The sequence below is a fragment of the Microcystis sp. M144S2 genome (assembly GCF_020246065.1).
GTDB classification, from domain to species: domain Bacteria; phylum Cyanobacteriota; class Cyanobacteriia; order Cyanobacteriales; family Microcystaceae; genus Microcystis; species Microcystis ichthyoblabe_A.
On the sequence record NZ_JADBTR010000059.1, the window covers coordinates 1 to 57671 of the forward strand.

55 protein-coding genes and 2 pseudogenes are annotated in these 57671 nt (G+C 42.8%); 19 read left to right on the forward strand and 38 right to left on the reverse strand.

What is annotated here, in order from left to right; all coding sequences use genetic code 11:
* Positions 1–135: 135 nt before the first annotated feature.
* The 7 genes and pseudogenes from IM462_RS07610 to IM462_RS07640 form a co-directional block, all read right to left on the reverse strand.
* Positions 136–477, reverse strand: a pseudogene (locus tag IM462_RS07610) (Rpn family recombination-promoting nuclease/putative transposase); the annotation flags it as partial.
* Between the two features lie 151 nt (positions 478–628).
* Positions 629–1459 carry a 4-hydroxy-tetrahydrodipicolinate reductase gene (gene dapB, locus IM462_RS07615; RefSeq protein WP_046661423.1) on the reverse strand — a complete coding sequence of 277 codons (831 nt, stop codon included), beginning with the start codon at positions 1457–1459 and terminating at the stop codon, positions 629–631.
* Between the two features lie 145 nt (positions 1460–1604).
* Positions 1605–2558: an asparaginase gene (locus tag IM462_RS07620; RefSeq protein ID WP_287700215.1), complete on the reverse strand. Its 954-nt coding sequence runs from the start codon at positions 2556–2558 to the stop codon at positions 1605–1607.
* A 22-nt stretch (positions 2559–2580) separates the two neighbouring features.
* Entirely contained in the window at positions 2581–3084 is a 504-nt protein-coding gene (locus tag IM462_RS07625; protein ID WP_002752122.1) for a CGLD27 family protein, read from the reverse strand.
* A 5-nt stretch (positions 3085–3089) separates the two neighbouring features.
* A complete protein-coding gene (rsfS, locus tag IM462_RS07630) occupies positions 3090–3494 on the reverse strand; it encodes a ribosome silencing factor (RefSeq protein WP_002800825.1) in 405 nt (134 codons plus the stop codon).
* Positions 3495–3549: 55 nt separating this feature from the next.
* The gene (gene yqeK / locus IM462_RS07635; RefSeq protein ID WP_004163014.1) at positions 3550–4146 is read right to left on the reverse strand and encodes a bis(5'-nucleosyl)-tetraphosphatase (symmetrical) YqeK; all 597 of its coding nucleotides are present in this window, start codon (positions 4144–4146) and stop codon (positions 3550–3552) included.
* Positions 4147–4226: 80 nt separating this feature from the next.
* Positions 4227–5795, reverse strand: a complete 1569-nt coding sequence (locus IM462_RS07640; protein ID WP_287700216.1) for a YcjF family protein — start codon at positions 5793–5795, stop codon at positions 4227–4229.
* Positions 5796–6283: 488 nt separating this feature from the next.
* On the opposite strand from IM462_RS07640, the gene IM462_RS07645 reads away from it, so the two are divergent.
* The 3 genes from IM462_RS07645 to secF all read left to right on the forward strand — a co-directional run bounded on the left by IM462_RS07645 (position 6284) and on the right by secF (position 9807).
* Positions 6284–7267: an alpha-ketoacid dehydrogenase subunit beta gene (locus IM462_RS07645; RefSeq protein ID WP_002742584.1), complete on the forward strand. Its 984-nt coding sequence runs from the start codon at positions 6284–6286 to the stop codon at positions 7265–7267.
* A gap of 26 nt (positions 7268–7293) precedes the next feature.
* The gene (secD, locus tag IM462_RS07650) at positions 7294–8700 is read left to right on the forward strand and encodes a protein translocase subunit SecD (RefSeq protein WP_287700217.1); all 1407 of its coding nucleotides are present in this window, start codon (positions 7294–7296) and stop codon (positions 8698–8700) included.
* A 174-nt stretch (positions 8701–8874) separates the two neighbouring features.
* Positions 8875–9807: a protein translocase subunit SecF gene (gene secF / locus IM462_RS07655; protein WP_287700218.1), complete on the forward strand. Its 933-nt coding sequence runs from the start codon at positions 8875–8877 to the stop codon at positions 9805–9807.
* A 31-nt stretch (positions 9808–9838) separates the two neighbouring features.
* Here the strand turns inward: secF and IM462_RS07660 are convergent, their stop codons facing one another.
* The 4 genes from IM462_RS07660 to IM462_RS07675 form a co-directional block, all read right to left on the reverse strand.
* Positions 9839–10324: a crossover junction endodeoxyribonuclease RuvC gene (locus IM462_RS07660; RefSeq protein ID WP_150977987.1), complete on the reverse strand. Its 486-nt coding sequence runs from the start codon at positions 10322–10324 to the stop codon at positions 9839–9841.
* 3 nt (positions 10325–10327) lie between these two features.
* The gene (wecB, locus tag IM462_RS07665; protein ID WP_287700219.1) at positions 10328–11431 is read right to left on the reverse strand and encodes a non-hydrolyzing UDP-N-acetylglucosamine 2-epimerase; all 1104 of its coding nucleotides are present in this window, start codon (positions 11429–11431) and stop codon (positions 10328–10330) included.
* 100 nt (positions 11432–11531) lie between these two features.
* Complete coding sequence (locus IM462_RS07670) at positions 11532–12863, reverse strand: MlaD family protein (protein WP_287700220.1); 1332 nt, start codon at positions 12861–12863, stop codon at positions 11532–11534.
* Positions 12864–12909: 46 nt separating this feature from the next.
* Positions 12910–13692 carry an ABC transporter ATP-binding protein gene (locus tag IM462_RS07675; RefSeq protein WP_002752097.1) on the reverse strand — a complete coding sequence of 261 codons (783 nt, stop codon included), beginning with the start codon at positions 13690–13692 and terminating at the stop codon, positions 12910–12912.
* A 191-nt stretch (positions 13693–13883) separates the two neighbouring features.
* Here IM462_RS07675 and IM462_RS07680 point away from each other — a divergent pair, with 191 nt between their 5' ends.
* Positions 13884–16454, forward strand: coding sequence for a TIGR03960 family B12-binding radical SAM protein (locus tag IM462_RS07680; protein WP_287700221.1), 2571 nt, complete (start codon positions 13884–13886; stop codon positions 16452–16454).
* A gap of 220 nt (positions 16455–16674) precedes the next feature.
* On the opposite strand, the gene IM462_RS07685 is transcribed toward IM462_RS07680, so the two are convergent.
* The 3 genes from IM462_RS07685 to IM462_RS07695 form a co-directional block, all read right to left on the reverse strand.
* A complete protein-coding gene (locus IM462_RS07685) occupies positions 16675–17889 on the reverse strand; it encodes a type II secretion system F family protein (protein WP_287700222.1) in 1215 nt (404 codons plus the stop codon).
* Between the two features lie 134 nt (positions 17890–18023).
* Positions 18024–19130 (reverse strand): type IV pilus twitching motility protein PilT, encoded by a 1107-nt coding sequence (locus IM462_RS07690; protein ID WP_287700223.1) that lies wholly within the window; start codon positions 19128–19130, stop codon positions 18024–18026.
* Between the two features lie 211 nt (positions 19131–19341).
* On the reverse strand, positions 19342–21354 hold the full coding sequence (locus IM462_RS07695; protein ID WP_287700224.1) for a GspE/PulE family protein: 2013 nt from the start codon (positions 21352–21354) through the stop codon (positions 19342–19344).
* Positions 21355–21594: 240 nt separating this feature from the next.
* Between IM462_RS07695 and grpE the strand changes: the two genes are divergently transcribed.
* Complete coding sequence (gene grpE, locus IM462_RS07700; protein ID WP_287700225.1) at positions 21595–22317, forward strand: nucleotide exchange factor GrpE; 723 nt, start codon at positions 21595–21597, stop codon at positions 22315–22317.
* 127 nt (positions 22318–22444) lie between these two features.
* On the opposite strand, the gene IM462_RS07705 is transcribed toward grpE, so the two are convergent.
* Both IM462_RS07705 and IM462_RS07710 read right to left on the reverse strand, forming a co-directional pair.
* Positions 22445–23104 (reverse strand): HAD-IA family hydrolase, encoded by a 660-nt coding sequence (locus IM462_RS07705; protein ID WP_287700226.1) that lies wholly within the window; start codon positions 23102–23104, stop codon positions 22445–22447.
* 90 nt (positions 23105–23194) lie between these two features.
* Positions 23195–25159 carry an amylo-alpha-1,6-glucosidase gene (locus IM462_RS07710; protein WP_287700227.1) on the reverse strand — a complete coding sequence of 655 codons (1965 nt, stop codon included), beginning with the start codon at positions 25157–25159 and terminating at the stop codon, positions 23195–23197.
* A gap of 90 nt (positions 25160–25249) precedes the next feature.
* On the opposite strand from IM462_RS07710, the gene rpmH reads away from it, so the two are divergent.
* From rpmH to IM462_RS07735, 5 genes are all read left to right on the forward strand, one after another.
* The gene (rpmH, locus tag IM462_RS07715) at positions 25250–25387 is read left to right on the forward strand and encodes a 50S ribosomal protein L34 (protein WP_002739276.1); all 138 of its coding nucleotides are present in this window, start codon (positions 25250–25252) and stop codon (positions 25385–25387) included.
* A 26-nt stretch (positions 25388–25413) separates the two neighbouring features.
* Positions 25414–25776, forward strand: coding sequence for a ribonuclease P protein component (rnpA, locus tag IM462_RS07720; protein WP_287700228.1), 363 nt, complete (start codon positions 25414–25416; stop codon positions 25774–25776).
* Complete coding sequence (locus IM462_RS07725) at positions 25766–26161, forward strand: PH domain-containing protein (protein WP_002784373.1); 396 nt, start codon at positions 25766–25768, stop codon at positions 26159–26161. The genes rnpA and IM462_RS07725 overlap by 11 nt, the downstream gene beginning before the upstream one ends.
* 84 nt (positions 26162–26245) lie before the next feature.
* Positions 26246–27394 carry a membrane protein insertase YidC gene (gene yidC / locus IM462_RS07730; protein ID WP_002739053.1) on the forward strand — a complete coding sequence of 383 codons (1149 nt, stop codon included), beginning with the start codon at positions 26246–26248 and terminating at the stop codon, positions 27392–27394.
* The gene (locus IM462_RS07735) at positions 27394–27888 is read left to right on the forward strand and encodes a Jag family protein (RefSeq protein WP_002742607.1); all 495 of its coding nucleotides are present in this window, start codon (positions 27394–27396) and stop codon (positions 27886–27888) included. Before yidC ends, IM462_RS07735 begins: the two co-directional genes overlap by 1 nt.
* 106 nt (positions 27889–27994) lie before the next feature.
* Here the strand turns inward: IM462_RS07735 and IM462_RS07740 are convergent, their stop codons facing one another.
* From IM462_RS07740 to IM462_RS07755, 4 genes are all read right to left on the reverse strand, one after another.
* Complete coding sequence (locus IM462_RS07740; protein ID WP_002738634.1) at positions 27995–28393, reverse strand: hypothetical protein; 399 nt, start codon at positions 28391–28393, stop codon at positions 27995–27997.
* Between the two features lie 305 nt (positions 28394–28698).
* Positions 28699–28908 (reverse strand): hypothetical protein, encoded by a 210-nt coding sequence (locus tag IM462_RS07745; protein WP_002752080.1) that lies wholly within the window; start codon positions 28906–28908, stop codon positions 28699–28701.
* Positions 28909–28919: 11 nt separating this feature from the next.
* Positions 28920–30599 (reverse strand): glycosyltransferase family 39 protein, encoded by a 1680-nt coding sequence (locus IM462_RS07750; protein WP_287700229.1) that lies wholly within the window; start codon positions 30597–30599, stop codon positions 28920–28922.
* Position 30600: 1 nt separating this feature from the next.
* On the reverse strand, positions 30601–31176 hold the full coding sequence (locus IM462_RS07755; RefSeq protein WP_002738922.1) for a hypothetical protein: 576 nt from the start codon (positions 31174–31176) through the stop codon (positions 30601–30603).
* A gap of 236 nt (positions 31177–31412) precedes the next feature.
* On the opposite strand from IM462_RS07755, the gene IM462_RS07760 reads away from it, so the two are divergent.
* Complete coding sequence (locus IM462_RS07760; protein WP_002738625.1) at positions 31413–31607, forward strand: hypothetical protein; 195 nt, start codon at positions 31413–31415, stop codon at positions 31605–31607.
* Positions 31608–31783: 176 nt separating this feature from the next.
* Here IM462_RS07760 and IM462_RS07765 read toward each other — a convergent pair whose 3' ends face one another.
* Positions 31784–33313: a pyruvate kinase gene (locus IM462_RS07765; protein WP_287700230.1), complete on the reverse strand. Its 1530-nt coding sequence runs from the start codon at positions 33311–33313 to the stop codon at positions 31784–31786.
* A gap of 473 nt (positions 33314–33786) precedes the next feature.
* Between IM462_RS07765 and gatB the strand changes: the two genes are divergently transcribed.
* Positions 33787–35259 carry an Asp-tRNA(Asn)/Glu-tRNA(Gln) amidotransferase subunit GatB gene (gene gatB / locus IM462_RS07770; protein WP_287700231.1) on the forward strand — a complete coding sequence of 491 codons (1473 nt, stop codon included), beginning with the start codon at positions 33787–33789 and terminating at the stop codon, positions 35257–35259.
* A gap of 320 nt (positions 35260–35579) precedes the next feature.
* Positions 35580–36230, forward strand: coding sequence for a ParA family protein (locus IM462_RS07775; protein ID WP_002745320.1), 651 nt, complete (start codon positions 35580–35582; stop codon positions 36228–36230).
* Positions 36231–36247: 17 nt separating this feature from the next.
* Here IM462_RS07775 and IM462_RS07780 read toward each other — a convergent pair whose 3' ends face one another.
* The 10 genes from IM462_RS07780 to IM462_RS07825 all read right to left on the reverse strand — a co-directional run bounded on the left by IM462_RS07780 (position 36248) and on the right by IM462_RS07825 (position 43672).
* On the reverse strand, positions 36248–36700 hold the full coding sequence (locus IM462_RS07780) for a DUF8637 domain-containing protein (protein WP_287700232.1): 453 nt from the start codon (positions 36698–36700) through the stop codon (positions 36248–36250).
* Positions 36701–36748: 48 nt separating this feature from the next.
* The gene (locus IM462_RS07785) at positions 36749–37531 is read right to left on the reverse strand and encodes a pentapeptide repeat-containing protein (protein ID WP_194017704.1); all 783 of its coding nucleotides are present in this window, start codon (positions 37529–37531) and stop codon (positions 36749–36751) included.
* 701 nt (positions 37532–38232) lie between these two features.
* Positions 38233–38895, reverse strand: a complete 663-nt coding sequence (locus tag IM462_RS07790) for a Na(+)/H(+) antiporter subunit B (RefSeq protein ID WP_287700233.1) — start codon at positions 38893–38895, stop codon at positions 38233–38235.
* A complete protein-coding gene (locus tag IM462_RS07795) occupies positions 38895–39437 on the reverse strand; it encodes a DUF4040 domain-containing protein (RefSeq protein WP_002783132.1) in 543 nt (180 codons plus the stop codon). The genes IM462_RS07790 and IM462_RS07795 overlap by 1 nt, the downstream gene beginning before the upstream one ends.
* A gap of 8 nt (positions 39438–39445) precedes the next feature.
* The gene (locus IM462_RS07800) at positions 39446–39715 is read right to left on the reverse strand and encodes a monovalent cation/H(+) antiporter subunit G (protein WP_002752066.1); all 270 of its coding nucleotides are present in this window, start codon (positions 39713–39715) and stop codon (positions 39446–39448) included.
* Positions 39712–39963, reverse strand: a complete 252-nt coding sequence (locus tag IM462_RS07805) for a hypothetical protein (RefSeq protein ID WP_002739224.1) — start codon at positions 39961–39963, stop codon at positions 39712–39714. The genes IM462_RS07800 and IM462_RS07805 overlap by 4 nt, the downstream gene beginning before the upstream one ends.
* Positions 39960–40343: a Na+/H+ antiporter subunit E gene (locus IM462_RS07810; RefSeq protein WP_287700234.1), complete on the reverse strand. Its 384-nt coding sequence runs from the start codon at positions 40341–40343 to the stop codon at positions 39960–39962. The genes IM462_RS07805 and IM462_RS07810 overlap by 4 nt, the downstream gene beginning before the upstream one ends.
* Positions 40340–41776, reverse strand: a complete 1437-nt coding sequence (locus tag IM462_RS07815; RefSeq protein WP_287700235.1) for a cation:proton antiporter — start codon at positions 41774–41776, stop codon at positions 40340–40342. Before IM462_RS07815 ends, IM462_RS07810 begins: the two co-directional genes overlap by 4 nt.
* A complete protein-coding gene (locus IM462_RS07820; protein WP_002801104.1) occupies positions 41773–42120 on the reverse strand; it encodes an NADH-quinone oxidoreductase subunit K in 348 nt (115 codons plus the stop codon). Before IM462_RS07820 ends, IM462_RS07815 begins: the two co-directional genes overlap by 4 nt.
* Positions 42121–42247: 127 nt before the next feature.
* Positions 42248–43672, reverse strand: coding sequence for a Ni/Fe hydrogenase subunit alpha (locus IM462_RS07825; protein ID WP_287700236.1), 1425 nt, complete (start codon positions 43670–43672; stop codon positions 42248–42250).
* Between the two features lie 687 nt (positions 43673–44359).
* Between IM462_RS07825 and IM462_RS07830 the strand changes: the two genes are divergently transcribed.
* From IM462_RS07830 to IM462_RS07840, 3 genes are all read left to right on the forward strand, one after another.
* Positions 44360–45346 carry an RNA polymerase sigma factor, RpoD/SigA family gene (locus IM462_RS07830; protein ID WP_287700237.1) on the forward strand — a complete coding sequence of 329 codons (987 nt, stop codon included), beginning with the start codon at positions 44360–44362 and terminating at the stop codon, positions 45344–45346.
* A 526-nt stretch (positions 45347–45872) separates the two neighbouring features.
* Entirely contained in the window at positions 45873–46847 is a 975-nt protein-coding gene (locus IM462_RS07835) for a prenyltransferase/squalene oxidase repeat-containing protein (protein ID WP_287700238.1), read from the forward strand.
* 78 nt (positions 46848–46925) lie between these two features.
* Positions 46926–47072, forward strand: coding sequence for a PEP-CTERM sorting domain-containing protein (locus IM462_RS07840; protein WP_287700239.1), 147 nt, complete (start codon positions 46926–46928; stop codon positions 47070–47072).
* A 548-nt stretch (positions 47073–47620) separates the two neighbouring features.
* On the opposite strand, the pseudogene IM462_RS07845 reads toward IM462_RS07840, so the two are convergent.
* Positions 47621–48652: pseudogene (locus IM462_RS07845) on the reverse strand (IS1634 family transposase); the annotation flags it as partial.
* Between the two features lie 433 nt (positions 48653–49085).
* On the opposite strand from IM462_RS07845, the gene IM462_RS07850 reads away from it, so the two are divergent.
* Complete coding sequence (locus tag IM462_RS07850) at positions 49086–50015, forward strand: DUF1350 family protein (RefSeq protein WP_287700240.1); 930 nt, start codon at positions 49086–49088, stop codon at positions 50013–50015.
* Here the strand turns inward: IM462_RS07850 and IM462_RS07855 are convergent.
* The 4 genes from IM462_RS07855 to bchL all read right to left on the reverse strand — a co-directional run bounded on the left by IM462_RS07855 (position 50012) and on the right by bchL (position 54172).
* Complete coding sequence (locus IM462_RS07855) at positions 50012–50815, reverse strand: nucleoside phosphorylase (RefSeq protein ID WP_287700241.1); 804 nt, start codon at positions 50813–50815, stop codon at positions 50012–50014. The genes IM462_RS07850 and IM462_RS07855 overlap by 4 nt on opposite strands.
* A gap of 77 nt (positions 50816–50892) precedes the next feature.
* A complete protein-coding gene (locus IM462_RS07860; RefSeq protein WP_287700242.1) occupies positions 50893–52293 on the reverse strand; it encodes a ferredoxin:protochlorophyllide reductase (ATP-dependent) subunit N in 1401 nt (466 codons plus the stop codon).
* Positions 52294–52309: 16 nt separating this feature from the next.
* Positions 52310–53074, reverse strand: coding sequence for a DUF5331 domain-containing protein (locus tag IM462_RS07865; protein WP_287700243.1), 765 nt, complete (start codon positions 53072–53074; stop codon positions 52310–52312).
* A gap of 228 nt (positions 53075–53302) precedes the next feature.
* Positions 53303–54172 carry a ferredoxin:protochlorophyllide reductase (ATP-dependent) iron-sulfur ATP-binding protein gene (bchL, locus tag IM462_RS07870; protein WP_002773281.1) on the reverse strand — a complete coding sequence of 290 codons (870 nt, stop codon included), beginning with the start codon at positions 54170–54172 and terminating at the stop codon, positions 53303–53305.
* A gap of 454 nt (positions 54173–54626) precedes the next feature.
* Between bchL and IM462_RS07875 the strand changes: the two genes are divergently transcribed.
* Positions 54627–55472: a hypothetical protein gene (locus IM462_RS07875; protein WP_287700244.1), complete on the forward strand. Its 846-nt coding sequence runs from the start codon at positions 54627–54629 to the stop codon at positions 55470–55472.
* A 4-nt stretch (positions 55473–55476) separates the two neighbouring features.
* On the forward strand, positions 55477–55662 hold the full coding sequence (locus tag IM462_RS07880) for a hypothetical protein (protein ID WP_002798718.1): 186 nt from the start codon (positions 55477–55479) through the stop codon (positions 55660–55662).
* A gap of 174 nt (positions 55663–55836) precedes the next feature.
* Here the strand turns inward: IM462_RS07880 and IM462_RS07885 are convergent, their stop codons facing one another.
* Together IM462_RS07885 and IM462_RS07890 are read right to left on the reverse strand one after the other, a co-directional pair.
* Complete coding sequence (locus IM462_RS07885; RefSeq protein ID WP_287700245.1) at positions 55837–57045, reverse strand: 4-hydroxy-3-methylbut-2-enyl diphosphate reductase; 1209 nt, start codon at positions 57043–57045, stop codon at positions 55837–55839.
* A gap of 94 nt (positions 57046–57139) precedes the next feature.
* Positions 57140–57613 carry a CRR6 family NdhI maturation factor gene (locus IM462_RS07890; RefSeq protein WP_287700246.1) on the reverse strand — a complete coding sequence of 158 codons (474 nt, stop codon included), beginning with the start codon at positions 57611–57613 and terminating at the stop codon, positions 57140–57142.
* Positions 57614–57671 lie beyond the last annotated feature (58 nt).

Here is a 57671-nt window from a genome sequence, read left to right on the forward strand (position 1 = left end):
CTCCAGCTACATCAAATGTTCCAAAAAAATATAGAAGAGCTAATGCAAATTAGCCGCTATCGGTTGAAGGATTACATCAAAGGACAAAGAGCAATATCGCTTGCCCTATCTACCTTCTAGCTCGCTTGTCCCCCTCTCAGGATAACGAGATTTGGGACTATTTTCAATTTCCCGATGGGGATAAATGATCACCCCTTGCCAATTGTTATTACTTTCACTCTGATGAAAATAGAGAAATATTTCACTAAAAAAGCGGGAGTAAAACCGTTCATCTTTTTGAAATTGTACCTCAACAAAGTAAATCGGGTCATTGAGGTTATCGGGAAGAAAGACCCCATCTAAACGAAAAGCGAGTTGTTTAACTTCTAGGGAGGAAAATTGATAATGATTGACGGTTTCCGGGGGAAGATTGAGCAAATCAAAGAAACTTTCAGGAAAAGTCTCAAAGAGACGATAGAAAATACTGTCCGTTTTCACTCAATTTTGTCCCTCAATGACTTGTGGTACTTGTTCAATCTCTAAGTCTAAAGCTTGGGGATAGGAAAGCCAGCAGATAGCATTTTTAGGGCAATTTGTCGAGATTTCTCTTCTTTGCCCTTTTCCTCTCCTTCCTCTAAAATATCTCGATTTAGAGGATTTTTTCTAAACCGTAAACGAGGGATTGCAGCTGAGTAACTTTGCGGATAGAAAGGAGAACCCCCGGCATATAACAGGAGCGATCGCTGGTATCATGACGAAGGGTATAGATTTCCCCGGGGGAACCGAAAATGACTTCCTGATGGGCAATTAAACCGGGTAAACGCACGCTATGAATACGGATGTTCTCGGCAGTTAAACCACCTCTAGCGCCGGGGATGGTTTCTTTTTCGGAAACTTGAGCAGGATTAAAGGTTTTACCTAATTCTGCCAGTAATTCGGCGGTTTTAATCGCTGTGCCACTGGGTGCGTCTGCTTTTTGATTGTGATGCAGTTCGATAATTTCTACATGATCAAAGTAGCGGGATGCTTGCACGGCAGCCTGTTGTAGTAAAACCATGCCAATGGAAAAATTGGGGATAACTAAACAGCCAGTGCTGGCTTTTTCGGCAAATTCGGCTAAATCTTGCAGTTGTGCCGCCGATAATCCCGTAGTTCCCACCACCGGACGCACTCCATAGGCGATCGCACTGCGGGTATTGTCATAAACACCGTCGGGATGGGTAAAATCCACCATCACCCCCTGCACTTTTTCCTGAGTTGCCAGGACTAAAACACTCTGTAAATCGTCGAGAATCGGCACTTCTAGGGGTTCACAACCGGCCACTTCTCCCACATCCTGACCTCGAAAAGCTGGATTTCGATCCACTGCACCCACTAAGATCATATCGTCGGCACGAGCAACGGCTTTAATGACTTCCCGTCCCATTTTGCCGGCTGCACCGTTGACAACTACGGGAATCGGGCCTCTATTTTCGGTCATAGTTAATTATTCTCCTTAATATATGGCGATTATAGATTGTAAATGGGTAATCCCTTGTTTTTAGGGAAAAAAATCAAGATTCAAATACTGCCCTAACACACCAAAAAAAAGTTTTTGATGTGTTACGCTTTTGTCAACCCACTATTTATAACAAAGCCATTTCTCCCACCACTTCCAAGCGGGTATAACTGCCGATTGTCAGGAATTTTTCCGAGAGAGATTCGGCCACATTGGGAGTAATCCAGCCTAACTGTTTGAGAATTTGCAAAGCGGCGGCATATTTAGCCCGTTTGGAACCATCTAAAGCTTTTATTGCTAATCCTAAACCCTCACCGACGCGCCCAATACATTGAATCCCTTCGGCCCCGGCTTTACTGACGATTTCCCCTTGGCTAACCCGCATTAATTCCGTATCAAAAGCCCCTTCTCCTGCTACCATGCGGGGATGATAGGTCATCGCCCGGACGATTCTTTCTAAGTCTAAACGGTTGCCAGAGGCTAACTGGGCGTAGAGATGGGCCATTTGCCCCAACTGCATTGAATAGGTGGGCGCACCGCAGTCATCGTGGGCGCTGATTAATTCATCCCCCGGCATTCCTAATAATTCGGCAATTTTGCTTAAAATTAGCTTTTGTATCTGACTAGAACGCCGCAGATAGGTATTTAACGGCCAGCCGCGCTGTTGACACACTGCTAACATCCCGGCGTGTTTACCAGAACAATTGTACTGAAGGCGACTGGGTTTACCTTCCGGGAGAGGACATTGCAGGGCGTTGGGATCGATATCGGCACGCCAGAGAATATTAAAGACTTGACGGGCGTGTTCCACCGTGCCTTGGTGAGAACTACAGATAATGGCTAGATCCTTATCGTTGAGATCGTAGCGTTCGAGGGTGCCGGTACTGATGACAGCCAGTGCTTGAAAAGGTTTCAGGGCCGAACGAATAAAGGCGCTAGTTTCGGCGCTGCCGGCGGTGGATAATACCCGGCCGCGGTCATCGCAAATAGCGGCCTCGACATGATGAACCGATTCAATAATGCCTTCCCGGAGGAGATGAATTTCTAAGCGGTGGGTTGGTGAACGTTTTACCCTATTCATTCAGATTGGTGATTGGTTGCGGTTAGTGAGTGAAAAATAGCCAGAAAAGACCACTGATAGCGACAATTGCCCCTAAAATCAGGGCGGTTTTTTGTAAACGGCGGAGAATGGGCTGGATTTGATAGGAGACGATTAAACGATCACGGGTTAAAATGGCGGCGGTTTTTGTCCAGATTTGGCCATCGTACCAACCCGACTCTTCATAAAATACTTTCTCCGATTGCAAGCGATCATAGACGTAGATCCAGCCCAGATACAAGCGCAATAACACCAATCCTACCAAAATTGTCGAGCCAAAAATCCCCGCGCAGAAGAAGAGAAAAGGGGCTTTTTTAAGGGGAAAACTAGCGGCGGCAATCGGTCCGACAATTAACCATGTCCACAACCATAACCAGACAATTTTTTTTGTATAAGAGGCTACATCTAGCGTTGCCCAACGGAAAAACCAAGATTCTTTTAATTGTTCGTACTCGTTAACCGGTTGCTGTTCTTCCGGGACGGGACAGAAATCAAGGGAGGATTTCATGGATTCTACTCCTCTAAATGGTCGCTAGGTAGAGGAATACGTTGGGCATGACCCCAAAATGCTTCTAAATTATAAAATTCTCGCTCTTTTGGTAAAAAGATATGGACAATGATATCACCATAATCCATCAGGATCCAGCTACCTTCGCTTTTTCCTTCCACTTGTCGGGGGGATTGTTGCCATTCTAGTTCCATAGCGGCTTCGATCGCATCCTCGATCGCTCGCACTTGGGTGGTAGAATAGCCGGTAATAATCAGAAAATAATCGGTTAAATAACAGATATCGGCGACTTTCAGGATGGCGATGTCCCCTGCTTTCTTGTCCTCGGCAGCGGTGACAATTGTCTCTAGAAATTTTTCGGTCTTGAGATTTTCGGCGACGGGGGTAATAATTCCAGTGGGATTGGTCATTCAGGTTGTGGTTATCCTTTGGCTGAGGTGGTTTTAAGCGAGTCTTGAGATTATGTTAATCAATGGTTTTAGTTTCTGTTGGTTGTTCTTTAACAATTTGTAACGCCCAGTTGCGGGTTAGCACGGTGCGGGGATGAATGGGACAATGGCTACTTAAAAGATATTTTAGGGAATAATCGCAGGTTTGTTGAACGCTTTTATGGAGATTTTGATAGCTGAGTTGTCGTAGGGCGTTTAATTCGGGTGTATCGCCGCGATTGGGTTCTAAGGCATCGGCAATAAAGACTATACAGCTAAGATCGCTCATATTGGGTTTACCGAGGGTATGATTGCGAATCGCTTCGAGAATTTCCTCATCGGTAATGTTAAATTCTTTTTGGGCGACAACTGCACTGACATCGGCGTGGAGTAAGTGGGGATGGGATAAACAGATATTATCCACGTCTATTCCCGCCGATTCCGCCATTTTTAGCAGTTTTTTGGGCTTGAAAAATTTAGCCAGATCGTGTAGTAATCCCGCTTGCCCTGCTTGGACGGGATCGAGATCGTGATGACGAGCTAAATCAATACACATGGTCTCCACACCAAGAATATGGCGCAGACGGTGTTCGTTGACGTTTTCTTTTAACCAGTCGATAACTTGCTGTCGCATCTTTTTTTTGCCCTTGCGGAACCCCAAAACGATTGTAACAATTACTATACAATTTTGCCTATTGCTCCCGGGTTCGATCTTTACCAATCATCCTCGCGACTAGCTTCTAAAACTTCTTCTTGCTGCCAATCATCCTGAAAAGGTTGTACCACTTTACCGATCGCATCGGCCACAAAAGACTTAATAAATTCTTCCTTGCGACTAAGTTGAAATTGTCTTTGTACCACTTCCGTCATACCACCGTCACCCCAGTCTTGATCCTGACGGAAATATTCAATAAAACTTTTGCCGGCAATGCGGGTTAAATAGGCGGCACTGACCCCTTGAATTGCCTTACCGACTATATAGGTAGTAAAATTTAATTGTAGGATTCTGGCTAATAATTCTACCGCTCCTTTCACTACTCCCAAACTAACTAGAGTTTTGCCCAAAGATAGAGCCAATTCCTTACCTCGATCGCTGTTAATTTCACAGCCATAAACTTGACCAATTTCCCTGACCATTTGAGCATTAACCGCCGCCGTTGCTAACAGATCGAACACTGGCAAGGGAGTCACTGCAATCACTCCCGCACCGATCCACTGATAGCGATCGATAATTTTATCAGCTTGGCGACGACGTTGGCGATCGATAATTTTCCTAGCTTCTTCCCCCAATCTTTGGGATTGTAAGAGTATATTATCCGCCACTAAATCCTCCCCTTCGGCCCGTAAAACTGAAGCTAAACGTTTAATTAAAGCTAAAATATCCGGTTCTGGTGTGATCATTTGTCCCCCGGTTAACTGTAGGGGTTGGGGATTAGCGGCGACGGCAATAATATCGGCTGAAAGGACAACTCCTTTAAGACGTTCTCGTAATTGTTTTAAAATAATGTCTCGATCTTCGTCGCTATAGAGATCGATTTTATTAAAGACTAAGAGAGAACGTTTACCAATATCAATTAAACGCAATAAAGGGCCGTATTCCGATTGTCGAATATCGTTATCGATGACAAATAAAAGTAAATCTGCTTCCGTGGCTAATTGTCGCGCTAACTGTTCCCTTTGACCTCCGGCCGCACCAATTTCGAGAATGCCGGGGGTATCGGTAATTTGAATTTCCCGATTCACACCTTTCATTTTTAAACTATAGGTTTCCCCTTTTTCCGTGGTTCCCATGGTTGCCTCCACATTGCCCACCATTTGACCGATGAGGGCGTTAATTAGGGAGGTTTTTCCCGCCGATCCTGTGCCGAAAACGATGATTTTAACTTCTTTTCTGGCTAAACTTCGCTCAATTTCTTGGGAACGATTAATAAAAACCTGTTGAGTTACTTTATCTTGAATTTGCTCCACTTGTTGCCGGATAGCTTTTAAGGTTTCCCCGGCGGCCTCGGTTTTTTCTACTGGTAATTTTAGGGGTGGACGGGAGGAAGAACGCAATCCGCAGCGACTTTTTTGCTGCTGGGGCAGCAGATAAAAGTAGTACAAAAGAACGTATATTAGCAAACCCAGCAGTCCGATAATCAGCAAAAGCAGAATATTAGCTAAGATAGGAGCGGTAAAGGCGATCTGGATGTAAAGACGATAGATAGAGTTGACTAACCACAACATTAATCCGAAAATAAAGCTCAGACCAATGATTAAAGTGGCAAGACGGGGTAATTTCATCAGCTTTAACGGTAGGGGGTTCCTTAATCTTGATCTTAGTTCTTTGCTGGCCGATTGTCGGGAACTAGAATAGACTATTATCTATAGTCATAATTGTTTTTATTCATCAGCCAATTTCTGTAAATCTACTAAGTTGGGATTTTTAAAGGGAAACTCTCTGCTCAAATTGGGCGTTACTTGCGATTTTATCGCTCAATCCCAGCTTTTGGGGGGTTCTACCCCCCAAACAACCCCCCGCGCATTAGTTTTTCGGTGGGATGCTTACAGGCAGCTGCTGATACATTTGTCGTCATCTAAGAGTCACTGACAATTGCTGATTGTCGGTATTCCTGCAAATGTGAGATGCAGCCGTATTCAGGGGTCAGGGGATAGCTTTTTATTTATTCTCCCTTCTCCCCACTTCCCCACTTCCTATTCCCTCGGGCCAGAAAAGGGGTAAGATAATAAGTTTAGTGATAAGATGACCGAATTGTAAGCGGGGACTTGATATGGCAGAAACCCTATTATTTAATGCTTTGCGACAGGCGATCGATGAGGAAATGGGCCGCGACCAGACAGTATTTGTTTTGGGTGAAGATGTGGGTCATTACGGTGGTTCCTACAAAGTTACCAAAGATCTCTACAAAAAATATGGCGATTTAAGGGTTTTAGATACTCCCATCGCTGAAAATAGTTTTACGGGCATGGCAGTGGGGGCAGCCATGACGGGATTGCGTCCGATTATTGAAGGCATGAATATGGGTTTTCTTCTGCTTGCCTTTAACCAAATTGCCAACAATGCTGGGATGTTACGTTATACCTCCGGCGGTAATTTTAAAATCCCCATGGTTATCCGTGGTCCGGGGGGTGTGGGGAGACAATTAGGGGCGGAACATTCCCAACGTTTAGAGGCCTATTTTCACGCAGTACCTGGCCTAAAAATTGTCGCTTGTTCCACTCCCTACAATGCCAAAGGTTTATTAAAATCGGCGATTAGAGATAATAACCCCGTGCTTTTCTTTGAACACGTTCTTCTCTATAATCTCAAGGAAAATTTACCTGATAGCGAGTATCTTTTACCCCTCGATAAAGCGGAAATCGTTCGCAAGGGAGAAGATATAACTATTCTCACCTATTCGCGGATGCGTCATCACTGTTTACAGGCATTAAAACAGTTAGAAAAAGATGGCTATGATCCAGAAATTATCGATTTAATTTCCCTGAAACCCTTTGATATGGAGACGATCGCCGCTTCGATTCGCAAGACTCACAGGGTGATTATCGTGGAAGAATGTATGAAAACTGCGGGAATTGCTTCTGAGTTAATTGCTTTAATTAATGAGCAGTTATTCGATGAATTGGATGCCCCCGTGTTAAGATTATCTTCCCAAGATATCCCCACACCTTATAACGGTAATCTAGAAAGATTGACGATTATTCAACCTAATCAAATTGTCGAAGCTGTCCAAAAAATGGTCGGTGATCGCATTTAAAAAATTCTCCTTTTGATACTGAAGTTATGCAGAGACAAAATTGGTTATTGTTACTGATCATCGGCCTGGTTGTTGCCTCGATCATCACCCTGATTAAGTTACCCCTACAATTAGGTTTGGACTTGCGCGGTGGTAGTCAATTAACCATTCAGGTTAAACCCACGGAAACCGTCAAAACCATTCAACCTAATGATTTAAAAGCCGTACAAAATGTGATTGAAAATCGCGTTAATGCCCTCGGTGTTTCTGAATCATTAGTGCAGACTGTGGACAGTAAAAATCAGGTAATCGTGCAACTACCAGGGGTCACAAATCCCAAAGAAGCGGAGAGAAACTTAAATGTTCAGGCCCAATTAGAATTTCGTCAGCAAAAACAAGGTACAGAAGGAGAATTTCGGGCTGAATACTCGATTTTTCAACAAAAAAAAGTGGAATTAGCCGCCCTTAAAGCCGAGAATAAACCCGAAAATGCCGCTAAAATTGCCGAACTAGAACAATCTCTGCAAAAATCTAAAGAGGCAATTTTAAATTTATTTGAGTCGGTGGACTTAACCGGAAAAAATCTGCAAAATGCCACTATTAGTTCCACTCAAGGCACTAACTGGGAAGTGGCGATTACTTTCGATTCGGAAGGGGGCAATAAATTTGCCGAACTGACTAAAGCGATCGCGGGTACTGGTCGCAGTATTGGGATTTTCCTTGATAATGAATTAATTAGCGCCCCTGTGGTCGGTGTGGAGTTTGCCCAAACGGGAATCACTGGAGGCCGGGCTGTGATCACTGGTAATTTTACCGCCGAAACTGCCAACGATCTAGCGATTCAATTGCGCGGTGGTTCCCTACCTTTCCCCGTTAAAGTGGAAGAAATTCGCACCGTCGGGGCAACTTTAGGCCAGGACAGCATCCGTCGCAGTATCTACGCCGGTTTAGTGGGTTTACTGTTAGTTTTAATCTTCATGGCGGTTTATTACCGTTTACCCGGGATTATTGCCGATGTTTCCCTGATTATCTATACTATTCTCTCTTTGGGGGCTTTTGCCTTAGTGGGAGTCACCATGACGTTACCCGGTATTGCCGGATTTATCCTCAGTATCGGCATGGCAGTTGATGCAAATGTACTGATTTTTGAGCGTACCCGGGAGGAATTAAGGGCCGGAAAATCCCTATTTCGGGCAGTAGAGTCGGGATTTTACCGGGCTTTTTCCAGTATTCTCGATAGTAATGTCACTACTTTAATCGCCTGTGCTGCCCTATTTTGGTTGGGTTCAGGATTAGTCAAGGGTTTTGCTTTAACTTTAGCCATTGGGGTAGCTGTGAGTATGTTTACCGCTTTAACCTGTAGTCGTACTCTCCTGTTAATCACCGTGTTAAACGTCCCCAGCGTCCGTCAAAAACCGCAACTTTTCTGCCCTAATTTACCGGTAAACCAATAATCAGTTATCAGTTATCAGTTATCAGTTATCAGTTACCAGTTATCAGATTGGAGTTTTAAGTTAACAGTGTTAATCGGTTATCAGTTACCAGTTATTCCCCCACTGATTACTGCTTACTGATAACTGAAAAATATCCCTACTCCTGTCTCCTTTGTTCCTTGTTACTTAATCGATATGGCATTTAACGTTACAAAACAGCGTAATTTTTGGTGGACAGTCTCGGCCCTGCTGACAATTGGCAGTATTTTGGCCATGGTGATTTCTTGGTTCACTATTCAAGCGCCTTTGCGACCGAGTTTAGATTTTGTTGGTGGCACGAGAATTCAGATAGAATTAGCCTGTGCCAAAAAGAATAACTGTGAGAAACCCTTAACTACTGCCGAAGTGCAAGTGATTTTAGACGAGGAGGGATTGGGTAATAGTAGTGTGCAGGTGTTGGATAAATATACTTTATCGGTGCGGACTAAAACCCTGGCAGAAGAACAGAGAACAAAATTACTCGACACCTTAAATGAGAAAATTGGCACCTTTGACCCCGAAACCGGTCAAATCGATACCGTCGGTCCCACCATCGGTCAAGAATTATTTAGGTCGGGATTTTTAGCTTTATTAGTGTCATTTTTTGGCATTGCTGTCTATCTAAGCTTCCGTTTTCAACGGGATTACGCTTTTTTTGCCATTGTCGCCCTGCTGCACGACGTTTTGATCACTTTAGGGGTCTTTGCGGTTTTAGGCTTAATTGCGGGGGTAGAAGTGGATAGTTTATTTTTGGTTTCCCTCTTGACAATTGTGGGCTTTTCTGTTAATGACACAGTGGTAATTTATGATCGCGTGCGGGAAAATTTTGCTAATACCCCCGAATTATCCGTGGATGAAATTGTCGATAACGCGGTGAGTCAAACCCTAACTCGTTCGATTAATACCACCCTGACTACTTTATTGCCTCTGGTGGCGATTTTTCTCTTTGGTGGCAGCACCTTAAAATATTTTGCCCTAGCTTTAATTATTGGCTTCGTAGCCGGGGCCTATTCGAGTATTTTTATCGCTAGTACCCTACTAGCTTGGTGGCGCGGTCGTTCCCATCGAACTAAGATAGTACAAGCTTAAAAATAGCTTTTAGTTGTCACGTCAAATTACTTCAAGAGATTTGATTACGAACGCCACTAAAAGCGGCGTAGGCGATCGCTATAGCATCTACGGCATCATTAATAGGCATTTTTGTCAATCCGAATAAATACTTAATTTGTTCGGACACCTCAGCTTTAGTAGCCCTACCATGGCCCAGATGACATTTCCAACTAGCTTGATGGAGGAAAATCGGTTCAATTCCCCCATCGCGACAACTAACTAGATTGATAATTCCCAATGCTTGCAGGACTCCACCAGCTGCCTTGATTTGCCGGTTAAAAAAGGGCATTTCCACGGCAATTTCCCCCGGTTTATATTCTGCGATTAACTCCTTTAAATCCCGTTCAATTTCGATCAAACGCTGGGCAGTAGAAAGATTTTTAGAAGTTTCGATCGTGCCATAATCGACTAAAATCGGCATTAACTCACTATTATCCCGGAGAATAGCCCAACCGACAATCGCTAATCCGGGGTCGATACCCAACCAAGTAGTCATAAATTAAGCCAAAAAATCTTGGACGATTTGGAGGATTCTTTGGGATGCTTGTCCATCTCCAAAAGGATTAATGGCATTAGCCATACGATCATAGGCGATTTTATCCCCTAATAATTCTCCCGCTGCGGCTAAAATTTGCTCGGGATTAGTCCCAATTAATTTCGCTGTTCCCGCTTGTACTGCTTCCGGTCTTTCCGTGGTTTCTCTCAATACTAAAACCGGTTTTCCTAAACTCGGTGCTTCTTCTTGAATGCCTCCAGAATCAGTTAATAATAAATAACAGCGTTGAATCGCGCCCACTAACTCGGCATAATCGAGAGGTTCAGTTAAAAATACCCTGGGATGATTGCCCAAAGCGGACTGAATTGGTTCTCGGACGGTGGGATTGCGATGGAGGGGTAGTAATAGGGCTATATCGGCATATTTTTCTAACAACAAAGTGAATCCTTTGATAATATCCTGTAAGGGTTCGCCCCAATTTTCCCGGCGGTGAACCGTGGCTAATAAAACCCGATAATCTGACCAATTTAAGCCCGCAATTTGACATTCTGGCGCGGTTTTGGCTACGGTTAATAAAGCATCAATAACCGTATTGCCGGTGTGGTGAATATTTCCTGTCACCCCAGATTTTTGTAAATTTTCCACGGCTAAAGTAGTGGGAGCAAAATGTAGGGTAGTCAGTTGAGAAATTAGGCGACGATTAGCTTCTTCGGGATAGGGATTATAGATATCATTAGTTCTTAATCCTGCCTCTACATGGGCGATAGGAATTTGTTGATAAAAAGCCGCTAAAGCAGCAGCAAAAGCGGTAGTAGTATCACCTTGCACAATAATTAAATCTGGTTTTATGCGCTCAAAAACTGTTTCTAAACCGCGTAAACTGCGGCAAGTAATATCAGTTAAGGTTTGACGGGTTTGCATAATATCGAGATTTTCATCTGCTTTTAAAGCAAATAATTCCATCACCTGCGCTACCATTTCTTTATGCTGTCCCGTCAGAACTACATGGGTTTGAAACTGTTCCGATTCTTGAAAAGCACGAATAACGGGAGCTAATTTAATCGCTTCGGGACGAGTTCCAAGAGTAATACAAATTGATTTCAACATATTATTATCAGTTATCAGTTATCAGTTATCAGTTATCAGATGTGAGTTTTCAGTTCACTGATTACTGTTCACTGAAAATCGCTTGAATTGTGCTGTTTTGTCATTTTTCACTCGTGGGTGGTTGTTGAACGATAAATTGGGGATAGAGTTGCATTTGCTTAGGATTTAAAGGTCGAGAGATGGTCAAAACTTTTTGTTTAGCTAACTCTTGAGTCATGGTATCTAAAGTTTGAGCGATACGCAAATTATATTCTAATTGTTCCCCGGAAGAAAGCAGATTACTTAAGCCATCGATTAAACGTCTTAAATTCTCGCGAAATTGGGGATCACCGATTAACTCATCGATATCGGAGGTGATTTTTTGAGTATTTTCAAAAGTCACCCTAGCGGATTCGAGAGTTTTTTGCAGCACGACAATTGTAGCAGGATCGTTAATAGTTTTAGTAATTTCTCGTAAATTATTCGATGTTTCCACCGCATTATTCAAAATAGTCTCGATATTTTGCATGACTTGTTTAGTATCAATTTCATCTAAACCTGCATTCAACCTCATGGCGGTATTATTGAGATTATTAGCGAGACTACCAATACCTAAACTAGCTTGATTAATATTATCGAGAGTATTAACAATTTGTCCCCGATTTTCGCTGAGAACAGCATTGAGATTAGCGACTAATTGGGAAGATTGTTGAAAAGTTCTGCTGATTTGACTGCGATTTTCCTGAACGGTATTATCTAAAGTATTGACAAAACGGGAGGCATTATTAGCCGTATTAGTGACCGAGCGACTGGTGGTAGCTAATTCCAAAGATAGACGAGAGATTTCTCTTTGGGCATTACGGATAGTCTGGGAGGTATCATCGGATAAACGGGCGATTTTTTGAGCTGCTATGGCGGTATTTTTGGTGACATCATTGAGATTACCCACAAATTCAGGACTGGTAAAAGTATCAACTAAACGACCAACACTAGACATTAATTGTGTTCCTGTTGTCCCCTGTAAACGAGTATTATTACAGAGAATTAACTGTTGATCACAGTCGGGACCCAGAGGGTCGAGATTTTTGGCCTCAGCACTTAAAGAAACTAAGGGAGTGATATCGATGGCTGCCTCCCCAATTAATCCGGAAAGATTGGTAGTAACAGTTACCTTCCTAGGCATAACTAAAGTAGCAGAAGCGATCTCGGCAATAACTTCCACTTGATTACTTCCCGGGATAAAACTCGTAATTCTTCCCACTCTCACCCCGCGAAAACGCACCGGCGCCCCGACTTGTAACCCTTCCACGTCGGCAAACTCGAAGATTAATTGATAGGTTCTTTGACCAAATCCCCCCCCGCGAACCCAGATAGCGAGCGCCCCAAAGACCAATAATCCGCCTAGGGCAAACAAACCCAGTCTTCCTTCCCGTAAAGCTCGCGAACTCTGCATGATTTTTCTCTCATTCTCGATAGTTCTTAATTTAGCTTAATCTAGCTTAAACGATTGTCCTAATCGGGCCTTCAATGCTGGCGCTAAAAAATTGCCGGATCATGGGATGATCGGTACGATCGATATCTGCCACTACTCCCTGCCATTGCACTTTTCCCTGATAGAGAAATACTACTCGATCGGCGGTGCGTCGGATGGTACTTTGTTGGTGAGAAACCATTACATAAGTGTTCGCAGACCCCGATTTTTCATGGAGAGTCCGCACTAGATCCTCGATAATTGTGGAAGCTATCGGGTCTAATCCGGCGGTAGGTTCATCATACAGCAGTAATTCAGGATTATCAGCCGGATTATCGGGATTAGTGATAATAGCGCGTGCAAAAGCCACCCGTTTACGCATTCCCCCCGATAGTTCCGAAGGATAAAGGTCACTAATTCCCTGTAAACCGACCATTTCCAGACTTTTTTCCACTAATTCCCTAATTCTGGCTTTTTTTAAATTAGTTTGTTCATAAAGATAAAAACCGACATTTTCCCCGACGGTGAGAGAATCAAACAGGGCCGTTTGTTGAAAAACTAAGGAAGTTCGCATCGCTTCTCGACCATCTTCTAGCAATCCCTGACGCAATTGACCTTTAATACGAATTTCTCCAGCATTTATCCCCGTTAATCCCGCAATTAACCGTAAAACCGTTGATTTTCCCGTTCCCGACGGCCCGATAATTACCAGGGCCTCCCCTCGATAAATGGTTAAATCTAATCCGTCGAGAATAACATTATCCCCGAATCTTTTCGATACTCCTCTCAATTCAATTAACGGTTCTTTCATCGTCGCTTAATTATCTTATAACCTCTGGAATTTTAGGGAGATGGGGAAGTGGGAAGTATTTTCAGTGAACAGTAAACAGTAATCAGTGAACTGAACTCTGATAAGTGATAACTGATAACTGATAACTGACTCGATTCTGGCTGCTATAGTAGAAAAGCACCCATTGCTGACGATATCTGAGGTAGATTGCCGTGACTATTGCTTTAGACCAACTGCTTACCCCCGACATTTTTCGACCAGCGCGTTATTTGGGCAACGAGTTAGGCGCTAAACATAAAGAATGGGCAAGTGCTGTGGTTCGTTGGGTGTTAACCTATCCGGAAGTGTACGAAGTGGGGGCATCTAACCTCGGCCATATTATCCTCTACAATATCCTCAATGCTCAACCCCGCCAACTCTGCGATCGCACTTATTTACCCGCACCGGATTTAGCCCAAAAACTCAAACAGACAAAAACCCCCTTATTTGCCCTAGAATCCCGTCGTTGCCTCACAGATTTTGATATTCTGGGTTTTAGTCTCAGTTATGAGCTAGGAGCCACCAATATTTTAGAAATGCTCGACCTAGCGGCAATTCCCTTGACTTGGAGAGCAAGAGATGCGGGTAACTATCCGCTAATTTTTGCCGGGGGACAAACTGCCACCTCTAACCCCGAACCCTACGCCGACTTTTTTGATTTTATCGCCCTCGGTGATGGCGAAGAATTATTGCCAGAAATCGGTTTAATTTTAGAAGAAGGTAAACTAGCTAATCTAAGCAAAGAAGAACTATTACTAGATTTAGCCCAAATTCCGGGGGTATATGTCCCGCGTTTCTACGATGTCACCCCAATCGGTGCAGTTATCCCCAATCGTGACGATGTACCGAAAAGAATTTTACGCCGGGTAGCCACTCCTATCCCAGCCTATTCTATCGGTTTAGTTCCCTTCGTGGAAACAGTCCATGATCGCCTAGTGGTGGAAATTCGTCGCGGTTGCACTAGGGGATGTCGTTTTTGTCAACCGGGGATGTTAACCCGTCCTGCGCGGGATGTGCAACCGGAAGCAGTAATCGAATCGATTGAAAAAGGAATGCGAGCGACAGGATATAACGAATTTTCCTTATTATCTCTCAGTTGCTCCGATTATCTAGCTCTACCTGCCGTGGGTATGGAGATTAAAAACCGTCTCCAGAATGAGAATATATCTCTATCCTTACCCAGTCAAAGAGTCGATCGCTTTGACGAAAATATTGCTAACATAATTGGGGGCAATCGTCAATCGGGTTTAACCTTTGCACCGGAAGCGGGAACCCAACGAATGCGCGATGTGATTAACAAAGGGTTAACCAACGAAGAATTACTCAGAGGGATAAAAACCGCCGTCGAACAGGGTTGGGATAAGGTTAAACTCTATTTTATGATCGGTTTGCCGGGGGAAACCGATGTGGATGTGATTGGTATCGCGGAAACGGTGCGCTGGCTGCGTCGGGAATGTCGTTTACCAAAGCGGAAACCCCTCGATTTTACCCTAACTATCTCGAATTTTACCCCTAAACCCCATACCCCCTTCCAGTGGCATTCCGTCTCCACGGCCGAATTTATCCGCAAACAGGAGTTATTAAGACAGGAATTCCAAGGCATGAGAGGGGTAAAAGTCAATTATACCGATGTCCGCATCTCGGCCATGGAAGATTTTATCGGTCGCGGTGACAGAAGTTTAGGGAAAGTGGTGCTGCGCGCTTGGCAATTGGGAGCCGGGATGGATGCTTGGTGGGATAATACGGAAAAAGCCTATCAAGCATGGTCACAGGCGATCGAAGAATCCGGTTTAACTTGGAAATATCGTCAGGTAGAACAGGGAGAATGGAATATTTTTGCCGATACAGACAAAGATATTTTAGAGCGTCCTTTGCCCTGGGATCATCTCGATACTGGTATCGATAAAAAATGGCTAGAGGAGGACTTAAAACGCGCTCTAGACGCGGCAACGGTTCCCGATTGTTCTTTTGAGGGTTGTTCCCATTGTGGCGTTTGTAGCGTCGATTTTGGTCATAATATCGTCATTGAAGCGCCTCCGATTCCCGCTTTTGCCGGACATTTTCAACCTAATCAAGAACGCACCCAAAGAATTCGGGTTTGGTTTGGCAAAATTGGCGAAATATCCCTAGTTAGCCACTTAGATCTCGTGCGTTTATTTGATCGCGTCGTCCGTCGGGCTGCTATTCCCATTTCCTTTACCGGTGGATTTCACCCCGGTCCGCGCATTTCGATCGCAAATGCCTTATCCTTGGGAGCAACCAGTAGCGGTGAGATTGTCGATTTTGAATTGACAAAAGTGATGGATTTAGAGACTTTTAAACAGCAGTTAAGCGCGCAATTACCCGCAGATTTGCCAGTTTATCGGGTGGAAGAAATTCCCTTAAATGCCCCTGCTGCCACCCGTTTGTTAGAAAAAGCTGAGTATTTGCTCACTTTTAATAGCGAGGGAATTGACTGTCAACAGTGGCAAAATTGGATCGAGGCAATTAAGCAAGCAACGGTGATGGAACGGGAAAAAACCACCAAATCCGGCAAAAAAGTCACGATTAATCTGCGAGAACAATTATATGAATTAGAGTTAAAAACTGTTGACAAACAAGCCGTTTTGTGCTATGTGGGCAGTTGTCGCAATGATGGCACTTTACTGCAGCCCGATCATATCGTCGAGATGTTAGAAAGGGTTTCTGGCCAAGAGATTTCGCTGCTTAATTTTCATCGTCAGCGTTTGATTTTAGGAGCTTAACCATCGTAAATTGTTCCCTTTATGCTCTAACCCCAGAGAGTCGGCTAATCTTGATCGACTAATTCCAAGGAATCATCAACCAAAGCTGGCCGGTAATTTTGAACAACCAAAAGTTTCCTAAGACACAGATTCACCTAATCAAATAAAAGGAGATGAAAATTAAAATCTGGCTGATTTCAAGCTACCAGCAATAGTCACTGATAACTGATCACTGATAAACTTATCCCAAGGCATCGAAGATTTTAAACATAGGCAGGTACATAGACAGAAGAATAATTCCCACCATCCCGGCAATACCGACCATCATCAAGGGTTCAATGATACTGGTTAAAGCTTTAACGGCCTGTTCCACCTCATCTTCGTAGAAATCCGCTACTTTCATCATCATGGCATCTAATTCTCCCGTTTCCTCACCAATACTAATCATTTGAATGGCCAAAGCTGGGAAAACATTGGCTTTTTGTAGGGCCAAACTCATCATTCCCCCCTGCTGAATTTCCGTCTTGGCACCAGCGATCGTATTAGCAATTACCTGATTACCCACCGTATTACAAACTATATCAAGGGAACTCAAAATCGGGACACCAGAACGCATCAGAGTCCCAAAAACCCGGCAAAATCTAGCCACAGCCGATTTTTCATTCAAATCACCAAAAAGGGGCATTTTAAGGAAAAACCAGTCAATTTGCAGACGACCTATCGGGGTTTTGTAATAGCGACGCAGTAAAAAAACCGTGGCAGCAATGGTGACAATCGGAATTAAAATTAACCAACTACGCATCACACCACTTAAAAAGAGCATAAATTGCGTTAAAGCTGGTAGTGGCACCTTCAAATCGGTGAAAATTTTCGCAAACACGGGAATTAAAAAGATTGTCATCCCGAAAAACACAATTACCGCTAAAATTGCCACTGCTACCGGATAGGTCATCGCTGATTTAATCTGGTTTTTCAAGCGGGCCATATCTTCCAAAAGTTTCGAGAGACGGAGCAGCACTTCATCGAGTACCCCCCCCGTCTCTCCAGCTTCGATCATACTGACATAAAGTTCATCAAAACATTCAGTATGTTTGGCCATGGCTTGCGATAACGGACTCCCTTGCTGTACGTCGGCACTAATCGCTTGTAGTGCTTTTCTCATCTTGGGATTACTGGATTGATCCGCCAAAACTCCTAAACATCTCACAATCGGCACACCAGCATTAATCATTACCGAAAATTGACGGGAAAAAACCGCTTTATCTTTGATGGAAATGCTGGCAAATATCAACTCTAAACTAGAAAGATCGATCTCTCCTCCCGCTTTTTTGACTTTACCGACGGCAGCATATTTCGCCTTCAGCATCATTCGGGCATGATCGGGAGACATAGCTTCAACTTTCTCTCGGAAAACTTTTCCAGAGCTGCTTTTAACTTGTGCGACAAAAGTAGGCATAGGACAAATCAGTTATCAGTTATTAGTTATCAGTTTTTTAGCTGTCAGCGATCAGGAGTCAGGAGATTATTTTTATTTATTGTCCCTGCTTCGGCGCTCCCCAATCTCCTATGCTTTTTAAACAGTATTTATCATTAGAAACGAGCTTTAGTTTTGGCGTTAACACTAGCCCCAGCGACAAGACGTTGTAATTCATCGGGTTTACTACTTTTAGAAATCGCCTCTTCAAAGGATATAACACCGCTAACAACTAAATTAGCTAATCCCTGTTCCATAGTTTGCATTCCTAGCTTCATTCCCGTTTGAATTGCTGAGTAAACTTGGGGGGCTTTTCCTTCGCGAATTAGGTTAGCGATCGCTGGAGTTACCACCATGATTTCCTGTACCATTGCCCGGCCAAATTCCCCCGGTTTAGGATTTTTTTTCTTGACTAGGTTTTGACTAAAAACTGCTAGTAAAGAATTGGATAACATGGCGCGAATTTGTGACTGTTGGTTAGAGGGGAAAACGTCAATGATCCGATCCACTGTTCCCGCTGCCGAGCTAGTGTGTAGGGTTCCGAAGACTAAGTGACCGGTTTCCGCCGCCGTAATTGCCAAACTAATTGTTTCTAAATCCCGCATTTCTCCCACAAGGATAATATCAGGATCTTCTCGTAAAGCTGCTCTTAATGCGTTAGCAAAACTCTTGGTATCTTCTCCTTTTTGTCGTTGGTGAAACAGGCTTTTTATATTAGGAAAAACGTATTCAATTGGGTCTTCTACAGTCAAAATGTGTTCAGATCTAGTCCGATTAATTAAGTCTAAAATTGATGCCAAAGTGGTAGTTTTACCTGAACCTGTTTGTCCAGTTACGAGAATTAATCCCCTCGGTCTTTCCGATAATTCTCGGATCACTTCTGGTAAATTTAATTGTTCAAAGTTAGGAATTTTGGAGGACAAAGCGCGTAAACAAGCTGCATAGGCTCCCCTTTCTTTATAAACATTGATCCTAAATCTTGCTAATCCTTTCACCCCGTAGGAACAGTCTAATTCCCAATTCTGCTCTAACTCTTTTATTTGAGTATTATTGAGCATACTAAAAATCAATTTCTGACAATCTTGCGGGGTTAAAGATTCTTCATTAATCGGGGTGAGTTTGCCACTAATGCGAAAATAGACCGGCGCACGGGACTGAATGTGCATATCGGAACCGCCCATCTCCACCAATTGTTCCATTAAATCTTCGATCATTAAGTCCATAAGTTAAACTCCATCTATCGTATAAAGTAAAAACTGAAAAGGAGATAGGAGCCAGTCCCGATGAAAAAATTTTCACCCCCACAGATGAAAGAGGTTTCTTTCCCTACACCCCACACCCCACACCCTACACCCTCTTTTCCGTCAGGAGACAAATTCATAACACTTTTGCCTGTTCCGGACTTCCCCGATCACCGATCACTGAAAAACTGTCTTAATAACTAAATCGCGGTCTCATACAATAGGGACAATCGAGCCATTCTGGTTGTAGTTCGGCGCGACAACCACTACAGATTAAACCGCTTTTCCGTTTAGCTTTTAATTCCGCTTCCAGACCAGAATCGCTAAATGTCACCCGTTCCACTTCTTCGAGGGTGGTGTAACCCTCGCGCACCAAATTTAAACTGTAGGCTAGGAGTGTCATCATACCCTCATCGACGGCCGCCTCCTTAATGCGATCGGTGGTTGCCCCTTGGTTAATTAATTGCTGTAGTCGTTCACTATTCTGCATCACCTCATAAACACCGATGCGACCTTTATAACCGCTGCCGTTACACTTGACGCAGAGATTACCCTGTCTTCGCGCCTGTTGAATTTCCGCTATGGTCAGGGTATTAGCCTTATAAAAGGTCACTTCCTGTTCATTGGCAGCGGAAAGACCAAAACGAGCCAATTCCTCTTGGGTGGGGTGATAGGCGACTCGACACTCGGTACAGACGCGCCGCACCAGACGCTGGGCCAAAATTCCCAACAGAGAACCAGAAATCATAAACGTTTCAACCCCCATCTCATCGAGACGAGCGATCGCACCTGCGGCATCGTTGGTGTGTAGGGTAGTTAAGACCAAGTGACCGGTTAAGGCGGCCTCGATCGCTGTTTTAGCTGTTTCCTTGTCCCTAGTTTCCCCCACCAGAATCACATCCGGGTCTTGTCGCATGAAGGCCCGCAGAATCGAGGCGAAATCCATGCCTTTTTCGCGAATTACCTGCACCTGGGTGATGCCCGGTAGAGAATATTCGATCGGATCTTCGGCGGTACTGATATTGACCCCAGGGTGATTTCTTTCGGCTAACACCGAGTATAAAGTGGTGGATTTACCCGAACCGGTGGGGCCTGTCACCAACAACAGACCAAAAGGATGACTGGCCAAGTCTCGGACGATTTGCAGGGTCTTTTGATCGGTGATTAGTTTATCTAAACCCAACTGGGTAGAGGAGTTATCGAGAATCCGTAAACAGACTTTTTCCCCGTAGCGACTGGGCAGGGTATTAACCCGAAAATCCACTTTCCGCCCTTGATACATCCGCCGAATTTTACCATCTTGGGGAAGACGACGTTCGGCGATATCGAGATCGGCCATGATTTTAAAACGGGCAGTGACCGCCGGGGTAATTCTTTTCGGCAGTGGATCAAAAGCTTGATGAAGAACTCCATCTTTGCGAAAGCGAATTTTCAGGAATTCGTCTTGGGGTTCGATGTGAATATCGGAACTCCCTTCCTGTAGGGCTTTAGCTAGAATTTTATTGACCAGGTTGATGACGGGGGCTTGATTAGCGTCTCCTTCTCCGAGATCATCGGCCACTTCATCGTTAGCACCAGAGACCACCTCAATACTGGCGACAATATCGGTGAGATCCGAGAGTTTTTCCAGTTCTTTTTCTTTTTCGAGTCTGGCTTTTTCCCTTTCTAGTTCCGGTTGGGCCCAGTGGAATTTTTCCAGTAATCTTTCATAATCTTCGCTGGTAATCACTAAACGCTGTAAACCTAACTCCCTGGGGCGAAGGATACGATTAATATCGTCCGTAGCCTCTAGGTTGTCGGGATCGACCATGGCTATCAAAATTGAAGCTGGCTCTCCTTCGATTCGACGCAGGGGGATGAGACGATAGCGACGACAAAGATCGATCGGAATCAAAGAATCGATTAGCCTGGCTATTTCCAGTCCATCCACATCGCTCAATTCGGGATCGAGCGATTCGACTCCGTAGAGAATTTTTAGTTCAAATAACTGGTTTTTCTTATACTGTCGCCGTAAATCCGGGGGCAAAGGTCGCCCGGTTAGTTTTTGTAATATTTCTACTAACGATCGTCCCGATTTCCGTGTTTCCACCAGGGCCTGTTGCATTTGCTCGGCACCGATATAGCCCGACTGCACCAACTTGTTACCAAAGGGGGAAAAGTAATTGCGTAGGGCAACAGCACGGGTTTTCTTGGAAGAAAATGTCATAGACGATTCCTAACCTCTCCACTACCCTTTAATTTCTCCAATTCTACCGAGAAAATTGCATTCTAGCAAAAATTTTTCCAGATCACTGATTATTTATCGGGGCTGCCTATATCTAGTTACGGATATTGTCCACAAAATGTTACATTAAGGGTTAAACCTTGATTATTAGCTGGTACTTAAAGACCAAAATCAGCATTAAACGGTCATATATTGCCAAATTCCCCACTAAAATCCTATACCATGAGTGCAGAACCAAATACCTCAGCAATTTTCGACGAAAACCAGGAATCCTTTTCTAATTCCCCTGAATCTCTTGCAAACCAATCGGAAGCTACTGTCACTGATCAAGCCAAAACGGTGAAAGACCAGGCCGCCTCTAGCGAGGGAAAATCCCTTCTGGAGGGAATGACTATCGATTTTCTACAAGAGGAAATCGACACTCTCAAACAGCAGTTAGAGGAACAAACCCAACAGGTTGATGCCTACAAGAAACGCTATATCACTCTAGCAGCCGAGTTCGACAATTTTCGCAAACGCACAGCCAAGGAAAAAGAGGAACTGGAAACAAAAATCAAGGGCAAAACCCTGATGGAAATTCTTGGTGTGGTGGATAATTTTGAGCGCGCCCGTACTCAAATTAAACCAGCTAATGATGGCGAGATGGGTATTCACAAGAGTTACCAAGGGGTCTATAAAACCTTAGTGGACAGTCTCAAGCGTTTAGGCGTTTCCCCCATGCGTCCAGAAGGTCAACCCTTTGATCCCACCTACCACGAAGCGATGATGCGGGAGTACACCGATGAACATCCCGAAGGCACGGTGGTGGAGCAGTTAGTGCGAGGATACACTCTCGGAGAACAGGTTCTGCGTCATGCTTTGGTAAAAGTGGCTGCCCCCAAAGAGACAGACCCTAATGCTGATCAGTCAGAATCTACTTCCATTCCATCCCAGGAATCGGTCTAAAATCCCGATGGGGATTAAACTGGTTTGAGGGTTAGGTATTAGCCGGTAGGGTCTGTATTCCCTCCCTATCCCCTATCCCCACTGACTTGAAAGTGGGAAGTGGGAAGTGGGGAGAAGGTTTTTAGATTTATTCAGCAAACCCTCTGGCTCTTTTAATTAAAAATGCTTCTATACCCAAGACTTTTGCCCCTTGGTAGTCCTCTTTTTTACTATCGCCAATATGCCAAGCTTGTGCGGGAGGACAATCATGTTTTTCCAGGGCAATCTGAAAAATTTCAGGAGCGGGTTTAGCTGCTCCTACCTGAGAAGAAATCGTGATCGATCGAAAAAAATATTCTAAGCCTAATTCGGCCAAAACTTGATAGATACGACTATCAAAATTAGAAATAATGCCCAACTCGATCCCCTGAATCTGCCAGAGTCTTAAAGCGGGAATGACATCCTCGTACAGGACCCAAGGCTCGGCCGTGGCAAAATGATGATAAAGTTCGCCAAAAAAAGCCTCAAAATCGGGAAATCGTTCCAGATAACCTAAATCATTAAAAACTGCTCCAGTCAGCGATCGCCACCAGCGATACTCTAACTGAGGAATTTGTGCCAGTTCAACGTTAGGAAAAGCTAGGGGGGGAGAAGTGGGGAAAATAGCGGAGAAAGACTGTTCTAGAGGCTCGGCCGCCACCTCTACCCCAAAATCAGCTGCTATTTGACTATAAATTGCTCCGACACTGCCTTTTACTCCAAAAAGAGTACCCACAGCATCGAGAAAAATAACTTGCGGTTTCTGCATGAGAGTTTTGTCTATAACGGTCGAACTGAGGTTTTTAGGGTCGGACTTTTAGCTGGCCTAACACACCTAACAATCGCTCATTTTAAAGGATTATGGCGAAAATTCTCGGATCACTTGCCAAACCCTTAACACCTCTGCCACCGTCCATGCTTGGGCAAAAGCTCCCCTAGGGGTAAAAGGAGCATTACCATCGAAAATTTCACTTAAATTACCGATACAGCTATCCCGAAGATGGTCGATCATCGGTGTTAAAAAACTCTCAGCTAGGATGGGATCGCGATAGACTTTCAGATGGGCCTCGATAAATGCCCCTAATAACCATCCCCAGACTGTTCCCTGATGGTAGGCACTATCTCTTTTTAAGCGATCGCCACTGTAAACGCCACGGTAATCAGGATGATCGGCATCTAGTGATCGCAAACCGCGAGAAGTCAACAATTTTAAAGCACAAATATCGACAATGGCCTTTTTCTGTGGGGAATTTAATAACTCCTCCACCGACAAAGACACGGCAAAAAGTTGATTCGGTCGTAAACTGGCATCATTACCCTTGTCCGTATCCAAAACATCATAACAATACCCCAGAGAATCGTCCCAAAAGCGAGAAAACCCTTGTAAGGTCATTTTTCTCATTTTTTCGTAATCAGTGGCATCCATGCTCAAATACTGGGCAAATTGAACCATAATTTTTAGGGCATTGAACCAAAGGGCATTAATTTCTACGGGTTTGCCGATGCGGGGAGTAATCACCCGATCATCAACTTTGGCATCCATCCAAGTTAACTGTACTCCCGTTTCGCCGGCATAGATCAAACCATCATCATCTAGGTGAATATTGTAGCGAGTACCGCAACGAAACCAAGCGATCACTTCCTTTAAAGCGGGATAAATAGTTCTGAGAAACTCAAAATCTTGGCTTTGGTTAAAATAGGAACGAATGGCTTCAAAATACCAAAGAATAGCATCGACAGCGTTATATTCGGGTATTTCTCCGCCATCGGGTAGCAAATTCGGCAATAAACCCCGGTCTAGATAACGGGAAAAAGTTAGTAAAATCTGACGCGCGATCGCAGGTCTGCCTGTAGTCAAAGTTAATCCTCTTAGGGAGATCATCGTATCGCGACCCCAATCACCAAACCAAGGATAACCCGCGATTATCGTTTTGCCCTCTGGTTCATCGGGGAGAGGACGACTAACGATAAACTGGTCGGCAGCGAGGGTAAGTTGTTGAATCCATGGCGGCTGCTGGGGATTAATCAGACTACTCTCGTAGCGATAGCGAGACTCTAGAGAAGATTGACCGTTTAAATTCGGATCGGGACGGGTACTAGCGGCAATTGTCACCGATTCTCCCACTTTAAGAGTAGCCGAAAAACTAGCCCCATGGAGATGATTTTCCCGATCGATTAAACCACGATAACGTTCCACGGCCAAATCAAAGCGATAATACCAGATATGAGCAGGAAAAACCTCTCCTTGACTGATTAATAGATAAAAAGGTACAGCATTGTTATATGCAATCACTCTTACTCCTTTTTCCAGAGGACTAATATCCATTTGCCAGTTAAAACTCTGGGTATTGCCGTGAAAATCACGATAATTGACAAAAGCAGTGAGATTCAGGGTTAAAGGAGAATTGCCGCGAAGGTAGGTATAGCGAGTATAGGTGGTATTTTCTCCCGGTTCCATCCAGATACGCTTTTCTAGTAAGGCATCCCCACAGATAAAAGTCCAGACGGGAATTGTCCCTTCCAGATGAAAACTTTCGATATTAATATAGCCTTGTGGTTCGATCGTAGCACCTAACCAGCGATTGCTGGCCAGATGATAGAGTTTTTGGTTATATTGTACCGATTCATCGATTTTAGTCACTAGAAGCGTTCTTTGCGTCGGTGGAGCCAAAGCAGCGATCAAGAGGCCATGATAACAGCGAGTTAGTAATCCAGCCACGGTTCCCGCAGCAAAACCACCAATACCATTAGTGACTAACCATTCGCGCTTTTCAGCCACCGGCAGATAATTACAGATATCCCGACCGAAACGGAGCTTGACCATGAGCTTCCCAATTCCTAGTAATTTTGTTATAATCAAAAATTGTGTCTTTATATCTATAGACTAACTCTATCTTAAGGAGAAAAATCAGCAGTGAGTAAACGTACTTTAGAAGGAACCACGCGCAAACAGAAGCGCACTTCCGGATTTAGAGCGAGAATGCGTAGCGTCAACGGACGTAAAGTGATTAAAGCTCGTCGGAAAAGAGGGCGCTATCGTTTAAGTGTTTAGGTTATTCTGGGAACCGACTAATTTTCGTGGGACTACCCCAAATTCATCGCTTAAAACATCGACAGGATTTTCAAGCTGTCTATGGAACAGGGAAGCGTTATCACGGTTCCCACTTAACCTTAATTAGTTTAGAGGATTCTTGCCTAGATACCCCCGAACCGAGTCGTTTTGGTATCTCGATTAGCAAGAAAGTTAGTAAAAAAGCGGTGGTTCGTAATCGACTAAAAAGGCAAATACGAGCGGTAATTCGGCAGTTATTGCCAGAAATAGCGGCAGGATGGCGAGGGATAATCATTATCCGTCCAGGGGCGATCGAGTGCAATTATGAACATTTTTTGCGAGAATTAAAGCAGTTGTTAGTGAAGGCGAATATAATTCATGGGCATTAAAGAAGAAACTTTTTATGAAGGCGGTCCGCACATCGGCGACCTAATCATCAATATCCTGCTAGGATTTACGGTGATTTGTTTGCCTTTAACCGTTGGGGCAGTGGTACGGGCAATCTGGTTAAGATATAAGATAACCGATCGGCGGATTTCGATCACCGGGGGTTGGATGGGACGCGATCGCACGGATATTATCTATTCAGAAGTGGCAAAAGTGGCAAAAATGCCGAGAGGAATTGGTGTTTGGGGGGATATTGTCGTAACTCTCAAGGATAGAAGTCGTTTAGAAATGCGCGCGATGCCGAAATTCCGGGAAATTCATGACTATATTGCCGAAAGAGTCGCCGATAAAACCGGTCGTCCCCTAGAATCGATCATCAGTCAATAAAACAAAATAATCGATCGCCGAGATTCGATAAATTAGATTTGTTACAAGTGAACCCCATTAAACGAGAAGGCATAGATTAAACCCATGGATTTTGGAGTCGGATTTATTTCCACAAATATCATGTTGCCAATCCTAGATTTTTTCTTTCGGATTGTGCATAGTTACGGTTTCGCCATCATTGCTTTAACGCTAGTGGTGAGATTTGCCGTCTTTCCCCTCAGTGCCGGCCAGATTCGCAATATGAGAAAAATGCGAATCACTCAACCCTTGATGAAGGAAAGACAGGCAGAAATTCAACAACGCTACAAAAATGACCCGCAAAAACAACAGGAGGAAATGGGCAAATTAATGCAGGAGTTGGGCAATCCCCTAGCCGGTTGTTTACCCCTGTTATTACAAATGCCGATTCTTTTGGCTTTATTTGCAACGCTGCGGGGTTCCCCCTTCTCGGATATTAACTATACCGTCGATTTACAAGTGCTGCCAAGCGAACAAATCGCCCTCGTCCAGCGCCAACCCTATGGCACCAAACCCCAAAACGTCTATATTGACGAGTCTCTCCACTATCCCATCACCGCTTTTTTACCCCAAGGCAATAAAATCGCCCCGGGAGAACAGGTAAAAATCGACCTGCAAAACGACCAGGGCAAGTCTTTAAGCCAATTAGCCACGGAAGCACCCGAAAATAACCTAAAACCCACCTACGAGGTGGTTAAAGGTCAAGAACTGGTGCAAGTTAATGAAGACGGTTCCATCGTCGCTTTAGCCCCCGGAGATGCCAGTATTAAAGTTATCGTGCCGGGGATTGCCGCTAATACGGGTTTTCTCTTTATTGAGGCCCTGGGAAGAATTGGGGCAACCGGTGCCAATGGTGAAATTCACTGGGATATTTTGGCGATGGTGATCGCTTTCGGTATTAGTATCTATGTTAACCAAGAGTTATCCGGTGCCGGCGCGCCTTCGGGGGGGGCAGCCCAACAACAGCAAACGGTGAATAAAATCACCCCGATAATTTTTAGTATGATGTTCCTGTTTTTCCCCTTACCGGCGGGGGTATTGATGTATATCTTAACCGCGAACATCTTCCAAACTATTCAAACGGTGATTTTGATGCGGGAACCGTTACCGGAAAACCTGCAAAAATTGGTAGCGGAACAGGAAAAAACGGAAAAATCCCGCGATGCTCTCCCCTTTGAAAAACGTTCTAGCAAGAAAAAGGAAAAAACATCGTAATGAGTATATGGGAGCAAAATAGCGAGAAAGCTAAACAATGGCTGGAAAAACTGCTAAAGTTGATGGCCATGCCCGCAGATGTCCAGATTGGTGTGCAGGAATTGGGAACTGGACCTTCCTCCTGTTGGTTGATTATTGATAGCAGTCAATTGAGTCCCCAACAAGTGGAACTCCTCCTCGCTAACAAGGGTGAGGGACTAGATGCGATTCAATCCCTAGCTAATACGATTCTAAATATTGGTGTCGAGTCAGCAGAACATCAGTTCTATATTGTCGAAATCAACGGCTATCGTCAACAAAGACAGTCAGAACTCTTCGACTGGGTGAATCAAGCGGCGACGCAAGTGCGGCAAACAGGGCAGGAAATAGAATTAAAAGCCCTATCTTCGGCGGAACGTCGCCAAATTCATGCCTTTTTTCAGGAAGAAAACGATTTAACCACGGAAAGTCGCGGCGTGGAACCCGATCGCAGATTAGTGATTCGTTTAAAGTAGGATCAAAGGGTGGGGTAAAACCTGCCCTCTTTTTTATTTTAGGCTTTAGCCTTCTTGCTCACTCTAAAATTGAGTTGAGAATTACCACAGCCAGGGAGATATAAAATTAGAAAATCCGACCACCTCGACGGTTGGGGGCTAAACCACGATTACTGGGTGTAAAGCAGTAGGCATCGCGATTGATTCGTCGAATATTCTCTTGTAAAAATCGATCACAATTGCCCTCTGGAACGATAATTGTTTGATAGAGCGATTTTCCCGATAGATTACTATAGTAAGGAATCCAAAGAATACCCAGATTTTGAAATCCATATTTGAAGTGTAGTTCTTCCCCGCGTTTCTTTGCTTCGTATTCGGTCTTCCAAGCTGACTCGGCAATTACTCGCAGACCTTCAAAATCGGCACTGTGCCAGTCAAGACGTGGAGCAGCGAAAACCTCACCGAAAAATGTACTCGAAAATGCCATGCACATCATCAATAAAGTGATTTCTTGTCTGATATTCATGAAAAATTGATAACTGAAATATTTTTTATTTTAACCTCAGTTCAAGATAAGCCGAAACCCTAATTTTACCTTAGCCAGTCAGTCCTATTCTTTCCTGAAAGTCATGGTAAAATCTGCCTAACCCGAACTGACGTTATTTTAGCCAGATATCTCCTTTCTCTTCTGTCTTTTCGCCTGTTTTTGCTCTCAAAGCTCTGGCAGCCAAAATTTTGTCATCGATTGACGTTGTTAATAGTGGGATTAACTCCCCATTCAACTTTAAAAACACCCCACACCCACGCAAAACTTTTTGCCGCAAACCCTAGTTAATAACTTAACTTCAGAGCATTTACTGGTACATCATCCCAGGATTCTACGGTTCTTAAAACTGCCACCCATCCCGCTTGTTTTTGTTCGTCCGTAAGATTGGTTAACCAACTTTGATGACAATCTTTTGCTGCTTGTTCATCTTGACAGGCAATACAAGCTTGTACTAAACCGCAGGGGTCAATCTGTTCATTTACCCAAATAATCATAGTTAATAGCCCTACTTAACTTTACTATTATAATCCATTGATCGCCCACAGAGAAACTTTTGATATTCATAACCTGTTACATAATTGGAGGATAACTCTGAAGGTTGACAGTCCGATAAATCTATTGAAGAATGGAAATTAATTAACCATAATTCAAAAGGAAGAGAAGATGACAGATTAAAATTTGGCTTTTGTTCTGGGTTAACTAAGATAAACTTAGGGTTTTTATCGGGAAATCTTTGGTTAAATTCCCAAGCAATTCCCATCATTTCTCCCACCTGCACCAAACTCCTATAGCTAGTGGCAATTACTAACGGATAACGGCTATTATTTTCGATGGTGGTAACTAATTTATCTGGGCGATAATACTTACGATAGCCTAAATTAAAAGTCACACTTAGGGAACTAACTAAAGCCATGATAATGACAATAATTACTATTCTTTTCTGCTTCCTTTGCCAACAATTATCTAATAAAATTGCCAGAATTAAAATTACCGAGGGAAAGTAAACAAAACTATATCTAGCTCCCCGGGTAATATCGATCGAAAGCAGATAAGTGATGACAAAGAAAATAGCAATTGAACTGAGAAAAAATGCCGAGAGAATGCCTAATTCTGGTTTATAGGAGTCTAGCCACGCTGTTTTTAATTGTGGGATAATCCAGAGAAAAAACCCGATCATTATTGCCCCAGAAATCAAAATAATTATTAAAGATTCTGATTCAACGGGGAGCAGGGAAAGCATAGTAATTAATGTTCCCAGCAATTGAAAAAAGGGGCTAATTACGGACAAAAAACTATCATTGTCTCTCTGAATCCAACCAGTCATCTGATTGCCATAATCTTTGGGGACAAACGTGATAAACCAAATAATAATAAAGCTCAAGTTACCTAAAAAAACTAAACTTAAACGCCACCAATTAGTTATCCAAAAGTTTTTTTGTTTGAATTGATTGGATAAAATCAATAATAAAGTTATCGCTTCCGCGAGGATAGTTAAACTAAAAAAATAGTGAACTAATAACCCGAGACAGTTGACAATTAACCAGAAAAAAACCAAAGTATGGGATATTCTCTTATGGTCGATAATTTTGCTGCTTGCCTTAAGAAAACAGCCTAAAGATATGAGGACAAATACAACCGCTAAAGTATAATGACGCGCTTCTTGGGAGATAAAAACCCCATAGGGAGAAACCGCCATTAAAATCGCCGCCAGAAAAGCGATCGAGCCTGATTTAAAGACCAATTTACTGATAAAATAAATTAGAGGAATCGAAATAACTCCCCAAAAAACTGCCAGCGATCGCATTCCTTCTAAAGATACATATTCTCCCCGATCAAAGAATAATTTATTCCAGAGATAGGCGAAAATAAAATATAAAGGTGGATGATTGTCCTCCTGAATAACTAATTTAATTACATCGGCAATAGTTGCCTGATGGTTGCTCTGGAGAGGTGCTAATAAAGTGTCTAGGGAAATTATTTGATTTAACGGCACTATCTGGTAATTATTGCCAATACTAAAAACCATAGTGGCAAATTCATCCGTCCAGGGAGGTTTGCTCGTTAATTGTATTAACCTAATAACCAGTCCCAAAATTATTACTAATCCTAACCAAAAAAAATCAGACCAAGCTAACCGCTCCTTGCCTTTTTGTTGTAGATTAGAAATGACTGTAGATAAATTCAATTTAATTGTTATCTCCAAAAGATTCGATTATTTTAACCGCTTCCGATGGGGAAATATCTTGACGGCAATTAGGATAATCATACTCCTCCCGGGCAATTAATGCCCCACTGAGACGATAAAAATATTCTCCCATTTTCATCCAATCGGAATACAAATCGGGTTCGGGAAATTGTTGCCTTAATTCCGAGTCTTTGGGTGTACCATAATTAAGCCAGTATCCTTCTCCAAATAGTGGGGAATTGAGCGCTAGGGTTCCCTCTAATTCTAAACCATCATCGCCCCTGGCGTTTTCGATTCCTTCCACCAAAAAACAGCTATTCTCGGCATTTTCAAAGAGGACTGCGTATCCTTTCCCCTCTTCTGCGAGGATTTTAATCTCGCTGGCCCGAAATCCGGGGGGGATATAGTTAGGTAAAATAATCTTAGCATCTAGCGATCGCAGTTGTTGCCGTTGACTGGCGCTCAAAGTTACCGTTTCTGCTCTCAAATATTGCCCATTGTCAATAATAACAATAGATAATCCTAAAACTAAAGGCCAGAAAAATTTTATGGTCATAATCGCTGTTTCTAGGGTCATATTCTGGAGAATATGTCAGTTTTTAGGCAATTTACTGATTATTTAACCATATAAGCGACGAATATTGCCCTTTTCCTGTTCCCGATTCCCTATTTACCGATTCTAATCGACAAAAAATCATAGCTTATCTGTGGATTCCACTTTTTTCCACTTCTGTCACCCGGAATTATGGGACTGACATCACCCCAAACCCTCTCGTATTCTAAGGTTATCGACAGGAAAGAGAGGTAACAACCATGTTAGTCAGCCACCAAAATCCAACTTTTGTCCGTAACTACTTAATCGCAGTTATCTCCGTGGTGATGATGGGTGTGGGAGTTGCCGATCTCGTCAATAATCCCTCCCGAATCGCTCAACAAAACCGTCTTGATGGTTATGGTCGCTATGTTAGCGCTGGTTTGGTTAGTGGTGCGGTCAATAATATGCGTTAATTTGCCTCTGATTCTCAATCCTGTTGAAAAGGTGTGAGTAATTATGAATTATGAATTATGAATTATGAACTGGGGAGAATAAATAAAAATAATCTCCTGATAACTGATAACTGATAACTGATAACTGATAACTGATAACTAATAACTGATAACTAATAACTAATAACTGAAACTGCCTAAACCCAAGAATGGAGGGCGCGTAATTGGGGCGTTTTTTTAGCTTGGTGGCTCTGCATTCTTTGTAAAACATCATCGAGAATTGCCACCGCTTCTCGGATATATTCCCCCTTATTCAGCATGACACATTCGGCCCTTTCGGCCATAGCGGCATCGGTAATCTCGGCCCGGGAGGGAATACTTTTCTTGACCAGATTTTCTAGGACTTGGGTAGCCCAAATTACCGGAATATGGGCCGCTTCGCATAACCAGAGAATTTCCTCTTGAATTTCTGCGAGTCTTTGATAGCCAATTTCTACGGCCAAATCACCCCGGGCAATCATCACCCCAAAAGGTTGTTTACCGGCGGCATGAATGATTAATTCCGGTAGATTTTTTACGGCTAAAGGTGTTTCTATTTTGGCCACGATTGCTTTTTGTCGCCAAGCATCCCCCAAACGACTTTGTAACTCTAGCTGTAGTGTCTCGATATCGCTGGCTTTTTGTACAAAAGAGTAACCGATAATATCGGCATTTTCGGCAATAAAATCTAAATCTTGCCGGTCTTTTGCGGTCAAAGGATCGATATTTAAGACGGTATCGGGGAAATTTAGGCCCTTATCTGCTTTCAGTTTTTCCCCTTTCTCTCTGGCGTGGGTAATTTTTAGTAAAAGACCTTCCGGCATTATGGCAATAACTTCAGCCCCGATATGACCATCATCAATCCAAACTTTCGCCCCGACGGGAATTTGGGGAATAATTTCCGGTTGGGAACAATTAGCCTGAAAATACTGAGGATGGGCAGTATGGGGCGGTTGGGTGGTTAAGAGGAGAAAATCCCCTTGATATAGTCTGGTTTGGGACTGGGGGGCTAAAATCTCTTCTAAACGGATTTTTGGCCCAGCTAAGTCCATATAAACTTTACAGGTATGTCCATTGATTAAATTTTCGGGATTTTTGACCGCCTCGCGCAGATTTTCGATCATTCCCTGCCACTCTTTCGGGCCATCATGGGCGCAATTAATGCGAATACAGTCCATCCCGCAACGCAGTAATTGAGCGATAAAATCGGGGTCAGTTGCCGCCTCCGTCGGCATTGTCACCATAATTCGCACCCGACGCCGGGGGGAAGGCAGACCGAAAACTTCGGCGCTATGGGAGGCTAAAAGTTGATCGCCTTGAAAAAATGCCTCTAAAGGCGGATGTTTTGGCAATAATGAGGCTTCTTGATGACAAACCGCCCCTAAAGTGGCAATTACGGCATCGAGGGTCGGTAAAACTTTCGATTCAATCCGACCTAGGGAAGATAATCCCCAGGGCATTAAAGCTAATTGTAAATCCCGGATATCTTCTTGTCTCAGGGCGAGATAATAGGCTAAATTACGGGTGCTAGGTTGAAAATTCTCCTTTTCAATCAGGTTTTTCCACTGCTGCAATTTCTCCTCTCCTTCTACTGTCACAAAATGCCGTAACTTTTGCAGATGATGGAGGAGAGTTTGAGGGTAGGATAATTGTTCTCGTTTGAGTTGTTCTGAGAGAGTTAAAGACATAAAATTGAGTAAAAAGTAAAAATCGTCAATTACTCGCCTAGAAAATGATCACTTTCGCCGCTTATATTGCTTTTGGGCGGTTATGGGGTCAGTTCTTAGGTATAATCTCTCTGTTTCTATACTAAGCAAATATCTCGTCTCTAGAAGTTAATTTTTGCTACGATTTATGTCGGTTATCTTCATGGTGAGTTGGGAAGTTTTCGTTTTCGGGAGTCGGTGGTCGGTGGTCGATACTAGAAAGGCTAGGTTTATCGGTGAAAAATTATCGATAAGCTTCTTTAATCTTATGCCTTTGATCAAATTAAAAATAATGGCGGACATTGGTTGAATAAATTATCTTTTTTGGGCTATATTAAAGGTGACTAAAGTGATTAGTAACTACATTATTAAGTTTTATGAAGGGAGGGAATGCTCCAGAATCGCGACTATAATGATTAAACAGATCATTCCTGTGTCGGCGAGAGCGAGAAAATATGTCTGCCACTGAATACGAAGCAATTATCGGTTTAGAAACCCACTGTCAACTCAACACCAAAAGCAAGATATTTTGTCCCTGTCCCACCAACTTCGATAGTCCCCCCAATACTAACGTCTGTCCCATCTGTTTGGGTTATCCGGGGGTATTACCCGTCCTTAACCAAGAAGTCCTGGCCAGTGCCGTTAAACTGGGATTAGCTATCGATGGTAAAATCACACCTCATAGCAAATTCGATCGCAAACAGTATTTTTATCCCGACCTGCCGAAAAATTATCAAATTTCCCAGTATGATCTCCCTATTGTCGAACAGGGTCAACTAGAAATCGAGATCGTCGATAAAAAAACTAAGGAGGTTAGCCGCAAAATTATCGGCATTACCCGTCTGCACATGGAAGAAGACGCGGGAAAACTGGTTCATGCTGGCAGCGAACGTCTCTCCGGTTCCACCCATTCCCTCGTGGATTTTAATCGTACAGGTGTACCATTATTGGAAATTGTCTCGGAACCGGATTTACGCACTGGGGCCGAAGCGGCGGAATATGCCCAAGAATTAAGGCGTTTAGTGCGTTATCTAGGCATCAGTGACGGTAATATGCAGGAAGGTTCCCTGCGCTGCGATGTCAATATTTCCGTTCGCAAAAAAGGCACTGAAAAGTTCGGGACTAAGGTAGAAATTAAAAATATGAACTCCTTTAGTGCTATCCAAAAAGCCATAGAATACGAGATCGATCGACAAATTGAAGCGATCAAAAATGGGGAATTGATCGTACAGGAAACCCGTCTTTGGGAAGAAGCTACTCAACGGACGATTAGTATGCGGAAAAAAGAAGGTTCTAGCGATTATCGCTATTTTCCCGAACCGGATTTACCCCCCCTAGAAGTCTCCCCCGAACAGTTAAAAGCTTGGGCGGAAGAATTACCGGAATTACCCGCTCGTAAACGTCGTCGTTATGAAGAAGAATTTGGTCTTTCCGCCTACGATGCCAGGGTTTTAACCGATGATCGCACCGTGGCCGAATATTTTGAAACTGCCGTAATTGCGGGGGCAAATGCGAAATTAGTTGCTAACTGGATCAGTCAAGATATCGCCGCTTATTTGAATAATAATAAGCTGACGATCACAGAAATCGCCCTGCAAGCGTCAGACTTAGCTGAATTAGTTAAACTGATTGAAACCGGAACAATTAGTGGCAAAATTGCTAAGGAAATTTTACCCGAACTTCTCACCCAGGGCGGTTCACCCAAAGCGCTGGTGGAAAAGAAAGGATTAATACAAATTTCTGACAGTTCTGCGATCGAAAAACTGATCGAGGACATTATCGCCGCCCATCCAAGTGAGTTAGAAAAATTCCGTGCTGGTAAAACCAATCTTAAGGGATTTTTTGTCGGTCAAGTCATGAAAAAAAGCGGCGGTAAAGCCGATCCTAAATTAACTAGCCAAATCTTAGATCAAAAACTTTCTGGTTAGTTATATTCAGTGATCAGTAAACAGTAATCAGTAATCAGTGGGGAGCTTTTTTTCAGTGTTGCCAAAGGCACGGCGTAGCCGTCCAGTAAACAGTAATCAGTGAACTTAAAACTCAAATCTGATAACTGGTAACTGATAACTGATAACTGATAAGTAGCTGGTTATAATTAAATTGAAGATAGATTTTAGGTTCGATCCCCCCTGCCCCCCTTGATAAGGGGGGTGCCGGTAGGCGGGGGGATCCCCCCTTAATAAGAGGGGCATCTGATAACTTTTAACGCCTACTTACTTAACTGATAACTAATAACTGATAACTGAAAATGACCTCGCAATTAAAGCCTAATAGCCCAAAAATTCTCGCTGTTGTCAACGGTAAAGGTGGTGTGGGTAAAACCACCACTGCGGTTAATTTAGCGGCAATTTGGGGACAGAATCAGCGTGTTTTGCTGGTGGATGCGGATCCGCAGGGTTCCTCCACTTGGTGGGTAGAAAGAAATCAAGCGGGTATGGTATTTGATTTAGCCAAGCAAATTAATACAGAGAAATTAGGAGAATTGCGTCAAATTATCGAGTATGATCTGATCGTGATTGACACACCACCAGCTTTGCGTTCCGAATTACTTACGGCAGTAATAGCAGAATCAGATTATTTAATTTTACCGACTCCTCCCGCACCGATGGATTTAATGGCTTTAATTGACACGGTACGCACGGCAGTTAAACCCCTAGGAATTGCCTATCGGGTTTTGTTAACAAAAGTGGATTCTCGTAGTCTTAAGGAAACTTTGGAAGCACAAAATACTTTATTAGAATTAGGTATTCCCGCCTGTCATGCTTTTGTCAGAAATTATAAGGCTCACGAAAAAGCCGTTTTAGACGGGGTAGCTATTACCAATTGGCGCGGTAAAAACGCCCAAGAAGCCAGCGCCGATTATCGTCGTGTAGCCGAAGAATTAGAACGGGATTGGTAGATTTATGGACAGGTTTTCTAAGGACAATATTTTTGCAGTAAAGAAATCACTAAATCTAGACCATCGGGCTGAACTTGAACAGTATAGGCTTCCGCTTCAATTTGTCGGCTAAAACCCTCATAATTCATAAAAAATCTTCTGGTCATTGCTGGGGGTTCTATGCCTAAATTAAGCGCTTTAACTGTTTTGCCTCCATGACAAAGTTGAGCGGCATGGACAGCTTCATGAATTAATGTTGGTCGGGCAATACCTAAGTCAAAAACTAGGGGATGAATCCAAATAATTCTAGTTTTACTATCAAATAAACCATAGGCTCCTCGCACTGGTGGCGGGGCAAGTTTGACGATAAAATTGTGTTTTTCTAGAGCTTTTTGCAGACGTAAAAAATCAGGATTCGCCGCTGATAAATTCTCTTCTGCAGCTAATTGCATTCCTAGGAAAACAGCAGCGATTGTGTAATAAATGCCCATCCGGTGATAGTTCCTATTAAAGAAAAATCAAAATTAGCAAGAGGTTATTCATTGATGAATCGAACCATCGGGGAGAATTGTTCCTGTTAAAATTGCTCCAGTTAATTTCACCATAATACGCTTACCAAAGCCAATTTTTGCCCCGCGTAAATCCGCCGCCGACAGATCCGCCCCGCTTAAATCTGCCCCGATGAGATTGGCTTCCTGTAAATTTGCGCCTTTAAGGTTAGCTTCGAGGAGATTGGCGCGAAAAAGATTAGCTTTGTACAGATTAGCCTTTTCTAGGTTAACTTTGTGCAGGAAGCTATCGCTTAAGTCGGCATGGCTTAAATCTGCCCCGATGAGACTGCGACTAGAGAAATCTTTTTCCTTCAGGTTGGCTCCCTGTAAATCGGCTCCGTTTAAATCCCGATAGTGAGGGCGCCAGGCGGCATGATTGTGGACCTGATGGTTATTCTGGGAGTGGCTGTGTTGACTGTGGGTTTGTTGACTGTGGGTTTGTTGACTATGGGTTTGGGAATTTTGGCTGGGTTGGCTAGGGTGAGGCTGATAGGGGGACGCAGTTTTATAGGCGTGGGCGGGCTGTTTTTCAGTTTTAGGGGGGGAATTGGAGCGTTTAGGAGAATTTTGATGAATTTGCCGCAATTGTTCCCTAGCGTGGTTAATTTCTTGCAGTTTAGCGGTGGCTTTTTCCAAAAGACGCTGATTATCTTTGGGAATGCGATCGGGATGCCAAATAAACACCAAATCTTTGTAGGCTTGATTGATCTCATCGAGAGATGCCCCATGATCTAACCCTAAAACTTTATAGTATCGCTCCAATTCTTTCATTATCGAAGTCCTAATACAAGGATAAAAGCATTAATGGCTACAATTTCTCTGAGTCTTGTCGGATTTTCTAGGAGAGGATTTCTTTCAGGATAATTTGACTCTGGGAGAGTTGCCATAAAATTTGAGAAAATGTCTGGTAATTAAGAAAATCTCGTTTTTCTATCCTGTTTTGATGCGTAACTGTATAGCATATAACAGCAAAATTAGCAAATTATTGATACAAAACTTAATTTATGCTATTGGGGGGTAGGGAGAGGGAAGTGGGGAAGTGGGGGAGTGGGGAGAGAGAATTATTAATTATGAATTATGAAGTGGGGAAGCGGGCAGGGTGAGAGCATCTCAAACGCTATTGACAATTGGCCAATTTTGTGATCCGCTTACTGCGTAGGCATTTCAAATGATACCAGTCAATTAGAATAGTTAGGAAATCGACCCATTTGGTCTATTTTTGCTTAACAATTGAGATGGTAAATTCGACTCAAATATGCTTGAATCGTCCTCTGGGTAAGCAACTCACATAAAGTTCATTTTGTCAAGGATTGTTAAGATGCGCTTACCCTGCCCGTTGATAGTATCAATCTTATACTAAATCCGTTGAGTACAGGCTACTTATCAGGAGAGGCACTCATGCAAAACGGAAAATAAATAATCACTTTTTAATAACTGGATTTAGTATTAATTGAAATGACCATATTAACCTCTCACAATAAACCGCGATAGCGGATAAAAACGAGGATTACTGCCCAGGAACCTAAAGCTACTTTAACGGCGACTAAAATGTTTAGTATCGGCAAAATACCGCCACTAAATAGCGCACCTAATTCCCCGTGGGGTAACTCAAATCCTGAGAGAGTAATGGCGGCTAAAACAATAAAAACTAAGACGGAAATTTTCTCCCATGTTGCCGCTTGCCAACGGCGATAAATTGCTTGCATCCATTCGGGAGACGAGGTAATGGCTATTAAACCAATTGCCGTACCTCCAGCGACTCCGGCGGCAAAACCTCCCCCCGGACTTAAATGTCCGCGGATAGCTAATTCAATGCCCACTAAAGCGGCAATTGTTGCCCCTAAACGGGCTAAAATAATTGAAGGTTGGTCGGTAAATTGATGGATTTTACTGGCGGGTTTTTCTGTGGCTAAAAGAAAATTCGCCCCCATAATGGCAATGGTAAAAACAATCACTTCATAGATGGTATCGTAGAGACGATTACGAAAAATAACCACCGAAACCGCATTAGGAACACCGCCGTCGCGCACCAGGGATTCAACAATGTCTAGGGATAATATAGAGGAAGCAGTATTGGGAATAATTACCATTTTGACAGCGAAGGCAATGGCGGCTAGAGTGTAAATCCATTTCATTAGTGTTTCTCCTCTAATTTTGGGGTTTCAATACAAGTTAAAATCGTGTTGGCTGCCGTTAATTCATTTTTAAAAATATCGTAGAGATAGGGTAATCTAATTGTGGTTTCGTAGGGGATGGTTTCTGGATTGTCTTGACGGATACAGACGGCATGAATATCTTTATCCCTAAGTGCCTGTTGCAAAGCTTGTTTATCACTGTAGGCAACTAATTCTAAACGCATAAAACGCTTACTTAAAACCGTTTGTAGTTGAGTTTTTAACTGTTCTAAAACTGTATCGGTTTCCTCGGCAATTACTCCTAAACGCATCACTAAAGAAGAACGAATCGCCACCGCGTAGAGAGTTACGGCTAACATGGTTCCCATCAAAGCCTCGGTTAAAGATACATCTGCCGCCCCTAATAAAGCATAAACTAAGGCTGCTATTGCCCCTAAAACCCCGCGAATTACTAAAGCTTGATAGGGATTAGATTGTAACATCACCATCGCCGCAGTTAAAGGCAAGAGGGCAACAATAACATAGAGATAACTTTCATTCATCTTTAATTCTACTCTCGATCGCTAGAAGTATAAGCTAAAACGTAGCCTAACATGGTGTTCCAAATTGCTAGGGAAATTATTGCCAATAATAATAAAGGCCAATTTTGGGGAACTTTCAAAAGTAGCCCGAAAATAATCGCCATCGAACCCAAAGTATCAGCGACAGATAGACCATGTAATTTATATAATACCGAGCGCTTGTCTAAAAGATGCGCCGTTCCCCAAAACCAGAAAAAAACTCCGATAGCGATGCAGATATAACTGAAAATGTCAATCATGATTCGTTCAGTCGTTTAAGAATTTGTGCTAATAACATAAAGCCAGCATTACCGACACTGAGAATAATCACTGCTACCACTCCAATCATCCAATCATCCCGCAGAACCGACACCACTAGAATGATAATCGATGATTTACTGGAAGCACTGGCAAAGGCGGCCATTTTTTGCCAGATGTCATCATTTTTTGCCACTTCATAAAGGGGAATTAATAGGGCGACAATCATGGCAATGAGAACAATATTCATCCCTGGGTACTCCGTTTAATTACATGAACTTCATAACCCTCATTTTCCTTGTATTCGGTGACGATAGTTTTCGGGGTAAAGGTAATCAGAAATATATCCCAAAAAGCCAATCTGGGTGAACGTTTACCCGAAATTCTCTCGAAAATAATTTCTTCTTCCTTGTGGGGACGAAAGATAATTTCAAACGCTTCTTTATAAGCTTGGGGAATAGCTATAAAGACTTTAATTATTACCTTTAACCAATCGCCTAAAGTTTCGCTAGAGGCGAAATTACGGGGCAAAAGAAAAGCAATAGCCACCCCGATCATAATATTAGCGGGGGTAAAATTAGCGGTGAGCAAAAACCACATAGTTAAACGCAGAATTATATGTCCGATCATGCTAAGACCATCCAAAACAATAGAACTAACATTATACTCATCATACCGACGAGATTATCAAATTGTTCCCAGGCTCGCGATAATTTTAGGGATAACTTTTTGAAAACTCCCAGATATAACCACCACCCGGCACCAATGACAGCTAAAGCTTTGATAATATTGGGGATATTATAAGCTTCAACATAGACGGCATTGGATAAAAATAGGGCGGCAAGGAGCAGAATTATTGCTATCCAGAAACCGATAGTTAGCTTCTGTTTACTTTCGCCACCGGCGTGGGGTAAAAAGATAAATTTAGCAAAGGAAATCGCCGTCCCCACCGCCACAAGATTGATCATAATCTCTTGCCAAGGAACTAAATTTTTCATCGTTAACGCTTTCGCCCCAAAACCAGATAATAGGGGGAATCCAGAGATAGAAAAACTAGCAACCACTAGGGCAATCCAGAGGGAATTAGGGATCGATTGTTGCTGTAATTCTTTAAAATTGCGACTGGGTAAAACTCCCGCTAACAGAAATAGGCAAGATTTAACTAAACCGTGGGTAAGGGTATAAAAACCACTGACTACCGGGGCGGCTAAAATAAAACCTAACTGGGAAATAGTATGGAAGGCTAACATCCGCTTGCTATCCTTTTCAAACACTGCGTATGACACGCCAAAAATCGCCGTTAGCACCCCGAAAAGCCGAATTAGGACATCCAAATCCTCTAGGATTAAAGCACAGCGCAGGAGGGGAAAAATGCCAGCTTTTACCACCACCCCCGACATCAGCGCCGAGACGGAGGTTTCCGATTCCGAGTGTGTCATCGGTAGCCATAATCCCGAGACAAAGATTCCCCCTTTGACTAATAATCCCATGAAGATTAAAGCCAAGGCTTCGGGAGGTGCGTCCTTTAAACCAGCAAAAGCAAAGGAATTATTGGCTTTATAGACTAAAACCGCGCCGATTAGGTAAAATAACATCGCCACATTGCTGATAAACAGATAACGCAGGGCAACCCAGAGAGAGCGATCGCTGCGAGGATAGGCAATCACCAGAAAAGCGGCAATACTAATTACTTCTAGGGCAACGTAAACGCTAATAAAATCCTCACAGACGAAGACAGAATTAATGCTGCCGTGGAGAATGATAGCTTGAGCGTAAAAAAAGGCGGTTTTGCTACTTTCCCAGTTATAAAAAATAACTGCCATCGTCACCAGGGCATTAGTGAGGATAAAATAGGCACTTAACTGATCGGCTACCAGTCTCACGCCATAATTATCTAGTAGGTTAAGGGTTATGGGGGAGGATTGGCTAAATAGAAGGAGAGAATAGGCGAGAGAGATAATAGTGGCGGCGAGAGCCAGATATTTGTCTAATCGCGGCAATAAATAGATGATAAAGCCGATCAAAAAGGGTAAACTTATCCAAGCGATCGTTAAAGTATTCATGGTGTGTTATTTTTTTCTATCTCACTGCTGTCGAGGGTGGGGTTATCTTTGGCTAATTTCATCACTCCCACCAGCATTAACGCCTGAATGGAAAAACCGATGACGATCGCTGTTAAAATCACTGCTTGGGGTACAGGATCGGCGTAATCTTGCTGTTTAACTGTACTGAGGATGGGAGTAAACAAACCGTCACGGGAAGAAATCACCACATAGTAGGCGATAACACCCGTACTCATGACATCCATGGCGATAATCTTCATGATTAAGTTTTTTTTCAGGAATGTTCCTAAAAATCCGCACAAAACGGTGGCGAATACAAATAACTCTAGCAGGGGAATCGTCACTGGGCTTCTTGATTAGATTTGGTTATGAGTCAAAATACTTTTTCTAATTATCCTCGATCGAGTCATCGAGACCTAGGGTGTTAGGAGGAATTTGCCCTATTTCCCAACACCCTAACAACTTAGATAATTAACCCCTTTGTCGAGTATTAATCACCTCACCGGCTGCATTAACTAACTCTAGCTGTAGCGGCATTTGTCCCATCGCGTGAGTGGAACAACTTAAACAGGGATCATAGCAACGAATACCCGCTTCCACGCGGTTTAACATCGCTTCGGGAATTTCGCCACCATGGATATAATGTTGGGCGATTTGTTTCACCGTTTGATTCATGGCTAAATTATTATTACCCGTGGCAATAATCAAATTCACCGTTTCAATCAAACCATTTTCATCCACTTTATAATCATGGAATAAAGTACCCCGGGGCGCTTCACTAACTCCCACCCCTTGCAGATTATTAATTCCTGCTTCGGCCCGGCAGCGTTGAGAAACTATATCGGGATCGTCGATTAAACGTTCGATACGCTCTAAACAGCCTAAAATCTCCACTAAACGAGCATAATGATAGTAAAAAGAAGAGGTGGCTACACCACCGACCCGATGGCGATATTCGCGTAACTCCATATCCGCCCCCTCCGTGCCAAAATGGGAACAAACATTTAACCGGGCCAACGGACCAACTCGATAGATACCGTTGGGATAACCGAGGGGTTTATAGTAGGGAAACTTCAAATAAGACCATTTTTCCACTGATTCGCCGATATAATCGCGATAATTGTCTTCGCTCAGGTTATCGGCCACAATATTGCCTTGACTATCGGTAAAACGAATATGGCCACCGTAGTGTTCCCACTCGTCCCGTTTACCGACCAATCCCATAAACAGGGAAGGGAAATTACCAAAAGCGGCGATTTCTGTGGTTAAATTGTCTAGAAGTCCTTTAAAAAGGTTTAAAGCTGTGTAAAGAGTCGCTTTAGACTCCGGCAGTCGTTCTTTAATCCATTGTCGCCCTTCTTCGCTTAAGGGAGAACGCACACCTCCTGGGACAGACCAAGCGGGGTGAATTTTTTTCGCCCCCAAAAGTTCAATAACTTTCTGTCCAAATTGACGTAAACGGATGCCTGCTCGCGCTAGGTCGGGATCGGCGGCGATTAAACCGAAAATATTCCGTTTGGCGGGGTCACTTTCCCAACCAAGCAGAAAATCGGGACTGCTAAGATGGAAAAAGCTTAAAGCATGGGATTGGGTTAATTGTCCCAAATTCATCAAGCGCCGCAGTTTTTCCCCCGCAGGGGGGATTTGCACCGCTAGAATTTTATCGCCGGTTTTGGCGGCACAAAGTAGGTGACTAACGGGGCAAATCCCGCAAATTCGGGCAGTAATTCCCGCCATCTCCCACATCGGCCGTCCCTCGCAGAATTTCTCGAAACCGCGATACTCGACCACATGAAAACGCACATCATCCACTTCCCCCCCATCGTCAAGGAAAATCGAGATCTTGGCATGGCCCTCGATCCGGGTGACGGGATCGATAACGACGGTTTTAGTCATAGTAAGTCCTCATTGTTCAGGAGTTCCACAGAACGGTATTGTGGAGAGTGCGATCGAGCTTGGTTTAAACGATAATTTATCCCGATCTCCGCCCTGCTGTTTCTATGATAGTTATTACCCTCCTAGCAATCCTAATTTTTATAACAATTTTTCCCGATTCTCAATCGCGGCTAATTTGGCATTTTGTAGCAAATACTACAGAAAATAGTTCGGAAATCCGCAATGATTACATCTCCCTTTGCTGGTGTTGATCGGCCATTATATATATAGGAGTCGGTTCTCGGCTGTCAGTTTCCCTCTCAAAGCTGAGGGTGGAAGGGTCGGAAGTCAGCCAGATTGTTGAAGGCTAATCGGGAAAACCACCTTTTTGTCTTGTAATCTTACCTAACAGTATAAGCGGCACTGCCGATGATTCAGGAAAAAGCGACCCAAAAACAAGCGATTGTAGTTGATAGTTCTAGTCTATAATACTTTTGTTCTAGATGTTGGGGGAAAAAGGATAAACCTAACATCATACCAAAGAATGAATTAACTATGAACCTTTAGGGGGTTGTCTGCGTCTAAAAGCACAGGATACAATCAAAAGAATTCCGAATCAAACTCATACCGACTTCAGATAAGCCAGACTCACCCGCGAGTCGGAATAGTAACAGACTTTTTCTGTGTCAAGGAGTCACCACCAAACCAATGCCCACCGCAAAAACCAACCAAACTCTATCACAGCCCACCCTCAATGCCGATATGGTGCGTACCTATCTGCACGAAATTGGGCGAGTTCCTCTCCTAACTCACGAACAAGAAATTATTTACGGCAAACAAGTCCAACGGATGATGAGCCTGTTAGAAGCGAAAGAAGCACTATCGAAGCAATTAGGACGGGAACCACAGCGCTTGGAGTGGGCGGATTCGGTGAATTTAAGCGAAAATGAACTGGATCGCGCCTTGAAAACTGGCGATCGAGCTAAACGGAAAATGATTGAAGCTAACCTCCGCTTGGTGGTTGCGATCGCCAAAAAATATCAAAAGCGGAACATGGAATTCCTAGATCTAATTCAAGAGGGTAGTCTGGGATTAGAAAGGGGTGTAGAGAAATTTGATCCCACCAAAGGTTATAAATTTTCTACCTATGCTTACTGGTGGATTCGACAAGCGATTACCCGTGCGATCGCTCAACAGGCCCGCACTATTCGTTTACCCATCCATATCACCGAAAAACTGAATAAAATCAAAAGAACCCAGCGCGAACTCGCCCAAAAACTGGGGAGAAGTGCTACCCCTGCCGAGATTGCCCTGGAATTAGATCTAGAACCCGCTCAAATCCGCGAATATCTCAGTATGGCTCGTCAACCCATCTCCCTTGATGTGCGCGTCGGCGATAACCAGGATACGGAATTGTCGGAATTATTAGAAGATAGCGGAGTTTCTCCCGATACCTTCATCACCCAAGAGTTATTACGGCAAGACTTAGCCAATCTCCTGGCCGAATTAACTCCCCAACAACGGGAAGTAATTACTCTCCGGTTTGGTTTAACCGATGGTAAAGAGTTATCCTTAGCCAAAATCGGCCAGAGAATGAACATCAGTCGGGAACGAGTGCGACAATTAGAACATCAGGCCCTGGCTCATTTACGCCGTCGCCGGGCTAACGTCAAGGAATATATTGTCGCTAGTTAGTAAAATTAGCAAATAATCAAAAAGGAGAGCTTGCGCTCTCTTTTTTTTGGGTTTATTAACTAATCTTAACAAAAAAAAAGGGGAGAATTCTTCAAGTTTCGTTAACTGCAAGATCGATAAAATGTTAATTTTTATATCAATTTTAACCAGTCTTGAAAAAATCTTTAAAAATATGTGCAACTTTGTAGAAAAAATCTGAGTAGCTTTGTTAACTTTTGTCTATTTTGTTTCATAAAATATCTCTAAAAAAAGATTTAAATTTAAGCCAAAATAGATGAATACGATTGACTTTCAAAATTCAATTATCTATATTTAATGTAAGTCGAGTGAAAAATATTTAAGGAATAAATTGAGTCCTTAAATCTCTTTATTTCAACGGTCAAATAAAGGGATGACTGGCGTATAAACCAGACTCAACTCTTTGCAGGTTTCGACATCTTCTCCGTAAGCGATTTCGCTTTAATTGGACACAAAAATCATTAGGGAGATAGTTATGATAAATGAAAAATATGACTCTTCTGGGCGAGTGAGTCACTCAATCAAGATCGCTCTAGGTTTTGCTCTAGCAGGTGCTGTCGCTTTCCCGGCAGCAACGCAAGCGGCGACTAATGCCCAAAAACAAGCGGCGATCAACAGTGGCTTGGCCTGGCTGGTAACCCAACAGCAAGCTAATGGGAAGTGGATTTACAACGGAGGTAGTGGAGATGTTGCCGCAACTGGCGCTGCCCTGCTGGCATTTATCGAGGAGGGAAACACCCCGACATCGGGGACCTATAGCGCCAATGTGACTAACGGACTGAATTACCTGTTCAGCAACGCCCAAAGTGCGGGTGTGGGGCTGAGGTTCGGTCCCAACGATTACAATCAGGTTTACAACACTGGGTTAGTCCTGCCTGCTATTATCAAGGCGGCTCCCCTGAGTACGGTGATTAGCTCGACAAACCCCCTCGTCAACGGCAAAACCTATGGCCAGGTGGTTCAGTCGGCGATCGATTACCTGGCTGACGCACAGAATGACACTGGCACTGGGGGTTATGCTGGCGGCTGGCGCTATACGCCCAACTTTGGCAGTTCCGATAACTCGGTCTCCCAATGGCCGGCCCTCGCGGGATTGTATGCTCAAGGGGCAGGTATTACCTGGCCTACCAGTGTGAAGAATCTGCAACTGAACTGGATCGACTACAGCCAGAATGACACGACGGGCGGCTTGGGCTATACTGACCCTAACAGTACAACTCCCCTGCGGACTGGATCGGGACTGGTACAGATGTCCGCTGCTGGCCTAGATACTAGCAGTTCCCGCGTCCAGAATGCCCTAACCTATATCAACAATAATTGGAAAACCTCTGGAACTGGTGGTACTTTTGGCGACTACTATGGTATGTGGGCAGTCTATAAGGGGTTAGAAAGCACTATCGGCCTGGACGATACGACCAGGATCACTAACCTTTTTGGTCAGGGAACGAATCCCCTCGATCCGGGGAGTACCTGGAACTGGTAGGAGGAATTTTCCCAATACCTTGTTGACCACCAAAACATTTCTGATTATTGGTCTGGCGGAACCTTTGGCAGTGTGTCCATGCAAACAGCCTGGGCAATTAATATGCTGCAAGCAACCCAGATTCCAGGACCTGAAAAAGTTCCCGAACCTGCGTCAGTCCTAAGCTTACTTGCAATCGGTGCTTTGGGTGCGGGTTCGGCTTTGACGCGCACATTATTAAAGTAGGAATCTGACTCAGAAATTCGCTACTTAAACATTGATAACTAAAAGCGATCGCACTCAATCAATGCAGTGCGATCTTTTTGAACCCACATTCCGCACCCTAAGTGTCACAACGTCTCAAAAGAGGAAGGGGCATGAGTCAAAATACTTATCTAGAGGAGTTATACCATTTCTCTAAATGAAAACTACACATCGAATTAAAGTCACCCTTTTTAAGGGGGATTTAGGGGGATTAAACTTCTGTAGTCAGACTTTGGAGAATTGGTATTAGTTGGCGGCAAGCTGCCGCCAACTAAGCCGAAAATTTCAGGGTTCCCCCAGTCATTTTCAATAAACAGTGCTTATTGAGAATGACTGGGCAATCAGACTTAATACCATTTTTCTAAAGTAATGGCAGAGATGGTTAATTGCCCTCACCCCCAACCCCTCTACCGTTCTGGGAGAGGGGAGTAGGATACCTGCCACGAATAAAGAAAAATGGTATAACATCTAGGGGGAGATGTTCCAGTTGCTCGCTTTGTTTTGTCACCCCTTGAAGTCAATCCATCTGGTCAAGATAAGAGATAATATTCCTGGCAAGGTTTGGGAAAAAATCTCAAAATGTTGCGCCTCTCATCCGTTAAGTTGCTAATCTTTTGATTGTCTTGAATAGGTCGGAGATGAATCCCTTGAAAGTTCTGAAATATCCAGCGTAATGTTGGTCGGTCAGTTAACTTACCCAACGGATTTTTCAGTCCCGTCTCCTGCTGTTTTAAGTTCAGACGAAGTTGTCTTTCACCAATAGTATAAACCAGCAGGCACAAGCCCATAAGCATGGCTATGACCTCGATTCTATGGGGAGATTTGAGAAAGACACTGTGGGCAAAAAAGCAGGGGTCTTTGAGAAAAGAAAATCCTCTTTCTGGAGCTTGTTGCCCTTTATATTTTTTGAGTATATCATCACTGCTTAATCGTTTTTTATCCAAATCGTTAGTCGCTAAAACGAATCTTCCTGCTCGTTTCTTGAGCTTCTCAATGGCTGGCAAATTCAACTCTAACTCGGCTTGAATTCGGTAGAATTGAGAGGGGGAATTGTCGGTCAGTTTGGCTTTTAATTTCTTCGAGTCAGCTTGAAAGTAATTCCCTTGAATCTCAGTTAACCGATGATATTTTAAGGAGTCAGATAATCCCTTGACTATCGCCAACGCCACCGCTCTATTCTCAAATTCTCCTCGGGATAGTTGGCGGATTTTTTCTTGGGCTGTTTTCTTTTCTTGCTCGATTTTTTTCTCTAATTTTTTCAAGTCTGATTCTTGTCTAGCTTGACTTTCAACTAGCAACCATCTTTGTTCTATCCCCCCATAGTTAGAGCTTGTTTCCCTCCAGGAATAACCTGGTATTTCTGAATCGGTTAACTCTTTTTCTGAGATGCTATCGACTAACTCTTGAGCCTCTTTAATGCTGAAGGGGACTCCAGATAACCAACGCATTTCTCTCATTAGTTTTAAATTCTCTTTGCTATAGAGGGCGCTATCGCTGACTATTAAACTGTCAAATAAACTGTCAAAGTCAACTTATTTTTTAAATTCTCGGGCGATTTGACCATCTCCCTCCCATTCCTCAATAACATCAAGTGCAATTAAAGCGTTCTCATTGTCGGCAAATTCAATACGGTACTGAGCAATTTTTTCCGGTGTTAACTGCGTTGCGTCTGACATAATATCATCCTTAAAGCCAAAACCAATTTTTTCCCATTATCTCACCTTATAATCGTCTCGTCGCTAAAGGTTTTGACTTTACCGATGGCAAGTTAATCCGGTCAAGATTAGCTTAGAAGACTAAGAATAAGCGAATTTTTTGGGGTGAGAATTTACTTTTGTCAAAAATTATTACATATTCGCAACAAAATACACTTTTTTGAGCAAATTAATGTACCATACTTAGACAAGGTGATCGATTATTTTGACCGCCGAGATTTTTAATCATTATAAGATTGTTTCCCTAATTGCCAAATTAACAATTACATACCGAAAAACAATGACATCAGAATTTAAGTTTATTCCCCTGCAATTTCACTGGGTTGCTATCAATCCTAAACCGATTGGGGTTGTCTATTTTATCGGTGGTGCTTTCTTCGGCACTTTTCCCAATCTGTTCTATCGTTATCTGCTCAAACAAGTCTTTGAACGGGGCTATACTATTATTGCTATTCCCTATCGTTTTACTTTTCGTCATTGGAATGTTTCCATAGAAATGGTCAAAGATTTGATTGGATTGAGAAAGGCTATTTATGAAGAAGCTAAGTTTTTGGGCTATGAAGATAACCTTGAGTTGTATTTAGAAGATCCCACTGCTGGTAATCCTAATTATTTTTGGATAGGCCATAGTTTAGGGTGTAAATATATCTCCCTTTTAGAGGTTTTAAGTGATGTGGAAAACACAGAACTAGAACAGGTTTTGAGTGGTTGTGTCGGCAAAAATCAAGCCGAAGATATCCAAAAATCGCTGAATAATACCGATATCCATGCCGTATCCCTGAAAAATCAACCCTCGCTTTTACTGGCTCCTGTAATTGCTGGCATAGATAGCGCAATTCCCATAGCTGCCCTAGCTAAATTAGTGCAAAGTTTGGGTTTAGACGTACAGCCAAATGTGCAGGAAACCCGTTGTTTAATTAGCAATAGTAAGCTATTTCGACTCTTGGAAATTATCGCCTTTGCTAAGGATCTACAGGCTAAAGATACAGTAGCTTGGTTCATTAAAGAACTAAGTCAACAACTCTTAAAACCAGTAGTTCCCTTAGCCAATCGCACCCATCTAGCACCCCTTGGCTGGCGCAATGGCGACCAAGAATTAGCAGATAATGTGATTAAATCAATTCAGGAATTACGCGCTAAACTTATCTCCTGTTATCCCGAAAGTCAGGAAAAAGAGGAAGTCTTAATGAAAATGATTTCTGAACATTAATTAATTGAGGATGGGGAGAGGTTGCTAACGGTCAATATTGCCACATGAATCGCTTTTTCGATGGCTTGTTGTTTGCTTTCTAAACTAATCCCTTCCTCTTTGTTTCTTGCGGCAATCACAGCACAAATACAAGCGGCAGTAAATCCATAAACCCCCGCCATTTTCAATAAAGTTCCCGCTTCCATTTCATAATTGAGAATATTTAAACGTCGATATTCTTCCGTAATTCCCTCTAAATGGCGCTGAAGATAAGGGTTAGCAGAAGACAGGATTCTTTCCTGTCCTTCATAAAAACTATCCACAGAAGCGGTAATACCTACATGATAATTTACTCCCAAAAATTGAGCCGATTTGACTAGAGCAACTGTTAAAAAAGGATCCGCCACTGCCGGATATTCCGGAGGAGCAATATCATTAGCTGCACCTTGCCTACATAAAGCCGCTTGCGAGATAATAATATCACCGATTTTTATTCTATTTTGAATTGCGCCACAAGTACCGATACGAATAATAGTTTTAATTCCCACCTGTATTAATTCATTAACCACAATACTCAAAGATGGCGCACCCATGCCACTGGTAGCCAGAAGAATTGGAGTGGAATTATCTAGGTAGCCAAGATAACTATTTAATCCGCGATAATCCGATAGTAAACGTGCATTTTGTAAATAAGTTTCAGCAATATAGCGCGAGCGTTCTGGTTCCCCCGATAATAGGGTGATAGTCGGTTTTACTTTGCCTAAATCCTCAAGGCTAAAGTTGAGATGATAGGGTTTTTGGTGAGATAAGTTATTGGACATTGAAGTGAACTAAATACTGAAAAAAGGTAAGGAATTGATTTTCCTTACCTGATGATTGTAGCCTTTTGAAAACAAATTTACACTTTTGCCGACTCTTTAACTAACTTATCCCAACCCAATTCCTTGAGGTTATTGTTGCGACGCAGGGGACGAGTAGCTAATTCTAAAATATCTCGCGCATTGGTAAAACCATGAATTTGAGCAAAAGTAAATTCTACCGACCATTTAGTGTTAATTCCCCGCGCTTCTAAGGGATTTGCATGGGCCATTCCCGTAATCACTAAATCGGGTTTTAAGTCGTAAATGCGCTGAATCTGATTGTAGTTATCAGGTTTTTCGATAATTTTCGGGATGGGAACACCCATATCATTACAGGTTTTTTCTAGTAATGCTAATTCGGCCGCTTGGTAGCGTTTATCCATGTAAGGAATACCGATTTCATCACAAGTCATCCCGCAACGAATTAGGAAACGTGCCAGAGAAATTTCTAGTAAATTATCCCCCATAAAGAAGACCGATTTACCGCGCACAAGTTGCAGATAATCCTCTAAACTTTCCCAAATTTTTGCCTCTCTTTCCTCTAATCCCTGGGGTTGTACTCCCAAAACCGAACAGATTTTTTCTATCCAAGCGCGAGTTCCATCCGGACCGATGGGAAAGGGTGCGCCAATTAATTTACACTTACGACGACGCATTAAAGTGGTGGCAGTTCGTGATAGAAAAGGATTGACACCAGCCACATAATAACCTTCTTCAATTACCGGTAATTCAGTAAAACGTTTGGCAGGCAACCAACCATCAATTTTAACTCCTTGTTTTTTCAGTTCTAGGGTTAAATTGGTCACAATTGGGTCGGGAACAGAACCAAATAAAACTAAAGGAGGATGGTCTTTATATTCCGATTCTTCCTGTTTAATTTCTTCTTTTTTACGTCCAAAAGTTAAGAGTTTCTGGATGGCATTCCGTTCTTCTTTTTCATCTTCGTGCTTAACTTTTTCGGGACATTTATGCACCATGGCAGCGAGGACGGTATCTTCTCCTTGGGTAAAGGCATAATCTAAACCATTAGCGCGTGCTGTCACGATAGGAATACCGATTTCTGACTCTAGTTTCGGTGCTAATCCTTCTAAGTCCATTTTGATGATTTCGGTGGTACAAGTACCGATAAAAACGATAACGCTAGGGTTTCTATCTCGTTTAATTTGTAAGCAGAGGCGTTTTAGTTCTTCGTAGTCTTTTAGTTGAGCGGAAATATCCCCTTCTTCTAATTCGGCCATAGCATAACGCGGTTCGGCGAAAATCATGACACCCATGGCATTTTGCAGGAAGTAACCACAGGTTTTTGTGCCGATAACAAGGAAGAAACTATCTTCGATTTTTTGGTATAACCAAGCAACACAGCTAATCGGACAAAAGGTGTGATAGTTGCCGGTTTCACAATCAAATTGTAAAGCGCTCGGTTCTTGAGTGGCAGTCATGTTTTTAGGTTCTCCTTTAACTTGGTTTATTTAGGTTTTCTCGTTGTAACTCTTGGCGGATTTTTTGCAGTACAGGATCCTCAGTAGTATATAAAGAATTACTTAAGTCTCTTTCTTTCTTTTCTAGTTGTTTCTTCTCAGGATCAAAATTTAATCCTAAAACTTCTAGAAGTTTGTTTCCATCGGAATTAAGCTGACAGAAGGGATACATCCACACTGATAATTGAGATTCTAAAACGGTAATCGCACCTATAATGATGTCAGCACTAGGACGTTTACCACCGTCGGGAGTTTTTCGCCACGAATCTTTAGAATCCATTAAAGACTTAATCCACGGTTGATTGTTTTGGTAGTAATCTAACCATTTATCTGGTAAGATTTTTAGCAATTCCTCAAAAATAATTACTTTGTTTTTTTCGACTGATAATTGTTTTTCTCGGAATCCGTTGAGATATTCAGTGTGCGAATTAGAAATCAGTAATTCTTTTTCCGATTTTTCCAACTCCTTTTTTTCAGAATCAAAATTTAGTCCTAAGACTTCTACCAGTTTGTCCCCATCGGAACTAAGTTGACAAAAGGGATACATCCACACTGATAACTTAGGTTCTAAAGCTGTTGCTGCCGCTATAATTATGTCAGCACTGGGACGTTTACCACCGTCGGGAGTTTTTCGCCACCAGCCTCTAGAATCCATTAAAGACTTAATCCAAGCTTGATTATTTTGGTAGTAATCTAACCATCGCCTTGGTAAGGTGGCTTTTAATTCCTCAAAGTTGCTCATTTTGTCCCCTTGACTGAATAATAATGTTCTCTCTATTAGAATTCCCAATGAGAGGAAAAAATGATCATTATCAAGTCCTCGATAAAATTCGTGGGTAGGGTGGGTTAGGCGACGATAAGTTAGGCTATTAACTAATAAGTTAATTATTCACTGTAACCCACCCAGAAAAAGAGTTTATTGGTGGCTTTTGGTGGGTTACGCTGTCCCTAACCCACCCTACAAAATAATCTAAACCATCATTAGATCTAATTCCGCCTCGGCGTTAACTTTGGGTTTATCGGCATTAAGATAGAAATCCGATAATAAAGTGAATAATTCCCGGTCGGCAGATTCTTTGGGAATAACTCCTTCTGGTTTGGCTAAAATCTGATCGGCAATGTTGAGATAATAGTCACAAACATAACTTAACATCGGATCCTTGTCGGCCATTTCAAAGAGAGTTTGACCTTTAACTCTGGAGACGCGAATATCTTCAATTAAGGGTAAAACTTCTAACACTGGCATGGGAACATGATCTACATATTTATTAATTAAATCGCGTTTTGAGGTGCGATTACCAATTAATCCGGCTAGTCGCAGGGGATGGGTGCGCGCTTTTTCGCGGACGGAAGCGGCGATGCGATTGGCGGCAAAAAGAGCGTCAAAGCCGTTATCTGTGACAATTATGCAGTAATCGGCGTAATTTAAGGGTGCGGCAAATCCTCCACAGACCACATCCCCCAAAACATCGAACAAAATCACGTCAAATTCATCAAAAGCGTTCAATTCTTTTAATAATTTCACCGTTTCCCCGACGACGTAACCGCCACAACCGGCACCGGCCGGAGGACCACCCGCTTCCACGCATTTGACACCACCGTAACCGTCATAGATAACGTCTTCGGGCCAGATGTCTTCGTAGTGAAAATCTTTTTCTTGCAGGGTATCAATGATTGTGGGAATCAGAAAGCCTGTCAGGGTGAAAGTGCTATCATGCTTGGGGTCACAACCTATTTGTAGTACTTTTTTGCCTCTTTTGGCTAAAGCGGCCGAAATATTACAGCTTGTTGTCGATTTACCGATGCCACCTTTTCCGTAGACTGCGAGTGTTAAAGGCATGGAAGTTCTCCTAAATTTGCGCTTGAATGGTGAGTTTGTTTATCAGTGCTTTGATCGCCATTATTAACCATCTACCCACTCCTTGGAAAGAGGCTCAATTTTTATATGCTATAGCTAGAGTGAGATTAAACGCGCAAAAACTAGAAAGATAATTTTTTAGAGCTTATAAAATCTCTGAAATCTGCAAAAACTTATAAAAACAGCTTTATTTATACATTTACTTTAAATACAAACAATAAACAAAAAACGCCAAAGCTTTACAAAAACTCGATAAACAGGGTTTTACCGTGCCAAACCCAGACAAAAAAGGTCAAGATAGAGGCAGTCTAGAGACCGATGTCAGATTTTCGTGAATAATCATTACAATTTTCCCTGGCAGATTAAATAAATCGATCCTCAGAAGGATGCTGAAAGGCTGTAGTACAATTAGAACAAAGTACCTGTAGGGTTTCCTATGCGAGTTAAGCAAAAAACGCTGACTACACTCTTGTTAGAGAATAAGGCTCCTAAATATCGTCCTTTTCTGGGTTTTTTTCTGGCTGGGGTTCCCTTGCTCTTTTTAGCATATTTGGTTTCTTTCCAGCGCGCTTATCTCGACTGCATTAGGTTAGGCACAAAAAGGATAGATTGTCAATATGTCCAAGAGTATAATTTTCCCGTTTCTAGTCGGGAAAATTTTTCTTTGACTCACATTAAAGCTACGGCTGTCTATCAAGAAGTTTTTATCAGTGTTGAGCAGAAAAAAACTGTTAATAACACGGTTTTATTGGTCGGAAGAAATAACTATCTCTACATCGAGAATTTTCGAGATGTGCAGTCGGCTAGTGATTTTAAAACTCGATTTGAGAGTTTTGTGAATAGATATAAAACTCAGGAAATTATTGCCAAAAGTCCCCTAGATACCTTGTCAGCACTGCTAGAACACCACCATAATTATCGCTATTATCTTTGGGGTATGTTATGCTTATTGTCTGGTCTATTGTTACTTTATGATGCCAGCTATCGGGAGAGTTATGTCTTTAATCAAGGCAACGCTACCCTAACCCGTAGGCGACAACATTTAACTTTTAGAGGTGAAAGTTATTATCTTCTAGAGAGAATTGTTGAGGCAAAGATAGAAAATTACAAAGGCTTTTTAGGGTCTAATTGCCGACGGATTATTTTAACCTTATCCAACGGGGAAAAAATTATCCTCAATTGCCGGTTACTGGAATCTATCAGTAACGGAAAAAGGGAAGAAAAAATCCTGGTAATGATTGCCGAAAAGTTAAACTTAACTCAAGAGGAACTGTTAATCTAAGTAAATGCGCTCAAATTCTAGCTATTTAAAGTCTCTTTTTTTCGGTTTCCTATTAGTGACCGTGTTAGTTTATATATTGCGCGGCATGGGAATATTATCTTTTTTACCCGGAGGATTAATTTTGTTATTAATTCTCTCTTCCGTGGTGACGGGAATTATCTACGGAATCGATAAAACCCGCCGTTTTTAGGAAAATATTGGCTCTCCAGAGAGAAACGAGAAGAGCCGAACGGTTCTACTGATAATGGTAAACCCAAACGTCAATTTGTCAGCAATCCCACGGATAAAAATAACTGATGGTGAGCAATAGATATTTCTCCAAAATTGAGATGCGGCCATTGCCAAAGGTTAACACCTAGGCTAATTAACCCTGGACTAAAGAAGATTTGAGCGCAAAAATTTTCTCGATTACCTCTTCTACCACCTTATCGGGAGTGGAAGCGCCAGAAGTCACTCCGACGATAATTTTTCCCTCATTTAACCAGTTATCAGTGATGATTAAATCGTCCCCTAAAGGTTTATGTTCGATGCGATTACCGGGGAGAATGCGCTCGGCACTATCGATATGATAGGAGGGAATGGCACGCTCGATCGCTATTTCCTGTAGGTGAGTGGTATTAGAGGAATTATAACCGCCAATTACCACCATTAAAGAAAGTGGTTCTTTCACCAGTTCAAACATGGCATCTTGACGCTCTTGAGTGGCATCACAGATGGTATTAAAACTCATGAAATGATCTTTAAAATCGATCGGTCCGTACTTTCTCAACATAGTATGCTCGAAGAGTTTGCCAATTTCTTCCGTTTCACTTTTCAGCATCGTGGTTTGATTGGCAATACCAATATAATCTAGATCGCGATCGGGATCGAAACCCTGGGAATGAGCATTTTTAAACTTCTCTAAGAACTCGTTTTTATCGCCACCGTGGAGAATATAATTAGCGACATAATTAGCTTGAGCCAAATTTAAAACGATTAGATAAGTGCCGGCAAAAGAGCTAGTGGCGATAGTTTCTTCGTGATTATATTTGCCGTGAATAATCGAAGTATGGGCGCTTTTTTTGTGCTTTTCCACGGAATTCCACACCTTAGAAACCCAGGGACAAGTGGTATCCACAATCATGCAACCCTTATCGTTAAGTATTTTCATTTCCGAGACACTGGCCCCAAAAGCAGGTAAAATCACCACATCCCCCGATTCCACCACACTAAAGTCTTTTTGGCCATTTTCCACCGGAATAAAACCCACGGCCATGGAGCGCAGACGCTGATTAACCGAGGGATTGTGAATAATTTCGTTAGTAATCCAGAGACGTTCCTGGGGAAAATGTTGACGAGTTTCGTAGGCCATGGCGACAGCGCGTTCTACCCCCCAACAAAAACCAAAAGCTTGAGCGAGATAGATCGTCACGTCACCCCGTTGTAAACGATAATTATTTTCACGAATTTTTTGGATCAGGTCGCTTTGATACTCATTGGTCATCGCATCCATTACTTCCTCTTTATGACCGAATCCCTTGCGGTTATAGTTATCCGATTGCTGTAGGGTACGTTTAAAGGATTTTGTATCCATGATTCTCTGATAGGGGTATTGGTGGCGCTAAATTGGGTGAGACAGTAGCTTGTCATATATTAAACATACCTTATCTAGTCGGCGCGGGAGGCTTTTAGAGACTAGAGAGAAATTCCTCGTCGATATCGTAACCAAACTGTTGAGCGAAAAATTTTAAGCGAGATAAAGCAGGAATTTGCTGACTTTTCAGCCAATCAGACAAAATAAAGAGTTTTTGCATCACAAAAATCTCCAAAGCTTCGGGATTATATTGAATTCCTTCCCCGCGATGGAATTGATGGGGAACCAACATAGCAGCATAACGGGCGATTTCTCCCTGTTTTGGGTCAAGAATAAAGATTAGCCAGGGATAAACCGCATCTAAACGCAGAAACCACAGCCTAACTTCCGCTATCTCCGATAATTCCCGCATATCACCCTCCGCACGAGGATAATCTATCTCTAATTGTAGAGCTTGTTCCAGTTCGGCGATCGCTGCTCGCGACTGATAATCTTGAATAATAGTCTCTAAAGATGAGAGATCGAGATTTTGGATTTGATTGGGGTTAAGAGCGATTTTGACAGTCATAGGGGCAAATAAAAGGTTATATCGGGCGAAATTACTGTTTTTTATCCCTAGATCGACA

What these genes read in the sequence shown, in the direction of transcription:
- dapB (WP_046661423.1), bottom strand. Translation starts at nt 1,459, where the DNA reads ATGACCGAAAATAGAGGCCCGATTCCCGTAGTTGTCAACGGTGCAGCC.
- IM462_RS07620 (WP_287700215.1), bottom strand. Translation starts at nt 2,558, where the DNA reads ATGAATAGGGTAAAACGTTCACCAACCCACCGCTTAGAAATTCATCTC.
- IM462_RS07625 (WP_002752122.1), bottom strand. Translation starts at nt 3,084, where the DNA reads ATGAAATCCTCCCTTGATTTCTGTCCCGTCCCGGAAGAACAGCAACCG.
- rsfS (WP_002800825.1), bottom strand. Translation starts at nt 3,494, where the DNA reads ATGACCAATCCCACTGGAATTATTACCCCCGTCGCCGAAAATCTCAAG.
- yqeK (WP_004163014.1), bottom strand. Translation starts at nt 4,146, where the DNA reads ATGCGACAGCAAGTTATCGACTGGTTAAAAGAAAACGTCAACGAACAC.
- IM462_RS07640 (WP_287700216.1), bottom strand. Translation starts at nt 5,795, where the DNA reads ATGAAATTACCCCGTCTTGCCACTTTAATCATTGGTCTGAGCTTTATT.
- IM462_RS07645 (WP_002742584.1), top strand. Translation starts at nt 6,284, where the DNA reads ATGGCAGAAACCCTATTATTTAATGCTTTGCGACAGGCGATCGATGAG.
- secD (WP_287700217.1), top strand. Translation starts at nt 7,294, where the DNA reads ATGCAGAGACAAAATTGGTTATTGTTACTGATCATCGGCCTGGTTGTT.
- secF (WP_287700218.1), top strand. Translation starts at nt 8,875, where the DNA reads ATGGCATTTAACGTTACAAAACAGCGTAATTTTTGGTGGACAGTCTCG.
- IM462_RS07660 (WP_150977987.1), bottom strand. Translation starts at nt 10,324, where the DNA reads ATGACTACTTGGTTGGGTATCGACCCCGGATTAGCGATTGTCGGTTGG.
- wecB (WP_287700219.1), bottom strand. Translation starts at nt 11,431, where the DNA reads ATGTTGAAATCAATTTGTATTACTCTTGGAACTCGTCCCGAAGCGATT.
- IM462_RS07670 (WP_287700220.1), bottom strand. Translation starts at nt 12,863, where the DNA reads ATGCAGAGTTCGCGAGCTTTACGGGAAGGAAGACTGGGTTTGTTTGCC.
- IM462_RS07675 (WP_002752097.1), bottom strand. Translation starts at nt 13,692, where the DNA reads ATGAAAGAACCGTTAATTGAATTGAGAGGAGTATCGAAAAGATTCGGG.
- IM462_RS07685 (WP_287700222.1), bottom strand. Translation starts at nt 17,889, where the DNA reads ATGCCTACTTTTGTCGCACAAGTTAAAAGCAGCTCTGGAAAAGTTTTC.
- IM462_RS07690 (WP_287700223.1), bottom strand. Translation starts at nt 19,130, where the DNA reads ATGGACTTAATGATCGAAGATTTAATGGAACAATTGGTGGAGATGGGC.
- IM462_RS07695 (WP_287700224.1), bottom strand. Translation starts at nt 21,354, where the DNA reads ATGACATTTTCTTCCAAGAAAACCCGTGCTGTTGCCCTACGCAATTAC.
- grpE (WP_287700225.1), top strand. Translation starts at nt 21,595, where the DNA reads ATGAGTGCAGAACCAAATACCTCAGCAATTTTCGACGAAAACCAGGAA.
- IM462_RS07705 (WP_287700226.1), bottom strand. Translation starts at nt 23,104, where the DNA reads ATGCAGAAACCGCAAGTTATTTTTCTCGATGCTGTGGGTACTCTTTTT.
- IM462_RS07710 (WP_287700227.1), bottom strand. Translation starts at nt 25,159, where the DNA reads ATGGTCAAGCTCCGTTTCGGTCGGGATATCTGTAATTATCTGCCGGTG.
- IM462_RS07725 (WP_002784373.1), top strand. Translation starts at nt 25,766, where the DNA reads ATGGGCATTAAAGAAGAAACTTTTTATGAAGGCGGTCCGCACATCGGC.
- yidC (WP_002739053.1), top strand. Translation starts at nt 26,246, where the DNA reads ATGGATTTTGGAGTCGGATTTATTTCCACAAATATCATGTTGCCAATC.
- IM462_RS07735 (WP_002742607.1), top strand. Translation starts at nt 27,394, where the DNA reads ATGAGTATATGGGAGCAAAATAGCGAGAAAGCTAAACAATGGCTGGAA.
- IM462_RS07740 (WP_002738634.1), bottom strand. Translation starts at nt 28,393, where the DNA reads ATGAATATCAGACAAGAAATCACTTTATTGATGATGTGCATGGCATTT.
- IM462_RS07745 (WP_002752080.1), bottom strand. Translation starts at nt 28,908, where the DNA reads ATGATTATTTGGGTAAATGAACAGATTGACCCCTGCGGTTTAGTACAA.
- IM462_RS07755 (WP_002738922.1), bottom strand. Translation starts at nt 31,176, where the DNA reads ATGACCCTAGAAACAGCGATTATGACCATAAAATTTTTCTGGCCTTTA.
- IM462_RS07760 (WP_002738625.1), top strand. Translation starts at nt 31,413, where the DNA reads ATGTTAGTCAGCCACCAAAATCCAACTTTTGTCCGTAACTACTTAATC.
- IM462_RS07765 (WP_287700230.1), bottom strand. Translation starts at nt 33,313, where the DNA reads ATGTCTTTAACTCTCTCAGAACAACTCAAACGAGAACAATTATCCTAC.
- gatB (WP_287700231.1), top strand. Translation starts at nt 33,787, where the DNA reads ATGTCTGCCACTGAATACGAAGCAATTATCGGTTTAGAAACCCACTGT.
- IM462_RS07775 (WP_002745320.1), top strand. Translation starts at nt 35,580, where the DNA reads ATGACCTCGCAATTAAAGCCTAATAGCCCAAAAATTCTCGCTGTTGTC.
- IM462_RS07780 (WP_287700232.1), bottom strand. Translation starts at nt 36,700, where the DNA reads ATGGGCATTTATTACACAATCGCTGCTGTTTTCCTAGGAATGCAATTA.
- IM462_RS07785 (WP_194017704.1), bottom strand. Translation starts at nt 37,531, where the DNA reads ATGAAAGAATTGGAGCGATACTATAAAGTTTTAGGGTTAGATCATGGG.
- IM462_RS07790 (WP_287700233.1), bottom strand. Translation starts at nt 38,895, where the DNA reads ATGAAATGGATTTACACTCTAGCCGCCATTGCCTTCGCTGTCAAAATG.
- IM462_RS07795 (WP_002783132.1), bottom strand. Translation starts at nt 39,437, where the DNA reads ATGAATGAAAGTTATCTCTATGTTATTGTTGCCCTCTTGCCTTTAACT.
- IM462_RS07800 (WP_002752066.1), bottom strand. Translation starts at nt 39,715, where the DNA reads ATGATTGACATTTTCAGTTATATCTGCATCGCTATCGGAGTTTTTTTC.
- IM462_RS07805 (WP_002739224.1), bottom strand. Translation starts at nt 39,963, where the DNA reads ATGAATATTGTTCTCATTGCCATGATTGTCGCCCTATTAATTCCCCTT.
- IM462_RS07810 (WP_287700234.1), bottom strand. Translation starts at nt 40,343, where the DNA reads ATGATCGGACATATAATTCTGCGTTTAACTATGTGGTTTTTGCTCACC.
- IM462_RS07815 (WP_287700235.1), bottom strand. Translation starts at nt 41,776, where the DNA reads ATGAATACTTTAACGATCGCTTGGATAAGTTTACCCTTTTTGATCGGC.
- IM462_RS07825 (WP_287700236.1), bottom strand. Translation starts at nt 43,672, where the DNA reads ATGACTAAAACCGTCGTTATCGATCCCGTCACCCGGATCGAGGGCCAT.
- IM462_RS07830 (WP_287700237.1), top strand. Translation starts at nt 44,360, where the DNA reads ATGCCCACCGCAAAAACCAACCAAACTCTATCACAGCCCACCCTCAAT.
- IM462_RS07840 (WP_287700239.1), top strand. Translation starts at nt 46,926, where the DNA reads ATGCAAACAGCCTGGGCAATTAATATGCTGCAAGCAACCCAGATTCCA.
- IM462_RS07850 (WP_287700240.1), top strand. Translation starts at nt 49,086, where the DNA reads ATGACATCAGAATTTAAGTTTATTCCCCTGCAATTTCACTGGGTTGCT.
- IM462_RS07855 (WP_287700241.1), bottom strand. Translation starts at nt 50,815, where the DNA reads ATGTCCAATAACTTATCTCACCAAAAACCCTATCATCTCAACTTTAGC.
- IM462_RS07860 (WP_287700242.1), bottom strand. Translation starts at nt 52,293, where the DNA reads ATGACTGCCACTCAAGAACCGAGCGCTTTACAATTTGATTGTGAAACC.
- IM462_RS07865 (WP_287700243.1), bottom strand. Translation starts at nt 53,074, where the DNA reads ATGAGCAACTTTGAGGAATTAAAAGCCACCTTACCAAGGCGATGGTTA.
- bchL (WP_002773281.1), bottom strand. Translation starts at nt 54,172, where the DNA reads ATGCCTTTAACACTCGCAGTCTACGGAAAAGGTGGCATCGGTAAATCG.
- IM462_RS07875 (WP_287700244.1), top strand. Translation starts at nt 54,627, where the DNA reads ATGCGAGTTAAGCAAAAAACGCTGACTACACTCTTGTTAGAGAATAAG.
- IM462_RS07880 (WP_002798718.1), top strand. Translation starts at nt 55,477, where the DNA reads ATGCGCTCAAATTCTAGCTATTTAAAGTCTCTTTTTTTCGGTTTCCTA.
- IM462_RS07885 (WP_287700245.1), bottom strand. Translation starts at nt 57,045, where the DNA reads ATGGATACAAAATCCTTTAAACGTACCCTACAGCAATCGGATAACTAT.
- IM462_RS07890 (WP_287700246.1), bottom strand. Translation starts at nt 57,613, where the DNA reads ATGACTGTCAAAATCGCTCTTAACCCCAATCAAATCCAAAATCTCGAT.